Genomic DNA, 57,671 nt, shown 5'->3' with positions numbered 1-57,671 from the left:
GCGCGGCGGCGACGTGCATCAGGCCGGAGTCGTTGGACACCACCGAGTCGGCACAGGACAGCAGGTCGATGGCTTCGGCCAGCGAGGTGCCGCCGCTGAGGTTGACCGATTCTTCGCGCAGGCCGGGAATCAGCCGCGCGCGGATGTCTTCGCCCACGGCGTGGTCGTTTTTCGAACCGAACAGCCAGACTTGCCAGCCTTCACGGATCTTCGTTTCGGCGACCTTGGCGTAATGCTCGGACGGCCAGCGCTTGGACTCACCGAACTCGGCGCCGGGGCACAGGGCCAACACCGGACGGTCGAGGGTCAGGCCGAACCTGGCCAGTGCCGCCTCGCGGGTGACCGGGTCGATCTGCAGCATCGGACGCGGATAGGGTTTCGGCAACTCGACGCCCGGCTCGTAGGCCAAGGCCATGAAGCGCTCGATCATCAGCGGATAACGATCCTTATCCAGCGTGCGCACGTCATTGAGCAGGCCATAGCGGAATTCGCCACGCCAGCCGGTGCGCTTCGGGATGCCGGCAAAGAACGGCACCAGCGCCGACTTCAGGGAATTGGGCAACAGGATCGCCTGGTCGTACTGGCCGGCCAGGGATTTGCCGATGCGCCGGCGCGTCGCCAACTCCAGCACGCCATGACCGAGCGGAAAGCTCAAGGCCTGGCGAACTTCGGGCATGCGTTCAAGAATCGGCCGGCTCCACTCGGGGGCCAGCACGTCGATTTCGCACTGCGGGTGGCGTTGCTTGAGACACTGGAAAAGTGTCTGCGCCATCACCATGTCACCGACCCAACTGGGCCCAACGATCAGAATTTTCATGTGGTTTCCATAAACGAACCGGGGAGGCCTACGCCTCCCCGCCTCGAGAATCTCTGCGGGAGCATGCTGGCTTGCGATGGGTCATCACCTTCAACATTGCTGTCGACTGTCACTCCGCTATCGCGAGCAGGCTCGCTCCCACATTGGGTATTGGTGTACTTCGATCGGCATGACACTGCAGATCTACTGTGGGAGCGGGCTTGCCCGCGAAGGGGCCATCACATTCAATATCTCTATCGACTGACACTCCGCCTTCGCGAGCAAGCCCGCTCCCACCTTTGAATCTTGTCGCTCCGATTGACGCGTTTCAGCGTAGCCCCAGCTCACGCCAGATCCGCATGACCTGCTGCCGTTCGTCCGCGAACTGGTCGGCCGGTATCACCCCCGGGTTCTTCTGCAGAGCCTGTCGGTGGGCGGCGGAACGGTATGCTTTATACGCCTCACGCAACAGGCTGGCATCTTCGACGGGCATCAGCCCTTCGTGCTCCAGCTCTTCCAGAATGCGGATGTTATCGGTCCAGCGCAGCAATGGCGGGTGTGTTTCGGACCACGCCAGGGCCGCGTATTGCACCATAAATTCAATATCGACGATACCTCCGGCGTCCTGCTTGATATCGAACGGCGCCGTGGCTTCGAAGGCATTTGCCCCGGTACCGGCCGCCGTGCTCTTGCTGCCAAGATTATCGCGCATCTTGGCGCGCATCTCGCTGACCTCCTGGCGCAAGGTCGGCAAATCACGCGTCTTGCCCAATATCGCGGCACGGACTTTCTCGAAGGCCTGGCCGACATCCTGACTGCCCACCAGCACCCGCGCCCGCACCAGCGCCTGATGCTCCCAGGTCCAGGCTTCGTTCTCCTGATAACGGGCAAACGCCCCCAGGGAACTCACCAGCAATCCCGACGCACCGGACGGCCGCAGGCGCATGTCCACCTCATACAACTGCCCGGAGTTGGTCTGCGCCGTCAGCAGGTGAATGATCCGCTGCCCCAGACGGGTGAAAAATTGCGCGCCGTCGATGGGTTTGGGCCCATCGGTTTCAGCTTGCGGATCACCGTCGTGGATGAACACCAGGTCCAGGTCCGAACCATGCCCGAGTTCCAGGCCGCCGACTTTCCCATAACCGACAATGATGAAGCCGGGATCGCACAAGGTGCCATCGGTGCGCAGGGGCGTGCCGTACTTGGCCACGGTCTGGCGCCAGGCCAGTGCGAGCACCTGTTCAAGAATCGCTTCGGCGAGCCAGGTCAGGTAGTCGCTGACTTTCATCAGCGGCAGGCTGCCGGCGATTTCCGAGGCGGCCACCCGCAAGCGGTGCGCCAGCTTGAAGTGACGCAGCGCTTCCATTTGCTGTTCGAGGTCGTCCTCGGGAATCCGCGTCAGGCGCTCGCGCAACTCGGCGGCCAGTTCTGGTGCCAGTGGCGGCTTGAACAGTCGACCTTCGTTAAGCAATTCGTCGAGCAGCAGCGGGAAACGGGTGATTTGCTCGGCGATCCACGGGCTCGCGGCGCACAGCGTCAGCAAACGCCGCAAGGCGCCAGGGTTCTCGGTCAGCAGCACCAGGTACGCGGAGCGACGGGCCACGGCTTCAACCAGTGGCAACACGCGTTCCAACACCAGATCCGGATTGGCATGTTCCACGGCCTGCGCCAGCAAACGCGGAATAAACGCATCGAGACGTTCGCGTCCCAGACGCTGCATCGCCCGCAATTGCGGACTGCTGCGCAAGCCGGCCAAGGCGTTCAAGGCCTTGGGCGCATCCTTGAAACCACCCTCTTCCAGCTGGCGGCAAGCGGCCTCATCGTCCTGAGCCTCTTCCCACAGCGGCAACCACTCACCGCCGACCACCACTTCGCTTTCGGCACCCTGCTCTTCGTCGGGATCGGCGATCACCTGCCCGAAGTGCCAGGCTACGCGGCCACGCCAATACATCAGTTGTTCGTGGAACGCCGTCCAGTTGGCGAAACCCAGCATAAAGGCAATGCGCGCCTGATCCTGCTCGCCACTGGGCAACATTTGTGTCTGGCGGTCAGCGATCGCCTGAATCGCGTGTTCGGTGTAACGCAGGAATTCGTAGCCTTCGCGCAGCTCGCTGATCACCGCCGGCGGCAGATAACCCTGACCTTCCAGCGTGCTCAGCACCTTTAATAGCGGGCGCTGCTGCAAGCTCAGATCGCGGCCGCCGTGGATCAGCTGGAACGCCTGGGCAATGAACTCGACTTCGCGAATACCGCCGGATCCGAGCTTGATGTTGTCGGCCATGCCCTTGCGCCGCACTTCCTGCTGGATCAACTGCTTCATGGTGCGCAGCGCTTCGATGGCCGAGAAGTCCAGGTAACGCCGGTAAACGAATGGCCGCAGCATCTCTTGCAGTTGCGCGCCAGCCATCTGGTCGCCGGCCACCACCCGCGACTTGATCATCGCGTAGCGTTCCCAGTCGCGACCCTGGTCCTGGTAATACTGCTCCAGCGCATTGAAGCTCAGCACCAGCGCGCCCGCCGAACCGTAGGGGCGCAAGCGCATGTCGACGCGGAATACAAAGCCGTCGACGGTCATCGGGTCCAGGGCCTTGATCAACCGCTGGCCCAGACGAATGAAGAATTCCTGGTTATCCAGCGCGCGCTTCACGCCGAAGGTTTCGCCGCCCTCGGGATAGGCGAAAATCAGGTCGATGTCCGACGACAGGTTCAACTCCACGGCACCGAGCTTGCCCATGCCGAGGATGACCATCTGCTGCGGCTCGCCGCTGCGCCGTCCGGTCGGCACGCCGAACTGCTGGCAATGCCGCACGTACAACCATTGATAGGCCTGATCGATGCTGGCATCGGCCATGTCCGAGAGGTCGCGGCAGGTCTGGACCAAATCGGCCTGGCGGGTCAGGTCGCGCCAGATGATCCGCACCTGGTGGCGCGCGCGCTGGCGGCGCAGGGCACGGCCAAGCAGATCGTCGGTCTCGGCCGTGCTCACGGCGGCCGCGATCTGCGCGCACAACTCACCGGGCGCGTAGCTGCGGTCAAGCTCACCGGACTGCACCAGCTGCAGCAACATCAAAGGGTCACGTACAGACTGTTCAATCACGAAATCGCTGGCGGCGGTGACGCGGGCAAATTGTGCCCAGCGCTCTGGCGACCAGGCAGACAGCCCGTGATCATCGTCCAGAGTGGCGACGGCAGCCCGGAACGACTGCTCGGCGCGGGTGACAAACGGCAAGAGAATGGCCGGCAGTTCGGCAAGCGAAGGGAGGCTCATGGTCTATCCTTGATCGGCGTACAACGGACTGCATGTAGTGGTTTGCGAAAACCCACTACCTGAAGGAGTGTCGAACAAAAGTTAGAAATAGCTGAAATTTCTTTTATTTTGGCAGCCAGCATCAAGCTTTTACCTTTTGTAGTTGGAAAAAGACCAACCTTAACGATTATTCTCACAACGCAGCCGGGGGCCACAAGCCGCTCATCTGTAGTTTTACTACTCGTATATACATTAGACGGGCTGAAATGCCGGAAGATTTGTAGTAAAACTACACGCCGCCGGAACAACCTGTCGGCAATCCAAGAATTCATAACGTCTGCCCACAAGGCCAGTCGCTAACTCAGGCAACCGATTCTGGTAGCCTTTCCGCCCTGGAGCAAGCCATGCAAGACCTCGATCCCGTCGAAACCCAGGAATGGCTGGACGCCCTGGAATCGGTTCTCGACAAAGAAGGCGAAGACCGTGCTCACTATCTGATGACCCGTATGGGTGAACTGGCGACCCGCAGCGGTTCGCAGTTGCCTTACGCAATCACCACGCCTTACCGCAACACGATCCCCGTTACCCACGAAGCACGCATGCCTGGCGACCTGTTCATGGAACGCCGCATTCGCTCGCTGGTACGCTGGAACGCGATGGCCATGGTGATGCGTACGAACCTGAAAGATTCTGACCTCGGCGGTCACATCTCCAGCTTCGCTTCCAGTGCGACCCTTTATGACATCGGCTTCAACTACTTCTTCCAGGCCCCGACCGACGAACACGGCGGCGACCTGATCTACTTCCAGGGCCACACCTCGCCAGGCGTTTACGCCCGCGCATTCATGGAAGGCCGCATCACCGAAGACCAGATGAACAACTTCCGCCAGGAAGTCGACGGTCAGGGCCTGTCGTCCTACCCGCACCCTTGGCTGATGCCTGACTTCTGGCAGTTCCCGACCGTATCCATGGGTCTGGGCCCGATCCAGGCGATCTACCAGGCACGCTTCATGAAGTACCTGGAACACCGCGGCTTCATCCAGCCAGGCAAACAGAAGGTCTGGTGCTTCCTGGGCGACGGCGAGTGCGACGAACCGGAATCCCTGGGCGCGATCTCCCTGGCCGGCCGCGAGAAGCTGGACAACCTGATCTTCGTCATCAACTGCAACCTGCAGCGCCTCGACGGCCCGGTTCGCGGCAACGGCAAGATCATCCAGGAACTCGAAGGCGTGTTCCGCGGTGCTCAGTGGAACGTGACCAAAGTCATCTGGGGCCGTTTCTGGGACCCACTGCTGGCCAAGGACGTCGACGGCATCCTGCAACGCCGCATGGACGAAGTCATCGACGGCGAGTACCAGAACTACAAAGCCAAAGACGGCGCGTTCGTGCGTGAACACTTCTTCAACACGCCAGAACTCAAGGCGATGGTTGAAGACCTGTCCGACGACGAGATCTGGAAACTCAACCGTGGCGGCCACGACCCGTACAAGGTCTACGCGGCGTACCACGAAGCGGTCAACCACAAAGAACAACCGACCGTCATCCTGGCCAAGACCATCAAGGGTTATGGCACCGGTGCCGGCGAAGCGAAAAACACTGCGCACAACACCAAGAAAGTCGATGTCGACAGCCTGAAGTTGTTCCGCGATCGTTTCGACATCCCGGTCAAGGACGACGAGCTGGAAAACCTGCCGTTCTTCAAACCGGAAGAAGGCAGCGCCGAAGCCCGTTACCTGAGCGAGCGCCGTACCGCACTGGGCGGCTTCGTGCCTCAGCGTCGCGCCAAGAGCTTCAACATCCCGACTCCGCCACTGGACACCCTCAAGGCGATCCTTGACGGCTCGGGCGACCGTGAAATCTCCACCACCATGGCCTTCGTGCGGATCCTCGCGCAACTGGTCAAGGACAAGGAAATCGGCCCGCGCATCGTGCCGATCATCCCTGACGAAGCCCGTACCTTCGGTATGGAAGGCATGTTCCGTCAGTTGGGCATCTACTCCTCCGTCGGCCAGCTCTACGAGCCAGTCGATAAAGACCAGGTGATGTTCTACAAGGAAGACCAGAAGGGCCAGATTCTCGAAGAAGGCATCAACGAAGCGGGCGCCATGAGCTCCTTCATCGCTGCCGGTACTTCGTACTCCAGCCACAACCAGCCGATGCTGCCGTTCTACATCTTCTACTCGATGTTCGGTTTCCAGCGTATCGGCGACCTGGCCTGGGCCGCTGGCGACAGCCGCACCCGTGGCTTCCTGATCGGCGGCACCGCCGGCCGTACCACCCTGAACGGTGAAGGCCTGCAACACGAAGACGGTCACAGCCACCTGCTGGCTGCCACCATCCCGAACTGCCGCACCTACGATCCAACCTACGGCTACGAGCTGGCGGTGATCATTCAGGACGGCATGAAGAAGATGACCGAAGAGCAACAGGACGTCTTCTACTACATCACCGTGATGAACGAGTCGTACCAGCAGCCAGCCATGCCGGCCGGTGCCGAAGAAGGCATCAAGAAAGGCATGTACCTGCTCGAGGAAGACAACCGCGAAGCGGCGCACCACGTTCAGCTGATGGGCTCCGGCACCATCCTGCGTGAAGTCCGTGAAGCCGCGAAGATCCTGCGTGAAGAGTTCAACGTCGGCGCCGACGTGTGGAGCGTTACCAGCTTCAACGAACTGCGTCGCGACGGCCTGGCCGTTGAGCGCAGCAACCGTCTGCACCCTGGCCAGAAGCCTAAGCTGAGCTACGTCGAAGAGTGCCTGAACGGCCGTAAGGGTCCGGTCATCGCCTCTACCGACTACATGAAACTGTTCGCCGAGCAGATCCGTCAGTGGGTACCGTCCAAGGAATTCAAAGTCCTGGGCACCGACGGTTTCGGCCGCAGCGACAGCCGCAAGAAACTGCGTCATTTCTTCGAAGTCGACCGTCATTTCGTGGTGTTGGCAGCCCTGGAAGCACTGGCTGACCGTGGTGACATCGAACCTAAGGTTGTGGCCGAGGCCATCGCCAAGTTCGGTATCAACCCGGAAAAACGCAACCCACTGGACTGCTGAGGAGAGATTCTGTGAGCGAACTCATTCGCGTACCTGACATCGGCAGCGGTGAAGGTGAAGTAATTGAACTGTTTGTGAAGGTCGGCGACCGTATCGAAGCCGACCAGAGCATTCTGACACTTGAGTCGGACAAGGCGAGCATGGAAGTGCCTGCGCCGAAGGCCGGTATCATCAAGAGCCTGAAAGTGAAGCTGGGCGATCGCCTGAAAGAAGGCGACGAACTGCTGGAACTGGAAGTCGAAGGTGCCGCTGCGGCCCCTGCGGCTGCCGCTGCACCGGCGGCCAAGGCTGAAGCCAAGCCGGCTGCTGCTCCTGCAGCTGCCGCACCTGCTGCTGCGCCGGCTGCCGCCAGCGTTCAGCAAGTGCACGTGCCGGACATCGGTTCGTCGGGCAAGGCCCAGATCATCGAGATCCAGGTCAAGGTTGGCGACACCGTTGCGGCTGATCAATCGCTGATCACCCTGGAGTCCGACAAGGCGAGCATGGAAATCCCGTCGCCTGCCGCTGGCGTGGTCAAGGCCATCAGCGTCAAGCTCAACGACGAAGTCGGCACCGGCGACCTGATCCTGGATCTGGAAGTGGCAGGTGCTGCGGCACCGGCTGCCGCCCCGGCCCAGGCTGCCGCTCCAGTTGCTGCCGCTGCACCGGCACCTGCAGCAGCTCCGGCTGCACCGGTTGCCGACAGCGTCCAGGACATCCACGTTCCGGACATCGGTTCGGCGGGCAAGGCCAAGATCATCGAAGTCCTGGTCAAGGCCGGCGACACCGTTGTGGCCGACCAGTCGCTGATCACCCTGGAATCCGACAAGGCCAGCATGGAGATTCCATCGCCAGCCGCTGGCGTGGTGGAAAGCGTTTCCATCAAGCTCGATGACGAAGTCGGTACCGGCGACCTGATCCTCAAGCTGAAAGTCAAAGGCGCTGCTCCGGCTGCTGCGACCGCACCTGCCGCTGCTGCTCCGAGCGCTGCTGCTTCGGCTCAAGCCGCTGCTGCACCTGCCGCCGCACCTGCTGCCCCGGTTGCCGCTCCAGCCAAGCCGGGCGCGAAAGTTCACGCCGGCCCTGCCGTGCGTCAACTGGCCCGCGAGTTCGGCGTCGAGCTGAGCGCCGTCGGCGCCAGCGGTCCGCACGGCCGCATCCTGAAAGAAGACGTGCAGGTTTACGTCAAGGCCATGATGCAGAAGGCCAAGGAAGCACCGGCCGCTGCTGCCGGCGCAACCGGTGGCGCGGGCATCCCGCCGATTCCGGTCGTGGACTTCAGCCGCTTCGGTGAAATCGAAGAAGTGCCGATGACCCGCCTGATGCAGGTCGGTGCGGCCAACCTGCACCGCAGCTGGCTGAACGTGCCGCACGTGACGCAATTTGATTCGGCGGATATCACCGAACTCGAAGCGTTCCGTGTTGCCCAGAAAGCCGTTGCAGAGAAGGCCGGCGTCAAGCTGACCGTCCTGCCGTTGCTGCTCAAGTCCTGCGCGCACCTGCTCAAGGAACTGCCGGACTTCAACAGCTCGCTGGCGCCAAGCGGCAAAGCGATCATCCGCAAGAAGTACGTGAACATCGGCTTCGCCGTCGACACCCCGGATGGCCTGCTGGTACCGGTCATCAAGAACGTCGACCAGAAGAGCCTGCTGCAACTGGCTGCCGAAGCCGCTTCCCTGGCTGAAAAAGCCCGGACCAAGAAGCTTTCATCGGACGAGATGCAAGGCGCCTGCTTCACCATTTCCAGTCTCGGCCACATTGGCGGCACCGGCTTCACGCCGATCGTCAACGCGCCGGAAGTGGCGATCCTCGGTGTTTCCAAGGCCACCATCCAGCCAGTCTGGGACGGCAAAGCCTTCCAGCCGAAACTGATGCTGCCACTGTCGCTGTCCTACGATCACCGCGTGATCAACGGCGCCGCTGCTGCACGCTTCACCAAGCGTCTGAGCGACCTGCTGGGCGACATCCGCACCATGCTCCTGTAATACCGACCGGCCCTCCTTCACCGGAGGGCCGATCGCGTTCCACGTTTCCGAGCGCCACGCTCGTACCTCAACCCCGCCAATTTGGCGGGGCTTTTTTTGCCTGAAGTTCTTGTTTGAACACCTTCCTACATTTGTGGCCGATATCGCCCACAACTTGAATCCATTTCTGCCAGGTATTTATTCAGGCCAAATAATTAGTCTTGGCTTAACACCCAATAACATCCGAAACAACCAACTCCCTGATTAACTGGCAGCGAATGGACTCAAGTATGCTAAAACCAACTGTCGGCCCGATTATTGGCCACACAACAACTAATCACGCGCGTATTTTTGTACGCGGACAAGCGCAAAACAGTGCGCCCGTATTTGCCGGCATTCGTTATCGGCAGTCCGGGCATGAACAATGGCTTAACAGTATCTTTGCAAGGCTGACATACCTGCAGGACATGTCCGATGTCATTGTTCTCAATAACCTGGCCGCCGATACCGAGTACGAATACCAGGCCGGCTGGTTCAGCACCCAGAGTACCGAACACACAGCAGATTCGCTGCAGGAACTGCCGCTGCAATGGCCACCAGAGCTCTATCGCTTGCGCACCCGGTCTGGCGCCGCCGGTACGCCACAAGCCTATTTCGTCGGCTCATGTCGTTACCTGCGGATGACAGCTGGCATCCCGTCGGCACCACAACAGGGTGACCGGATATTTGCCTCGATGGCACAACTGGCAGAGCAAGCCGACCCACCGGTCAGCGCAGTACTGATGACTGGCGACCAGATCTATGCCGATGACTTGAATTTTTTTGCGCCTGACCGCGAATATCAGCAAATACTCGCAAAATACCATGCGGCTTTCTCCCAACCGCATATTTCCAGGTTAATGGCCAACGTATCGACTTACATGATCCTCGACGATCATGAAATTAAAGACAACTGGCCGGACAAGAAAAGTTCGACCGATGAGGTCTTATACAAAAACGCCATCACTGCATATGAGTTATATCAAGCTAGCCACAGCCCGGTATTTGAATTACTTGACGATGGCCGGATCAGCCGGATCCCGAATCACTACTGGTATCAGTTCGCCGATGGCGATATCGAATGGTTCGTCACCGATAGTCGCACCCGGCGCAACTTGTCCGCCGATGATCGACGCATGCTTGATCTCGAACAGGAACATGCCTTGTGCCAATGGCTGATCAACAGCCCGGCCCGGGTCAAGCTGGTGATTACCAGTGTGATGTTCTTTCCCGACGCCAAACACGATGGGAATGACGCCTGGGCCGGTTTTCCCGGGCAACGATTGCGGTTGCTGGAGTTCATTCGTTCACACCGGCTGAAGAATGTCATTTTCGTTTCCGGTGACATCCACGCCTCCTTGACCAGTCGACTGACCCACAGCGAAGACCCGGACTTCGAAGTGCACACCATCGTGTCGTCGCCATTGTGCAACACCAAACTGCTGCCCTATGCCAGTCAATCCAGCTTTATCCTCGACCGACCGCTGGCAGGGAACGCCGCTGGCGAATATCGGCAGGAATTGACCGGTAAAGTCATCAGCCAGGATAACTTCGCGCACCTGGTCATCGATGCAGAGCGCATTCAGGTGAATTACCACGATCGGGATGGCAAGTTGCTGCAATCGACAGACATCAATTTGCGCTGATGGCAAAAAATTGCAGCCTTCGAGACGCCCCCTCAAGGCTGCGACCTGATCAATAGCCGTACTTTTTTGGGAAACTGCAGAAATCTTCGCGCCTGCCGACATATTCTTATAGCACTTAGCCTTCATCTCTCTTGTCAGTCGGTGTCGCAATGATGCAACCTTGCCGCAGGCAACAGTAAAGAGGGCGTCAGCCCAGCGCGTTCAGCATATTCGAAGCGAGTTTCCCTCCATGAAAAGCCAACCCGATGCCGCCAGCCGTATGGTGGCCGAGGTAGTGACGCAGTTGCCTGTGCCCTCGCGGCTCGGCATGCTGCGTTTCGAACGGCTTAATGAACCCAGCTGGGCGCTCCTGTTTCTCGACCCCAATTGCGAACGCCAGTTCGGCCTGCCGGCCGTGGAGCTGTGTGCACTGGTGGGCTCGCCCTACGCCAGCCTGATGGAGCCGGAAGCGCGCTATCAACTTCATGATGCGGTCCAGCACCAGCTGACTCAAAGCACGCATTACCTGATCCGCTACACCCTGCACACGGCCTCCGGCTCCCTGAATCTGCTGGAACTGGGCGAAGCCTACAAACAACACAATCGCCACCTGTTGCGCGGCTACTTGCTGGTCATTGACGGCCTGTACGAGGATGACCCGCTGCAACCGGCCCTGGATCTGGAAACCCGGAACTCGCGCCTGCAAATCGCCCTGGAGCTCAATCAGCGCGCCCAGCAGGAGCAGCTGCTGCATCTGGACCGGGTGCGCGCCCAGCAGGACCTGATCCTGCTGCTTACCCGGCAGCGCTACAGCAGCAACAACTCCTTGCGCGAAGCCGCCGAGCTGATCACCCGCAGTGCCTGCGACATTTACCAAATCGACTGCGCCAGCCTGTGGAGCCTCGAAGGTTCAATGCTGGTGCCGATCTCGGCCTATCACCGCACGAATCAGGAATACCTGCTGCCGCAGCCGATCGACGTCAGCGTGTTCCCCGATTACCTCGACGCCCTGCACACCGGTCGCGCCATCGACGCCCATAACGCCATGCACGACCCGCGCACCCGGGAGATGGCCGAAAGCCTGCGCCCGCGCGACGTCAACGCAATGCTCGACGCCAGCATCCGTGTCGATGGCCAGGTGGTTGGCGTTTTGTGCCTGGAGCAAATCGGTGCCACCCGTGCCTGGCAGTCGGATGAAATCGCCTTCGCCGGCGAACTGGCGGACCAGTTCGCCCAAGTCATCAGCAACCACAACCGGCGAACCGCTACCAGCGCCCTGCACCTGTTCCAGCGTGCGGTCGAGCAAAGTGCCAACGCCTTTCTGCTGGTCAACTGCGACGGCGTGGTGGAGTACGTCAATCCGAGCTTCACCGCAATCACCCAGTACTCCACCGAAGAAGTGCACGGTCAGCGCCTGTCGGAACTTCCAGCCCTGGAAAACCTCAGCGAACTGCTGTTCGACGCGCCTTCGGCGCTGGCCAAGAGCAACAGTTGGCAGGGCGAATTCAAGAGCCGCCGGAAAAACCTCGAACCCTACTGGGGCCAGTTGTCGATCTCCAAGGTTTATGGCGACAATCGCGAGCTGACCCACTACATCGGCATCTACGAAGACATCACCCAGACCAAGCTCGCTCAGCAGCGTATCGAGCGCCTTGCCTACACCGACAACCTGACCAATCTCGGCAACCGCCCGGCGTTCATCCGCAACCTCGATGAACGCTTCGCCCGCGACAGCGACGCGCCGATCAGCCTGTTGCTGGTGGACATCGACAACTTCAAGCGGATCAACGACAGCCTCGGCCACCAGACTGGCGACAAATTGCTGATCAGCCTGGCCCGACGCCTGCGCAACAGCTTGATCCCGAGCGGCAGCCTGGCGCGATTCGCCAGTAACGAATTCGCCGTGTTGCTGGACAACAGCGACCTCACGATGGGTCAGCAGGTGGCCAATCAGTTGCTGGCGACCCTCGACAAACCGATGTTCGTCGACAACCAGTTGATCAGCGTCACCGGCTCCGTGGGCCTGGCCTGCGCGCCGCTGCACGGGCGCGACCCGCAAACCCTGATGCGCAACGCCGGGCTGGCGCTGCACAAGGCCAAGGCCAACGGCAAACATCAGGTGCAAGTGTTCACCGAAGCGCTGAACGCCGAGGCCAGCTACAAGCTGTTCGTCGAAAACAACCTGCGCCGCGCCCTGACACAGAACGAACTCGACGTGTTCTACCAGCCCAAGCTGTGCCTGCGCAGCGGCCGCTTGCTGGGCATGGAAGCATTGCTGCGCTGGGATCATCCGGAAAAGGGCATGATCCGCCCGGATCAGTTCATCAGCGTGGCCGAAGAAACCGGGCTGATCATTCCGATCGGCAAATGGATCGCCCGCCAGGCCTGCCGCATGAGCAAAGCGTTGACCGCCGCCGGCCTGGGTAACCTGCAAGTGGCGATCAACCTGTCGCCCAAGCAATTCTCCGATCCGGACCTGGTGGCCTCCATCGCCGCCATCCTCAAGGAAGAAGCCCTGCCCGCTCATTTGCTGGAGCTGGAGCTGACCGAAGGCCTGCTGCTGGAGGCCACCGAAGACACCCACTTGCAACTCGACCAGCTCAAGCGCCTGGGCCTGACCCTGGCCATGGACGACTTCGGCACCGGTTACTCGTCGCTCAGTTACTTGAAAAAATTCCCCATCGACATCATCAAGATCGATCGAAGCTTCATCCACGAAATTCCGGACAACCAGGACGACATGGAAATCACCTCCGCGGTGATCGCCATGGCCCACAACCTGAAAATCAAGGTCGTGGCTGAAGGCATCGAAACCGCCGAGCAGTTGTCGTTCCTGCGCCGTCACCGCTGCGACGTCGGCCAGGGCTACCTGTTCGACCGTCCGATCCCGGGCAATGAGCTGATCGAAAAGCTCAAACGCTACCCGCGTGGCCCAATCGCCTGACAGACACAAAACCTGTGGGAGCGAGCTTGCTCGCGATAGCGGTGGATCAGTCGACATTGATGCTGAAAGTTATGCCCTCATCGCGAGCAAGCTCGCTCCCACAAGGGTAGTGCGTATCTGGCCGGCATTGGGCACACTGACAGCCTGTTTATTTACAACTCAACCTGACTGAGAGGACTGATCATGGTTCTGCGCTCGGAAATTCTGGTGAACAAAAACGTGCTCCCTACTAAAGAACAAGCTCTGCCTGGCCGCGAAACCCCGATGAACTTGCCTGAGAAGCACTTTGTCTTCAAAGACACCCCTCTGCTGGGTCCATTCTTCGAGGACGTCGAGTTCGCGATCTTTGGCCTGGGCTGTTTCTGGGGTGCGGAACGCCGCTTCTGGCAGCGTGAAGGCGTGGTCAGCACCGTGGTGGGTTACGCCGGCGGCTTCACGCCAAACCCGACCTACGAAGAAGTCTGCTCGGGCCTGACCGGCCACGCCGAAGTGGTGCTGGTGGTGTATGACAAGGCCAAGGTCAGCTACCAGGAGCTACTGGCGATGTTCTGGGAACTGCACAACCCGACTCAGGGCATGCGTCAGGGCAACGACATCGGCACCCAGTACCGCTCGGTGATCTACGCCACCTCGCCGGAACAACTGGAGGCCGCGCTCAAGAGCAAAGAAGCGTACCAGGCTGAGCTGTCCAAGGCCGGCCTCGGTGAAATCAGCACCGAAATCGACCAGGCCCCGACCGTCTATTTTGCAGAGACGTATCACCAGCAGTACCTGGCCAAAAATCCGGAAGGCTACTGCGGCATCGGCGGTACAGGCGTGACCTGCCCTATATAAGCAGTGACAAGCTGCAAGCCTCAAGCTGCAAGCCCTGTGTTCGCAACTTCAACTTGCAGCTTGTAGCTTGAAACTTGCAGCTGCTACTCAGCAATCAACCAATCCATCCGCCACCCACCCTGGGTCTGTCCCAACTTCTCGGACAACCACGGCAGCAGCTCACGCAACTCCTCCTCCAGCCCCCACGGCGGATTGGCAATCGCCAACCCGGAGCCATTCAGACTGTTCGGCGTATCCAACGGATGCACCAGCAACTCCACCCGCAACAACTTCGGCGCACCGGTACCCGCCAGATCCTGGTAGAAACGACGCAGCGCACGCTGATCCTTCACCGGATACCAGATCGCCGCCACGGTCTGGCGCATCCGGCCAATCGCTTCCTTGAGCGACGCGGCACAACGCTGCATCTCGTCGAGCTTCTCGAACGGCGGATCGATCAACATCACCGCACGCTTCTCCGGCACCGGCAGCAAGGCCCGCGACACATGCCAGCCTTCGCCCAGGTGCACCTTGACCCGACGATCGCCGGCCATGTTGTCCTTGAGCAGCACGCCGTCTTCCGGGTGCTTCTCGTTGAGCAACACGCGGTCCTGCGGGCGAGTCAAACGTCGCGCCAGCTCTGGCGACCCCGGGTAATAGCGCAACTGGCCATCCGGGTTCATCTCGTGCAGCACCTGCATGTAATCGGCGGTCAGGATCGGCAGATCCGGCTGACCCCACAAACGCGCAATGCCTTCCAGGTACTCGCCGGTACGGCTGGCCTGGTCACCCTGAAGGTCATACAGACCGATGCCGGCATGGGTGTCGAGATAGGCAAACGGCTGCTCCTTGCGCGACATCAGGGCGATGAGGCGGGTCAAGGTCAGGTGTTTGAACACATCGGCGTGATTGCCGGCATGGAAGGCGTGACGATAATTCATGGTTGCTCCTGCGAAGGCCGGGGAGTTTACCTTTTACCGGCCGGCAAGTCAGGGGTTCGCGGCTGAGCGGACACTTCGAGCATTCATAGCGGCAACAAGCACGCACCATCACTCGATAAATTCAGAAACGCCTCACAACAGGAAGACTCCCGAACCTGCAAACCGGTGTGATAGCGTTCTTTGTCGAAAAAAGCAAAGGACGCACAAATGACCATTCGCTACGCAAAGATTGCAATGACCCTGGCGCTCGCCGCATTCGCCTTCATGACCGTGTTCAACAACATCACCGACTACGGTTCCAACTTCAACTTCGTCCGGCATGTGCTGAGCATGGATACCACCTTCCCTGACAACGCCGCCCGGTATCGCGCAATTGATCTGCCTTGGGTGTGGCATGGGGCTTACTGGCTGATCATCCTTGGCGAGGCCATTACCTGTGGACTTCTTGGCTACGGCGCACTACAACTCTGGCGCTCACGGTCAGCCGGTGGGCATGAGTTCAGACAGGCCAGGAAGTGGGCCGTAGCGGGTTTGACGACCGGGTTTTTCGTGTGGTTTTTCGGCTTCATGGTTGTTGGCGGTGAGTGGTTTCTGATGTGGCAATCCGATATTTGGAATGGTCAGGACGCAGCCTTCAGGTTCTACATGGCAATACTGGGCGTGCTGATCTTTCTGAATCAGCCCGATACCGATCTTGACTGATCCCCAATAAAAAACGGCCCGCAACCATCGGATGCGTGCCGTCTTCTTCAATCAGCAAGCTAATGCCTCGCTGAAAGCCTCATTTGTTCAACATTAAATCCTTTTCCGCCGCGGCGAATCGCTGCAGCGTGCCCGCAGACCGTGCGCCCAATTTACTGACGATACAGATCGTCAGGCTGGCGAAGATGAAGCCCAGGATCTTTTGATCTTGTGACGACGCCTATGCCGCCGCTGTAGGCCCCGCCCGCAACCGCCGCCCAACCACATCCAGCACATCACAGCCATCGCGCAATGGAATAGCGCAGAGCAAGGCGAAATCGCTGAGGATGAACGACTCGCACTCGATCGAACCGCGCATGGACAGGTTCTCAAGCACTTGGGTAACTGCGCGGATTCTGTAGTTGGCAGCGTCGGTGAGGATGTCGAGTGGCGCCTGGGTGTCGACGAACAGGGTGGGCATGTCGTTGCAGTTGCTGGTCAATGCCATGAAGCGGTTGTCGGGATGGGGAGTTGGTTTTTCGTAGGGCCGGTCGGGATGTATTGATTTCATTTTTAATGCTCTAAGGAAGAAATGGATCTGCCATTAGCCTTCCTACGGGCTAGGGTGGCAGCTATGCACGGGGTAGGAATATCGAGACCTGAGAGCAAAACTCGACCACACCGAAGCGTGCCCGCGCATAGCCGCCGCAACTGATCTTACGGCCGCATGCAAGCGGCCGCAAACCAGGCATTGACGCCAACGTAGCTCTAACGGTCTTGAGAGGTTCCTACACCCCACCACTGAACAGTCAGTGACCGCCAAAGACTATCGATGGAACTCACATCGCACCACTTCATGAAAACCGCTACGTTTTGAAGGAAACGTCCTAGGACCCTGCCCGGAAAAACCGCAACAGCTCCAATCCACCAAATAAATTTGAGACTGAATGGCACAAAGGGAGAACCTTGTCGATGGACCTTCCCCTCCAATGCCAAACAGCTCATGAGCCTCATTCAAAGCGCTGCTGAGACTTGCGAGGCGCTTGTCAGTCGCCAACTGTTAGCCTCCTAATTATTTCCGAAAAAAAATATCGAAATAAAATACAAAATCCAACCAGCGTAAAAGCTGTTCTTTATTATTTTTTTATAAATTTTCTCGCTAGAACGCCGATGGTAATTTGAAATAATTAAAGACAAAAAGCTTATTGAGAACATCGTTAATGAAAATACCGGCATTAGTACTCCAAGCCCTGAAAACTCCACCAGAAATGGTTGGCTGCGAGCACCTCCAGGCAAAAGTAGATGCTGATGATATATTGCGTAAACTGAAAGCATTATAAAAATCAAAGAAACCCCACCGAGTATGATTTTTAATCGCAGCGGCGCCTCCTTCAACATATTAAAGTTTCCTGCCTCGTATATTTTTAGTTGGCATGAAAGACAGTGCCGACCTTCTATTAGCGATAAGCCCTCTCTATCCAGCACTCCACATTTTTTGCATTTCTTTACTCCGGGCTTCATTTGTTTTCGATCCATCTGTTCAGGCCGAGCAGCGAACGGGTGTAAATAATGGGCACACCACCAGGTCGGCTGCCCACTTTTCGACTAATGGAGGAGATCCGCTTTCCCAATTATGACCAACAATACCATTGCAACGATAAGCCCGATAAAACTCCATTGCAGTATTACAAGCTGACGCTTAAGTGAGAGCGGAAAGCTATCTATGTCCTCAGCACTGGCTAGACCTCGCTTAAGGAAAAACCTAGGAAATGTAAGAATGCTAGAGATGTTTCCTATCAACTGAATCCTGCCATAAAGGCTTGAACGTCTATATATGCCGAGAGTCAGGAGGGATGAGCTGTTTTTGAAGTGCGACGACATCAAGTCACCCTTAGTGTGACTCAGATACAAAGCTGCCCCAATGCACAGGAATTGGCCAATAATAACGAGACCACACACACTAATGAATATTACATCAGCGATAGTCATTTCATAGACTCGTAAATTTTATCGCCAACCACTTCACCGAATGCACCGCCCAACTCTCCTCCAGCGTATGAACCGACTCCAACCACCAAAATACCGCATGCCAATGGCGCAAGGCCGGCTGTAGGTACACTTAGCCCGATGCAGAGAACTCCTACTAACGGAGCAGTTATCCCGCCAGCCAATGCACCGCCCCCAATCCCACCCGCAAAACTCCCCGCTTCCGTAAACCTGATTCGTTCGCAAGCTTCGGCACTTCCCGCCGTACACACTTCCTGTACCTTCATAGCCGACGCCCCTCCACCAATGGCCGTGCCGACCCAGCCACCGTACTTAAGGTACTTGGAAGCCCCGGCCACACCCTCAAGATGAGTGGCGTATCCCGGCATCTGCCCTACGCCGCCGGCTTCCGTCCAGCGATGAACCAAACTCGGAGGCGAGAGGAACATTGCACGATTCAAATTGGGGTGGTCGGGGAAACCGATTCCTTTGCGCGTCAGGCTAGTCAGGTGGATATCGAGTTGAGCGAGCAGCTTTTGGCGCTCTGCCAGAAACGTCGGTGAGCTCAGGTGGCCATCGCGCAGGAATGAATGCTGATGCAGCGCTTCGATTTTTTTCAGGGTGTCGCTGACGTTATCCAGATTGTTTTTGAGAATACTCGCGCCAATACCGATTGCGGTCGAGCCATGGCCCAGGAAGGTCTGAATGGCATCACGGTGCTGCACCATGAAATCCGCTTCTTCCGGACTGAGCGTTTCAAGCACTTGGTTGGTCCTGGCCGCCACGTCCATGAGCAGGGCTTCTTCGCGGGTGCACCGGTAGTTGTTCGGGTCGCTCAGCACGATCATCGAGCCGGCTTTGACGTCGCGCAGATTGGGATTGAGCAGTTTGAATTTGCCCATCACCGCCGGGTCGCGCAGGGTGAACAATGAGGCCTCGAGTTGTTCGCGGGTGGTGCTCTTGGGCACGATGTAGAAGCCAGGTTCTACTGCCTGCGCGCTGCTGCCACGTATTGGCGTAGGAAAGCTTGGCGCCGGCGAAAAGCCGGATGAGCGTGGCGCTGGTATGTTGTTGACAACGGACGCGGCCGGTTGCGCAGAGGTTCTGGCGGCATGCGGCGCCGCAGTGCGACTGGACTCGTAAGTGTTGGTGAAGATTGAGGGGATCAAACTGGCTTTGCAGGGGCAACTGCTGTAACTGTCCAGTGAGCCCGCCACCAACTTTCCGTGACTCACCATGTAGGAAACGCCGCCTTCAATGACATAGATTTTGTTGTCCTTGCCACAGGACACCCGATCCCCTGCACGAGCATGTGCGATACCAAACATCATGATGCCTGTATCGGCATCCAGAACCTTGCCACCGCAGGTTGTCTTGTCATCCTTGCGAATGAAATATCCCTCTGCCATTGCTGATCTCCTTTCTACTGACGCCCCAGTCATGGGAAGCGCGCCACTGATAACGATGTGTAACGTGTGTTAACGCAAAGTATGTGGGCGAAGAGGAAACTCAAGACGGCTGAGAAAATCAGGAAATTTCACACGACCAACACTGAAAAGGACCACGGATATTGGGGGACCAACGCCAGCTCCCTGCACCATGCGTGCAAAAAAAAACGGCCCGCACCATAAAGCTGCGAGCCGTTCTTTTATCAGGGACGGGAAGCGTTCCCCCCATCACTCATCACTTGTTCAGACGATAATCACGCTCTGCAGCCTCAAAACGCTGGAACATGCCGGCAGTCGGCGTGCCCATTTTGCTGACGAAGTAGATCGCCAGGCTGGCGAAGATGAAGCCCGGGATGATTTCGTACAGGCCCAGCAGTTCGAAGTGCTTCCAGACGATCACGGTGATCGCGCCGACCAGGATACCGGCCAGTGCGCCGTTGCGGGTCATGTCTTTCCAGATCACGGAGATCAGCACGACCGGACCGAATGCGGCACCGAAACCGGCCCAGGCGTAGCTCACCAGACCCAGTACACGGTTTTCCGGGTTGGCTGCCAGGGCGATCGCCACCAGGGCAACCAACAACACCATGGCACGGCCGACCCAGACCAGTTCCAGCTGCGAAGCGGATTTACGCAGGAAGGTCTTGTAGAAGTCCTCGGTCAGGGCGCTCGAGCACACCAGCAGCTGGCAGCTCAGGGTGCTCATCACCGCAGCCAGAATGGCCGACAGCAGGATACCCGCGATCCATGGGTTGAACAGGATCTTGGCCAGCTCGATGAACACACGCTCGTGGTTCTCGGTGACTGCGCCAGCCACGTCCGGATGCGCCGAGAAGTAGGCGATACCGAAGAAGCCCACAGCCACGGTGCCGCCCAGGCACAGGATCATCCAGGTCATGGAGATGCGACGGGCTTTGGCAATCGATTTCACCGAATCAGCCGCCATGAAGCGCGCGAGGATGTGCGGCTGACCGAAGTAGCCCAGACCCCAGCCCATCAGCGAGATGATGCCGATGAAAGTGGTGCCCTTGAGCATGTCGAAGTTGCTTGGATCTTGCGCTTCGATGGCCAGGAAGGTGGTGTCGACACCACCCGTGGCCAGCAGCACGATGATTGGCGTCAGGATCAACGCGAAGATCATCAGGGTGGCTTGTACGGTGTCGGTCCAGCTTACGGCCAGGAATCCGCCGATAAAGGTGTAGGCAATCGTCGCCGCAGCACCGGCCCACAGCGCCGTCTCGTAGGACATGCCGAAGGTGCTTTCGAACAGACGGGCACCGGCCACGATGCCGGAAGCGCAGTAGATGGTGAAGAACACCAGGATCACGACCGCAGAGATGATCCGCAGCAGGCCGCTCTTGTCTTCGAAGCGGCTGGCGAAGTAGTCCGGCAGGGTCAGTGCATCACCGTTGTGCTCGGTCTGTACACGTAGACGGCCGGCGACGAACAGCCAGTTCAGGTAGGCGCCGACGATCAGGCCGATGGCGATCCAGCTTTCGGAAAGACCGGACATGTAGATCGCGCCGGGCAAGCCCATCAACAACCAGCCGCTCATGTCGGAGGCACCGGCGGACAGTGCAGTCACGACGCTGCCCAGGCTGCGACCGCCCAGAATGTAGTCGGAAAGGTTGTTGGTGGAGCGATAGGCCATCAAGCCGATCAGCACCATTGCTGCGATGTAGATCACGAACGTGATCAGGGTTGGATTGCTTACGCTCATTAAGTTACGCCCTGGCTTTGTTTTTATGTAGCGGCGGCTGGTGAACCGCTCGCAAACGCATACGTTTGACAGACGATCCGGATTCCCGCGCATTTATGACTGATGTTTCCCCAGGAAAGCCATCAGCCGGAGCACCCGATTTCTGTTCGGGTTGCACCTTGGGCGCGAATGCTATTCAACAAAGTAAATATGGTGCAACCTGTTTCTTGAGAATAAGTTGCACCCTTTTCAAATTGCGACAAATCCTACGGTTTTTGCTCCCTTTTAGCGCAGTCCAGCCGTTTTGCTAGAAGAAAAAGCACCAAGCAAGCGCGGTACAGACGTACCAGAATTTATTTCCTGACGAGTCGCGTAATATTCCGACAAAAAAAGGGTTGCACCCGGTTGCACCTCAACAGTTGCACGGCTAATCTTGGCGCCAGCTGATGCCACGCAGTCGTGGCAAACATGAGGATAAAAACATGGCTACCACCACCCTTGGGGTCAAACTTGACGACCCGACCCGCGAACGCCTCAAGGCCGCCGCGACCTCGATTGATCGCACGCCGCACTGGTTGATCAAGCAGGCAATCTTCAATTACCTGGAAAAACTCGAGGGTGGTGCAACCCTGACCGAGCTGAGCGGTTTGACCAAGGATTCCGACGACAGCGTCGACGCGCCTCTGGATCACGCCCACCAGTGCTTCCTCGAATTCGCCGAAAGCATCCTGCCGCAGTCGGTACTGCGCGCCTCGATCACCGCCGCCTACCGCCGCCCTGAGCCGGAAGTCGTGCCGATGCTGATCGAGCAGGCTCGCCTGCCGGCCCCGATGGCCGAAGCCACCAACAAACTCGCCGCCTCGATTGCTGAAAAACTGCGCAATCAGAAGAGCGCTGGCGGCCGTGCCGGCATCGTCCAGGGCCTGCTGCAGGAATTCTCCCTGTCATCTCAGGAAGGCGTGGCGCTGATGTGCCTGGCCGAAGCGCTGCTGCGCATCCCGGACAAAGGCACCCGTGACGCCCTGATCCGCGACAAGATCAGCACCGGTAACTGGCACCCGCACCTGGGCAACAGCCCTTCGCTGTTCGTCAACGCCGCCACCTGGGGCTTGCTGCTGACCGGCAAGCTTGTATCCACGCACAACGAAGCCGGCCTGACTTCGTCCCTGAGCCGCATCATCGGCAAGAGCGGCGAACCGATGATCCGCAAGGGCGTCGACATGGCCATGCGCCTGATGGGCGAGCAGTTCGTGACCGGCGAAACCATCGCCGAAGCCCTGGCCAACGCCAGCAAGTTCGAAGCCAAGGGCTTCCGCTATTCCTACGACATGCTGGGTGAAGCTGCACTCACCGAGCACGACGCACAGAAGTACCTGGCCTCGTACGAACAAGCCATCCACTCGATCGGCAAAGCGTCCCACGGTCGCGGGATTTATGAAGGCCCGGGCATTTCCATCAAGCTGTCGGCCCTGCACCCTCGCTACAGCCGCGCCCAGTACGAGCGCGTGATGGATGAGCTGTACCCGCGCCTGCTGTCGCTGACCCTGCTGGCCAAGCAGTACGACATCGGCCTGAACATCGACGCCGAAGAAGCCGACCGCCTCGAGCTGTCGCTGGATCTGCTCGAGCGCCTGTGCTTCGAGCCGCAACTGACCGGCTGGAACGGCATCGGTTTCGTGATCCAGGCTTATCAGAAGCGTTGCCCGTACGTGATCGACTACGTGATCGACCTGGCTCGTCGCAGCCGTCATCGCCTGATGATCCGCCTGGTGAAAGGCGCGTACTGGGACAGCGAAATCAAGCGCGCCCAGGTCGAAGGCCTGGAAGGCTACCCGGTCTATACCCGCAAGGTGTACACCGACGTGTCCTACATCGCTTGCGCGCGCAAGCTGCTGTCGGTGCCGGAAGTCATCTACCCGCAGTTCGCCACGCACAACGCCCACACCCTGTCGGCCATTTATCACATCGCCGGTCAGAACTATTACCCGGGCCAGTACGAGTTCCAGTGCCTGCACGGCATGGGTGAACCGCTGTACGAACAGGTTGTAGGCAAAGTCTCCGAAGGCAAGCTGAACCGTCCGTGCCGCGTGTACGCGCCAGTCGGCACCCACGAAACCCTGCTGGCTTACCTGGTGCGTCGCCTGCTGGAAAACGGCGCGAACACCTCGTTCGTCAACCGTATTGCCGACCAGTCGATTTCGATCCAGGAACTGGTAGCCGATCCGGTAGCCAGCATTGAGCAGATGGCAACCGTGGAAGGTGGTTTCGGCCTGCCGCACCCGCGCATTCCGCTGCCGCGTGACCTGTATGGCGCCGAACGCGCCAACTCCAGCGGCATCGACATGGCCAACGAACATCGTTTGGCGTCGCTGTCCTGCGCACTTCTCGCTACCGCGCACAACCACTGGAAAGCCGCACCGATACTCGGCTGCGCGTCCAGCAACGAAGCCCCGGCTCCCGTGCTGAACCCGTCCGATCTGCGTGACGTGGTCGGCCATGTGCAGGAAGCCACCGTCGAAGACGTCGACAACGCGATCCAGTGCGCCCTCAACGCTGCACCGATCTGGCAGGCCACCCCGCCCGCCGAACGCGCCGCGATCCTGGAACGCGCCGCCGACCTGATGGAAGCCGAGATCCAGCCGCTGATGGGCCTGCTGGCCCGCGAAGCCGGCAAGACCTTCGCCAACGCCATCGCTGAAGTCCGCGAGGCCGTGGACTTCCTGCGTTACTACGCGGTGCAGGCACGCAACGATTTCACCAACGACGCTCACCGCCCTCTGGGTCCAGTGGTGTGCATCAGCCCGTGGAACTTCCCGCTGGCGATCTTCAGTGGTCAAGTGGCTGCTGCGCTGGCCGCCGGTAACCCGGTACTGGCCAAGCCTGCGGAACAGACTCCGCTGGTCGCCGCTCAAGCCGTGCGCCTGCTGCTCGAAGCCGGCATTCCCGAGGGCGTGCTGCAACTGCTGCCGGGTCGCGGTGAAACCGTCGGTGCCGGCCTGGTCGGCGACGATCGCGTCAAAGGCGTGATGTTCACCGGTTCGACCGAAGTCGCGCGCTTGCTGCAACGCAACATCGCCGGCCGCCTGGACAGCCAGGGCCGTCCGATCCCGCTGATCGCCGAAACCGGTGGCCAGAACGCGATGATCGTCGACTCTTCGGCTCTGACCGAACAAGTGGTGATCGACGTGGTTTCGTCGGCATTCGACAGTGCCGGCCAGCGTTGCTCGGCCCTGCGCGTCCTGTGCCTGCAGGAAGATTCCGCCGATCGCGTCATCGAAATGCTCAAGGGCGCGATGGCTGAAAGCCGTCTTGGCAACCCTGAGCGTCTGTCCGTGGACATCGGCCCGGTGATCGACGCCGAAGCCAAGGCCGGCATCGAGAAGCACATCCAGGCCATGCGCGACAAAGGTCGCAGCGTGTACCAGGTGGCCATCGCCGATGCTGAAGAAGTCAAACGCGGCACCTTCGTGATGCCGACGCTGATCGAACTGGAAAGCTTCGACGAGTTGCAGCGGGAGATTTTCGGTCCGGTGCTGCACGTGGTTCGCTACAAGCGCAAGGACATCGATCAACTGATCGGTCAGATCAACGCTTCCGGCTACGGCCTGACCCTGGGCGTCCACACCCGCATCGACGAGACCATCGCCAAGGTGATCGACAACGTCAATGCCGGTAACGTCTACGTCAACCGCAACATCGTCGGTGCCGTGGTCGGCGTGCAGCCGTTCGGCGGCGAAGGCCTGTCGGGTACCGGCCCGAAAGCCGGTGGCCCGCTGTACCTGTACCGCCTGCTCTCGACCCGCCCTGCGGATGCGATCGAACAATCCTTCGCTCGTGGCGATGCCGCCGCAGCACCGGACGTTCGACTGCGCGACGCCATGAGCAAGCCGCTGACCGCCCTGAAAGCCTGGGCTGACAGCCACAAGTTTGCCGACCTGAGCACCCTGTGCGTGCAGTTCGCCGCACAATCGCAAAGCGGCATCACCCGCGTTCTGGCCGGCCCGACCGGCGAGCGCAACAGCTACGCGATCCTGCCACGGGAACACGTGCTGTGCCTGGCGGAAGTCGAAGGCGACCTGTTGACTCAATTGGCGGCGGTATTGGCAGTCGGCGGTTCGGCGGTGTGGCCGGAAGGTGAACTGACCAAGGCGCTGTTCGCACGCCTGCCGAAGGATATTCAGGCGCGCATCAAGCTGGTTTCCGACTGGAACAAGGACGATGTGGTGATTGACGCGGTTGTGCATCACGGCCATTCCGACCAGTTGCGTGCGGTTTGCCAGCAGGTTGCCAAGCGTGCCGGTGCGATTGTCGGTGTGCAGGGTCTGTCGCAAGGCGAAACCAACATTGCGCTGGAGCGCCTGGTGATTGAACGTGCGTTGAGCGTCAACACCGCTGCGGCGGGTGGTAATGCCAGTTTGATGACCATCGGCTAAACCCGATAAGCCGGGCAGCCACGATAGCTGCCTGGCAATCAAATCCCTGTGGGAGCGGGCTTGCTCGCGAAAGCGGACTGTCAGTCAACTTAAATGTTGAATGTGACGACCTCTTCGCGAGCAAGCCCGCTCCCACAATTGTTTTGTGGTGCCTGTTAAGTTGGCGCTCTGCCCTACCATCACGCTCATCAATCATCCTGTTCAGCCTCTATTCCCCCGCCTAGACTCGGCCCATCCCAACAAAAGGTAGGCCGCCATGTCCGAGACGTTGCTCAGTTCCCGCAATCTGGCTTTCGAGCTGTATGAAGTCCTCGATGCCGAGGGCCTGACCCAGCGTGAACGTTTCGCCGAGCACAATCGCGAAACCTTCGATGCAGCCATTGGCACCGCCCGCAGCATCGCCGAGAAGTTCTTCGCCCCGCACAACCGCAAAGGCGACGAGAACGAGCCGCGCTACGAGAATGGTCAGGCAATCCTGATTCCAGAAGTGAAACCGGCGGTGGATGCTTTCCTCGAAGCCGGCTTCCTCAACGCCGCGCGCAGTTTCGAAGCCGGCGGCATGCAACTTCCTACGCTACTGTCCCAAGCCTGCTTCGCACACTTCCAGTCGGCCAACGCCGCTTCGACCTCTTATCCGTTCCTGACCATGGGCGCGGCCAACCTGATCGAAAGCTTCGGCACCGATGAGCAGAAGCGCCGCTTCCTGCAACCGATGATCGACGGCCGTTTCTTCGGCACCATGGCCCTGACCGAACCCCACGCGGGCTCATCGCTGTCGGATATTCGTACCCGCGCGGAGCCTGCGTCCGACGGCACTTATCGCCTCAAGGGCAACAAGATCTTCATTTCCGGTGGCGATCATCCGCTGTCGGAAAACATCGTGCACATGGTCCTGGCCAAGCTGCCGGATGCGCCGGCCGGGGTGAAGGGCATCTCGCTGTTCATCGTGCCCAAGTTCCTGGTCAACGATGACGGCAGCCTCGGCCAGCGTAACGACGTGCTGCTCGCCGGGCTGTTCCACAAGATGGGCTGGCGTGGCACCACGTCCACCGCGCTGAATTTCGGCGATAACGGTGAGTGTGTCGGCTATCTGGTGGGCAAGCCGCACCAGGGCTTGAGCTACATGTTCCAGATGATGAACGAGGCGCGGATTGGCGTCGGCATGGGGGCAGTGATGCTCGGCTACGCCGGCTACCTGTACTCGCTGGAATATGCCCGCGAACGTCCGCAAGGACGCGTGCCGGACAGCAAGGACCCGAACACTGCACCAGTGGCAATCATTCAGCACGCTGACGTCAAGCGCATGCTACTGACACAAAAGGCCTACGTTGAAGGCTCGTTCGACCTCGGCCTGTACGCGGCGCGACTGTTCGACGACACCACCACCCTTGAAACCGAAGCCGAACGCAAGCAGGCCCATGAATTGCTGGACCTGCTGACGCCGATCGTCAAATCCTGGCCCTCGGAGTTCTGCCTGAAGGCCAATGAACTGGCGATCCAGATCCTCGGCGGCCACGGCTACACCCGTGAATACCCGGTGGAGCAGTACTACCGTGACAATCGCCTGAACCCGATTCACGAAGGCACCCACGGCATTCAATCGCTGGACCTGCTGGGCCGCAAACTGGCGCAAAACGGTGGCGCGGGGCTCAAGCAACTGATCCGCCTGATCGCCGACACCGCCGAACGTGCCCAGGCGTTCGAGTCGCTGACGCCGCTACGCGAGCCGCTGGAGAAACTGGTGGCGCGCCTGCAGGCCGTGACCATCGGCCTGCTGACCGACCTGGCGCAAGGCAAGGTCAACAGCAGCCTGGCGAACTCGGCGCTGTACCTGAAGGTGTTCGGGCACACGGTGATCGGCTGGCGCTGGCTGGAACAGGCGATTCGTGCCGAGGAAGGGCTGGCAAAAGGCAATGCGGCGGATGTGAGCTTCTATAAAGGAAAGCTGCAGGCGGCGCGCTACTTCCTGACATGGGAAGTGCCGGGTTGCCATCATGAACTGGCGATTCTTGAGGCGCGGGATGATGTGTGCCTGGGCATGCAGGATGAGTGGTTCTAGCTCCAAATACTTGTAGTGCTGCTTAGATCCATTCGCGAGCAAGCCCGCTCCCACAGATGAATGTATTTCAAATGTGGGAGCGGGCTTGCTCGCGAAGACGTCCGCGCAGACGCCACATCACCCCAGCTTGAACCCACCCATCTGCCGCGCCAGATCATCCGCCAACCGCTGCAACGTCTGGCAATCCTCACGACAAGCCCTGACCTCCCCCGCCGTCGCCCGCGCCAGATCGAAAATGCCCTGCACGTTGCGATTGATTTCCTCGGTGACTGCCGATTGCTCTTCCGTCGCCGTCGCCACCTGATGGTTCATATCGCTGATGCGCTCCACCTGCCCGGTAATCGCGGTCAACGAGGTACCGGTACGCTGGCTCGACTCGACCCCCGTGCCCGTCGCAGCCTGCCCGGAATGCATCGACGTCACCGCGTTCTCCGCGCCTTGCTTGAGGCTGCCGATCATCTGCTGGATTTCATCGGTGGACGATTGCGTACGCCGCGCCAGGGTGCGCACTTCATCGGCCACCACGGCGAATCCACGTCCCATGTCGCCCGCGCGCGCCGCTTCGATAGCGGCGTTGAGCGCCAGCAGGTTGGTCTGCTCGGAAATCCCGCGAATCACCGCCAGCACCTGATCGATGGATGCCACTTGATGAGCCAGTTCGGCCACCGCCGTGGCCGCGACGCCGATTTCCCGGGACATGCTTTCAATATGGCGGATAGAGCCTCCCACCACCTCCCGCGCCTGTATCGCTTCATCACGAGCGGTTTGTGACGCGAACGCCGCGTTGCCGGCATTCTGCGCAATGTCCTGCACGGTCAGGCCCATTTCGTGAACAGCGGTGGCGACCATGTCGGTCATTTCCTGCTGACGACCAGAGCGTTCGGCAGTGTTGTCCACCACCCGCGCCACCTGGCCGACAGCGGTGCGCAGGCGCTCGCTGGTTGTCAGCACTTCGCCGATCATGTCGCGCTGGCTATCCAGGAACCGATTGAAACCGCGCGCCAGATCGCCCAGCTCATCGGCGCGGCTGGAATCCAGCCGCTGGGTCAAATCTCCACCACCGCTACCGATGGCCACCAGCGCCGCTGTTACCTGGCGAATCGGCCGCACCAGCCCACGGGCCAGCAACACCACCAGCAACAGGCACACCAGTGCCACCGCCAGGCCGATGCCGCTGCTCATCCACATGGCACGGCGGGCTTCGGCGTAGATCTGCGATTGCGGCACTTCGGCCACCAGGGTCCAGCCGAGATCACGCAGCGGCAAGCTCAAGGCGAGGAAGTCTTCGCCGTCGCGCTGGAAGCCGCTGCTGGTGGCGGCTTTTTGACTCATCACCGCTTGCGCCGCTGTAGCACCAATCTGCTCGGCCAAGGTGCGTTTGCCGCTGAACTGCGCCTCGGGATGCACCTGGATCAAACCGTCGGAACGCACGAGATAGACCTTGCCGCGCTCACCGAAGCTGAAATTGTGAATCAGCTCCGACAGCTCTTTCATGCTCAGGCCAAGCCCGGCAACGCCCACGACTTTGCCGGCCTGCTCGACCTTGAGGTCGATGAACAGCGCCAATTCTCCGGTGGCCGTGTCGTTATCGATGTTGAGGGTGCGCGGCTGATTGCTGTCGAGGAACGCGTAGAACCAGGCATCTTTGGGATTGGATCGGCTGAGGGTGCGGTCCAGGCCCTTTTCGGTGATGTAGTGATTGGACGCGGTGCCGACAATCAGCGCGGTAAAGGCTTTGTGTTCGGCGCGGATGCCTTCCAGATAGGTGGCAAAGGTGCTGGTCTGGGCACTGTCTTCACCCCCGGCCAACCAGTCGCGCACCATGCTGTTGCTGGCGATGTCCTTCGCGGCGGTGAGGGGCTGGACGAGGATCCGCTCGATGTCGTTGCGCATCGCCTCGATGCTCGACGGCAATGCCTGCTCGACCAGATAGCTCTGGGCGAGACGGTTGACCACGAGGGTATAAATGCCAACCACGATCAGGATACTGACCAGAAGGGCGGTGCCCATGCTCAGGATCAACTGCCATTGAATACTGCGTCGCCAGAACTGCATGGAGCACCCCCAAAGAATAAGAGGCTGAAACACTGCAACAGCCGTGCCGATTGTATACAAACCAATCGACAATCTATTCTTTGGTTGTGCGCAAAGCCGATCAGGCCTGATTGATCGTCTTGGAGATCACTTCAACCGTGGCGCTGACTTGCTCTTGGTAACGGTCGAGTTCGAGCTTGTGCTGTTTCTGCATTTCAATCTGCTGGGAGCACAGATTCATCGCCGCCAGCACCAGCAGTCGGTCACCGATCAGCGTCGGGTACTTCCTCTTGGTTTCGGCCAGGGCTGCCTTCAACATCATCGCGGCGTCCAGCAGGGTTTGTTCTTCCCCGGCCGGTGCCTTGATCGAATAGTCCTCCCCCAGGATCGAGACGACTTTTACCCCTGCGGCGTTGTAACTCATGCGCTGACAGGGCCTGCGCTGACGCGCTCAACCAGGGCCTGGATGCGAGCCGCCGTGGCGCCTTGTTTCTCTTCCTGCTCCATCAGGCTCAGTTGCAGGCTTTCGTTTTCATCCTTGGCCTGGGCCAGTTCTGCAGTCAGGGTCTGGTTGGTGCCGAGCAACGTCTGGTTCTGTTGCACCAGGTCGCTGACCAGTTGTTCCAATTGGCTTAGGGATGCTTCCAACATTTTGATATTCCGGGCTTTTTCAAAGGGCGCGTACGATAAAGAAAAGTCACCGTGGATGCCAGGGTTATACAGGCGCAAAGCCTTGATTTTGCTGACAGGCGACCTTCCTCGCGAGTTTTAAAGACTGTGATAAGCCAATCTGGTTCCTGCACTTCGTCGCCCGCCCCCAACTTGTGTAGGAGCGAGCTCGCTCGCGATGATTTCAATGGCGACGCGTTGAGTCAGGCAGTACGCGTTATCGTTGACGCCCATCGCGAGCAAGCTCGCTCCTACAGGGTTCTGCGTTTCAAAAGCTTTTTGACAGCATCACATTTCAACAGGTTAGAATCGCTGGCACGCAGACTGCATGGTCAGTTTGTGCCCGCCTTTCAGCTTTCTGGAGTACTGCCTTTGAATGCGACGACCATCAACAGCCTGTTCTTGATCGGCGCGTTGCTGGTAGGTGCGAGCATTCTGGTGAGCTCCCTTTCGTCCCGCCTCGGCATCCCGATTCTGGTGATCATCCTGGCCGTCGGCATGGCGGCCGGCGTCGATGGCGGCGGCATTATCTTCGACAACTACCCCACGGCTTATCTGGTCGGCAACCTCGCACTGGCGGTGATCCTGCTCGACGGCGGTTTGCGCACCCGGGTCTCGAGTTTCCGCGTGGCGTTATGGCCGGCGCTCTCATTGGCCACGGTCGGGGTGCTGATTACCACTGGTCTGACCGGCATGGCGGCCGCCTGGCTGTTCGACCTGAACCTGATCCAGGGCCTGCTGATCGGGGCCATTGTCGGCTCCACCGACGCCGCGGCGGTGTTCTCGCTGTTGGGTGGCAAAGGCCTGAACGAACGGGTAACCGCCAGCCTTGAAATCGAATCCGGCAGCAACGACCCGATGGCGGTGTTCCTCACCGTCACCCTGATCGACATGCTCGCCAGCGGCCAGACCGGCCTGCACTGGAGCCTGCTGACCCACCTGATCCGCGAGTTCGGCATCGGTGGCGTCATTGGCCTGGGCGGTGGCTGGCTCATGCTGCAACTGGTCAACCGCATCAACCTGGCCACCGGTCTTTATCCGATCCTGGTCATCGCCGGTGGCCTGGCGGTGTTTGCCCTGACCAACGCCCTGCACGGCAGCGGCTTCCTTGCCGTGTACCTGTGCGGCCTGGTGATCGGCAACCGTCCGGTGCGCAGCCGCCACGGTATTTTGCACATGCTCGACGGCATGGCCTGGCTGGCGCAGATCGGCATGTTCCTGGTGCTGGGGCTGTTGGTGACACCTCACGACCTGCTGCCAATCGCCTTGCCGGCACTGGCACTGGCGCTGTGGATGATTCTGTTTGCCCGGCCACTGTCGGTGGTGGTCGGCCTGCTGCCGTTCAAGGCATTCCATGGTCGTGAGAAAGTGTTCATTTCCTGGGTCGGCCTGCGCGGCGCGGTCCCGATCATTCTCGCGGTGTTCCCGCTGATGGCCGGCCTGCCCAACGCCCAGCTGTACTTCAACCTCGCCTTCTTTATCGTGCTGGTGTCGCTGCTGGTTCAGGGCACGAGCCTGCCGTGGGTCGCCAAGCTGCTCAAGGTGACGGTGCCTCCGGAGCCTGCCCCCATCTCGCGCTCGGCCCTGGAAGTGCACGTTACCAGCGAGTGGGAGCTGTTCATTTATCGCCTCGGCGCGGAAAAATGGTGCATCGGTTCACCCCTGCGTGAGCTGAAAATGCCCGAAGGCACCCGTATCGCAGCCCTGTTTCGTGGTCAACAATTGCTCCATCCGTCGGGTAGTACGGTGCTGGAAGTCGATGATTTGCTGTGTGTTATCGGCCATGAACACAACCTGCCGGCCCTCGGAAAACTCTTCAGCCAGGCCCCCCAACGGGGCCTCGATCTGCGCTTCTTCGGCGACTTCGTACTCGAAGGAGACGCCCAGCTGGCCGCGGTTGCGGCCCTGTATGGGCTGAAGGTCGAAGGCATCGATCCGGACATGTCCCTGGGCCGCTTCATTGCCCAGAAAGTCGGCGGCGCGCCGGTAGTGGGTGACCAGGTGGAATGGAACAACACCATCTGGACCGTGGCGGTCATGGACGGGAACAAGATCGGCAAAGTGGGCGTCAGATTCCCCGAAGGAAGTCGCCCGGGCCCCGGACTCTTCCTCTAAACTGCTTCCACTCTCACTTGCTTGACCGGTCTTTATGCCTAACCTGCGCTCCTTTTTCGCCATTGCCCTTCTGGGTTTGAGTCTCTCTGTCGGCCCCCTTGGTTTTTCACAAGCGGCACAAGCGGCCGAACCGCCCTCCAGCGAAGCTGTGCAAGCGAGCCTGGACAAGATTGCCGACCGCAAACTGCCGGAAGCCGATCAGAAGGCTTTGCAATCCGTCCTGCAAGGCACGCTCAACCAGCTCAACAACAAGCGTGATTACGAGCAGAAGCTGACCGATCTCAAGCAAACGTTGAGTTCTGCCCCCAAGCAGACGATCGAGAACCAGCGCGAACTGACCCGCCTCAAGGCCAGCGCCGTGGTGCCGGTGGCGCAGCGCTTCGCCAAAGAGTCGATCCAGCAGCTGGAGCAAATGCTCACTGAGCGCTCCACCCAGCAAAGCGACCTGCAAAAAGCCCTGGGCGATGCCAACAGCCTGATCATCACTGCCCAGACCCGCCCCGAGCGTGCCCAGGCGGAGATATCCGCCAGTCAGACGCGCATCCAGCAGATCAACAATACCCTCAAGAACGGCAAGGACGCCGGCAAGACCCTGAGCGCCGAGCAGCGCGACCAGCTCAATGCCGAACTGGCGGCACTGAACGCCCTGATCCCGCTACGCCGCCAGGAACTGGCCGGCAATACCCAATTGCAAGACCTCGGCAACAGCCAGCATGACCTGTTGTCGGAGCGATCCGACCGCCTGGACAAGGAAATCCAGGAACTGCAAACCCTGATCAACCAGAAGCGTCTGGCGCTGTCCCAGGAAACGGTCACCCAGCAATCCATCGAAGCGCAGAAGGCTGGCGGCAGCAGCCTGCTGGCCACCGAAAGCGCGGCCAACCTGAAGCTCTCGGACTATCTGCTCAAAAGCACCGACCGCCTCAACGAAGTCACCCAGCAAAACCTGCAGACCAAGCAACAACTGGACAGCCTGACCCAGAGCGATTCGGCGCTGGACGAGCAAATCAACGTACTCAAAGGCAGCCTGCTGCTCTCGAAGATTCTCTACAAACAGAAACAGGCGTTGCCGCGCCTGCGGCTCGACCGCAACCTGGCCGACCAGATCGCTGACATTCGCCTGTATCAGTTCGAAGTCAGCCAGCAACGGGAACTGCTGAGCAATCCGACCACCTACGTTGAAAACCTGCTGTCGACCCAGCCCCCCGAGCAAGTCACGCCGCAGTTGCGCAAAAGCCTGATGGAACTGGCCACCACCCGCGCCGACCTGCTCGAGCGGCTCAATCGCGAACTGAGCGCAGTGCTCAATGAATCCATCACCCTGCAACTGAACCAGAAACAGCTGCTCAGCACCGCACAAAGCCTGCGGGCGACGCTCGATGAGCAGATGTTCTGGATTCCCAGCAACAAGCCGCTGGACCTGGAGTGGATTCACAGCGTGCCAGATCGCCTCCAGCGTCAACTCGATTCACTCCCGGTACTGTCAAGCCTGAGCGAACTGGCCGACGGCTTGACCCAACGCCCGCTGCTGTTCCTGCCATTGGCGCTACTGATCGGTGCGCTGCTGTGGCGACGCAAGAGTCTGTACGCACGGCTGAACAAGGTTCACCAGGACATCGGTCACTTCAAACGCGATAGCCAGTGGCACACCCCGCAGGCGATTCTGATCAACATCCTGCTGGCGATGCCGGTTTCCCTGGGCCTCGCCCTGTGCGGGCTGGCCCTGCAAATCGACGCCCGCGGGCAGAACGCCAATATGGGCGCGGCGCTGCTGCAAATGGCCGGGGCCTGGCTGGTGTTCTACACCGCCTACCGGATCCTCGCGCCGGGTGGCGTGGCAGAACTGCATTTCCGCTGGGAAAAGCCCCAGGTGGAATTCCTGCGCAGATGGATCCGCCGCCTCGGCATCGTGGTGATGGCACTGGTGACCGTAGTGGCCGTTGCCGAACTGCAACCGGCGGCGCTGGCCGATGACGTGCTCGGCATGCCGGTGGTGCTCACCTGCTACGCCTTGATGACCTTGCTGCTCAGCCGCCTGCTCATCAGCAGCCCGACCCACGAGAACGCCTCGCTGTTCCGCAAACTGGTGGGGATCCTGTTCACCGCCCTGCCTGTCGCGCTGTTCGTGGCGGTGTGCTTCGGCTACTACTACACCGCGCTGAAGCTCAGCGACCGCTTGATCAATACCCTGTACCTGCTGATGTTCTGGCTGGTGATCGAAGCCACCTTCGTGCGCGGCCTCAGCGTGGCGGCCCGGCGACTGGCCTACCAGCGCGCCCTGACCAAGCGCCTGGCCGCCAAAGAGGCCGGCGATGGCGAAACGGTGATCGAAGAGCCGACCATGGACATCGAGAAGGTCAACGAACAGTCTCTGCGCCTGATCCGCCTGGCACTGCTCGGCGGTTTCATGGCGGCGCTGTATTGGGTCTGGGCCGACCTGATCACCGTGTTCTCGTACCTGGACAACATCACCCTCTACGAATACACCAGCGGTACCGGCGCCAACATGAGCATGGTGCCGATCAGCATCGGCGACATGCTCGGTGCGCTGATCATCATCGGCATCACCTTCGCCCTGGCGCGCAACTTGCCCGGCCTGCTGGAAGTCTTCGTGCTGTCCAAGCTCAACCTGGCCCAGGGCAGCGCCTACGCGACCACCACGTTGCTCTCGTACGTGATCGCCGGCGTCGGTTTCGTCTCGACCCTGTCGACCCTGGGCGTGAGCTGGGACAAGTTGCAATGGCTGGTGGCGGCGCTGTCGGTCGGCCTCGGTTTCGGCATGCAGGAAATCTTCGCCAACTTCATTTCCGGCATCATGATCCTGTTCGAACGTCCGGTGCGGATCGGTGACACCATCACCATCGGCAACCTGTCGGGTACGGTGAGCAAGATCCGCATCCGTGCCACGACCATCACCGACTTCGACCGCAAGGACATCATCGTCCCGAACAAGACGTTCATCACCGGGCAACTGATCAACTGGTCGCTGACCGACACCATCACCCGGGTGACCCTCAAGCTCGGCGTCGACTACGGCTCGGACCTGGACCTGGTGAAAGAGTTGCTGCTCAAGGCAGCACGGGATAACCCGCGCGTCCTGAAAGACCCGGAGCCGCATGTGTACTTCCTGAATTTCGGCGAAAGCACCCTCGACCACGAGTTGCGCATGCACGTGCGCGACCTCGGCGACCGCAACCCGGTGCTCGACGAGGTCAACCGCTTCATCAACCGCGAGTTCAAGAAGCAGCACATCAACATCTCGTTCCGGCAGATGGAGGTCTACCTCAAGAACCTGCACGGCCAGGAATACAAGATGGTGCCCATCGAGCCGGAAGCGAAAACCATCGTGCCGATCGTCGACGGCAGGCCGGCGCAAGAACCGCCCGCCGCCAAACTCGACTAACCGGCCTTTCCCCAGCAGAATGCTCGGACATTCTGCTGGAGCCGGCCCTTGAAAGCCCTCGACGAACTCACCTTCGATAATCGCTTCGACCGCCTGGGCGACGCGTTTTCCGCCCATGTGCTGCCAGAGCCCATCGACAATCCGCGCCTGGTCGTGGCCAGCCCCGCCGCCATGGCCCTGCTGGACCTCGACCCGGCCGAGGCCGAAACCCCGGAGTTCGCCGAACTGTTCAGCGGCCACAAGCTCTGGGCCGATGCGATTCCGAGGGCGATGGTCTATTCCGGGCATCAGTTCGGTTCCTACAACCCGCAACTGGGCGACGGTCGCGGCCTGTTGCTCGGCGAGGTGTACAACGAGGCCGGCGAACATTGGGACCTGCACCTCAAGGGCGCCGGCCAGACGCCGTTTTCACGCATGGGCGATGGCCGGGCGGTACTGCGTTCATCGATCCGCGAATTCCTCGCTTCCGAAGCCCTGAATGCCCTGAACATCCCAACCACACGTGCCCTGTGCGTGATCGGTTCCGACACCCCGGTGTGGCGCGAAAAGCAGGAGCGCGCGGCCATGGTCCTGCGCCTGGCGCCAAGCCATGTGCGCTTCGGCCACTTCGAATACTTCTACTACACCAAACGCCCCGAGCAGCAGAAAGTGCTGGGTGATCACGTGCTGGCCATGCACTTCCCAGAGTGCCTGGAACAACCGGAACCCTACCTGGCGATGTTCCGCGAAATAGTGGAGCGCAATGCCGAACTGATCGCCAAATGGCAGGCCTATGGCTTCTGCCACGGGGTGATGAACACCGACAACATGTCGATCCTGGGCATCACCTTTGATTTCGGCCCTTTCGCCTTCCTCGACGACTTCGACGCCAACTTCATCTGCAACCACTCCGACGACCAGGGCCGTTACTCCTTCAGCAACCAGGTGCCGGTGGGCCAGTGGAACCTCAGCGCCTTGGCTCAGGCCCTGACGCCATTCATCAGCGTCGAAGCCCTGCGCGAAACCCTGGGCCTCTACCTGCCGCTGTTCCAGGCCCATTACCTGGACCTGATGCGCCGCCGTCTCGGCCTGACCAGGGCGGAGGATGACGACCAGAAACTGCTGGAGAACCTGCTGCAACTGATGCAAAACAGCGGCGTCGACTACAGCCTGTTTTTCCGCCGTTTGGGTGATGAAGCACCGGAACAGGCCATCACCCGCTTGCGCGACGACTTCGTCGACCTCAAGGGCTTTGATGCCTGGGGCGAACTCTATGTCGCCCGGGTCGCCCGTGAAGGCGCACTTGATCAGGAGCTGCGCCGCCAGCGGATGCACGCGGTCAACCCGCTGTACATCCTGCGCAACTACCTGGCGCAAAAGGCCATTGATGCGGCAGAAAGCGGCGACTATTCAGAAGTTCGACGACTGCACGCAGTGCTGAGCAATCCGTTCGAGGAACAACCGGGGATGGAAAGCTACGCCGAGAGGCCACCGGAATGGGGCAAGCATCTGGAGATCAGTTGTTCGTCGTGAGGCGCACACAATTGAAAATCTGGAGACCTGTCTCCAGATAAGGATCATTCGCTTTCGACTGGACGACTTGTCATGACCGACCCACTCCTCATCCCCTGCCCCCACTGCAACGGCCTCAACCGCATCCCCGCCGAGCGTCTCAACGACCACCCGAAATGTGGACGCTGCAAGGCCGAAGTCCTGCTGAACAAGCCGTTTGAATTGAAACAAGGCGATTACGCCAGCCAGATCAAAGGCGATCTGCCGCTGCTGGTGGACGTGTGGGCGGACTGGTGCGGGCCGTGCAAGTCGTTTGCACCGGTGTTCGAGCAGGCGGCCGGGCAACTGGCGGGCAAGTGCCGGTTGGCCAAGCTGGACAGCGAGGCGAACCAGCAGTTGTCGGCGCAGTTGGGGATTCGCTCGATCCCGAGCCTGATCCTGTTCAAGAACGGCCGGGAAGTCGCCCGGCAGAGCGGGGCTTTCCCGTTACCGCAGTTGATCGCCTGGCTGCGTAGCCAGGGCATCTGAAACACCACGCAACCCTGTGGGAGCGGGCTTGCTCGCGAAGAGGCCGTTACCTTCAACTTCTATGTTGACTGACACGACGCTTTCGCGAGCAAGCCCGCTCCCACAGGGGTTTTGTGTTATCAGCCTTGGTCAGGCGTTTTCCAGCAGGCTGTGCAATTCGACAAACTGCTGGGTCAGCTTGTGCCGTGGGTCAAGATGGATCAGCGGCGTGTTGGCCTGGTGGGATTCGCGCATGCGTACCGAGCTGGCGAGGTACACCGGCAGCACCGGCAGGCCTTCGGCGATCAGTTCGTCGAGGATTTGCTGGGGCAGGCTGGCGCGGGCCTGGAACTGGTTGACGACGATGCCTTCGACTTCCAGGCCTTCGTTATGGTCGTCCTTCAACTCTTCGATTTCCGCCATCAGCCCGTAGAGTGCCTGGCGTGAAAAACTGTCGCAATCGAAGGGAATCAATACACGATCGGCGGCAATCAATGCAGAAACCGCATAGAAATTCAGCGCTGGCGGGGTATCGAGGTAAATCCGGTCGTAATCTTCGCTCAGCTCCTCAAGCAACTTACGCAGCTTGTTGATCTTGTGCTTGGCTTCAAGTTTTGGCTGCAAGTCCGCCAGTTCGGCGGTGGCGGTAATGACGTGGAGGTTATCGAAGGGAGTTTCGTAGATGTCGACCTGATTCTTTTTGGAGAACGGCCCGGAAGACAGCGTCTGCTTGAAGAAATCGGCGATGCCCATCGGGATGTCGCTACCCGTGAGCCCCGTCAGGTACTGGGTGGAGTTGGCCTGGGCATCGAGATCCACCAATAAGGTGCGAAAACCCTCGCTGGCACTGACCGCCGCCAGATTGCAGGCAATGCTGGACTTGCCAACACCACCCTTCTGATTGAACACCACGCGCCGCATGTCAAAACCCCCGTGTATCAAAGAATGACCGAGTGTAGTGGTGCACGGCGTTGCTTCGCTACCTTGTCGGCACAGGGACTGCACAGTCAGTTGCCTTCTCTTGCATGAAAAGCCGTGAACGGCCCGATGGTTTGATGCAGGAACCGACAGACGGAGCAGTGATTGTGTGAATAATTACCAATCGCTCAGTTTTTGCGAGCCAGTCGCTGCATCTTGTTGAGCAAAATGTAACCAGCATTTGCTACAGGTTCCCGGCACCGGGATAATGCGCGCCACTCGGCGGCAAACGCCGCGCAGGGTGAGTCTCGGCTCTCGGCCACTCCCCGCGTCAAGTAAGCCTGTGAGGGCGGGATGAATGTCTGTGATCAACTTCAACATCGCCCAATGGCGCGCCTGGGCCCCGGGGCTTGAAAGCGTGAACGATTGGCAGGCCTGGAGCCGGCAACCCGTCGTGCTGCCGGACAGCGATGCCGCTCCCGACGTTTCCTTTCTGCCGGCCATGCAGCGCCGCAGGCTCAGCCGCCTGGCACGGATGGCATTCAGTGTCGGCTGGCCATTGGCCGAAGGCCGGCAGGATCTGCCATTGGTCTTTGTTTCCCGTCACGGCGAAACGCCGCGCACTGTCGACATTCTGAGTGATCTGGCCGCCGACCAGCCGCTGTCGCCGACCCGGTTCAGCTTGTCTGTACATAACGCGATTATTGGTTTGTGGTCGATCATGCGCGGTGAAACCAGCGAAATGACGGCCCTGGCCGCCGCAGGCGACGGCCTGGAGCACGGCATGCTCGAAGCTGCCGCGCTGCTGGCCGAAGGCGCTGGCGCGGTACTGCTGGTGGTCACCGAAGAGCGCCCGCCCGAGGCTTACTCGACCTGGATCGACGACGTGCCGTTCCCTTATGCCGTCAGCCTGCTGATCACACCCGGTACCGACTGGCAGTTGTCCCTGAACAGCCCCTCGGATGCGTTGTCCAAATCCCGCTGGCCTCACGCGCTGAATCTGTTGCGTATGCTGCTCGGCCAGCAAACCACCTGCCAACATGCCTGGAAAAATCGTGTATGGACCTGGCAACGCAACCCGTGACCGAGAAAAACCGCGACGCCTATTACTGGCGCTTGCTGGCCACCGCCGCGAGCTTTGCCCTGTTCGGGTTGGGCGGCCTGTGCCTGCGCCTGGTGATTTTCCCTGTGCTGAACTGCCTGCCCGGCGACGCCCGGACCCATCGGCTGCGGGCCCGGCAAACGGTCAGCCGCTGTTTCTGGATTTTTGTGCGCTTCATGGCCCGTACCGGGGTGCTGACCTACGACATTGAAGGCGCGGAAAAGCTCGGTCGTCCCGGGCAAATGATCCTTGCCAATCACCCCTCGCTGATCGACGTGGTGTTTCTGATCGGCCTGGTGCGTCACGCCAACTGCGTGGTCAAGCAAAGTCTCTGGGAAAACCCGTTCACCCGCGGACCGCTGCGCTGCACCGAATACATCAGCAACGACGGCAGCATGGACATGCTCGACGCGGCGGCCGACGCGCTGAAAGACGGCCAGACCCTGATCATTTTCCCCGAAGGTACGCGCACCCAACCCGGCCAGCCACCGGCCTTTCATCGGGGCGGCGCGGCAATCGCCCTGCGGGGTGCGAAAATCCTCACCCCGGTCATTATCAAGGTCAACCCGACCACATTGACCAAGGCCGAGCCCTGGTACCGCATCCCCAAGCGCCGCGTGCACTTCAGTTTCCGGGTCGGGGCCGATATAGACCCACAGGCCTTCGCCTCGCTGGGGCCGGCTCCGCAAGCCTCGCGCAAGCTCAACGATTATCTACATTCTTACTTTATCAAGGAGCTCGCCGAAGATGAGCGATCGGAACACCCATAGCCTGGTGCTGGAAATCAAAGAGCTGATCATCGACGCCCTGGGCCTCGAGGACATCAGCGCCGAAGACATCGGCAACGAGCAGACGCTGTTCGGCGAAGGCCTGGGCCTGGACTCGGTGGACGCCCTGGAACTGGGCCTGGCCATCCAGAAAAAGTACGGCATCAAAATCGATGCCGATGCCAAAGACACCCGTAACCACTTCAGTAACGTGGCGAGCCTTGCGGCGTTCGTCACTGCAAAACAGGCAGCTTGAGACCGGACCATGCAAACTCGTGACGACATCTTCAACACCCTGCGCGATGCCCTGGTCGAGCTATTCGAACTGGACCCCGGGCGTGTGAGCCTGGAATCCAACCTGTATCAGGACCTGGAAATCGACAGCATCGACGCGGTCGACCTGATCGATCACATCAAACGCCAGACGGGCAAGAAAATCGCCGCCGAAGAATTCAAATCGGTGCGTACCGTCAGTGACGTGGTCGAGGCGGTCTACCGTCTGGTTCAACCGGCCGCATGAGTCGACTGATCGGCCTCGGCCTGCTGCTGGCAGGCCTTTTGTATCCCTTTGCGGTGTATTTCGGCATGGAGCACTTCGCCCCCTGGCAGTTCGGCCTGCTGCTGGGCGGACTGTGGCTGGCCCGGGCGCTGACCGGCAAACGTCGGCCCGGCAGCCTGTGGATGGCGACGGTGGCCATTGTGTTCTGCCTGTTGCTGGCACTGTTCGACAGCCCGGCGCTGTTGCGCTGGTATCCGGTGTTGATCAGCGCCTTCATGTTGGTGCTGTTCGGCTCGAGCCTGACATTCGGCCCACCGATCGTCGAACGCCTGGCCCGGGTGCGCGAACCGCAATTGCCGGCCGAGGGCATTCGCTATACCCGTCAGGTGACCGTCGCCTGGAGCGTCTTTTTTCTATGCAACGGTGTGTGTGCCGCCGCCCTGACCCTCTGGGCGCCGCTGAGCTGGTGGACGCTGTACACCGGCCTGATCTCCTACGGATTGATAGGCCTGATGTTTGCCATTGAATGGCTGATACGACTAAGGGTACGAGGCCACCCATGAATTGGATAAAACTTGAGCACTTGCTGCTCAAGGCTCAGCCGGACCGCGCCATCACGACCGGTCCGGCACTGGATCACGCCCGACTGTGCGAACTGGCGCTGAGCCTGGCCGCCGGCCTGCAAGCCCGGGGTGTCCGGCAGATGGCCGTGCACCTTGAGGATGCCGCCGACCTGGCGATTGCCCTGCTCGGCGCCTGGCGTGCCGGGGTCAGTGTGCTGCTGCCGTCCGACCTGCAGCCGCAGACCCGCCAACGCTGGTCGAATGACGTCGATCTATGGCTGACCGATCAGCCCGGCGACACGCACCTTGGCGACCTCCAACAGCCACCGCTCAGCGCCGCCGCGCTGGACCTGGATAACTGCCGACTCAACCTGTGCACGTCCGGTTCCAGTGGCGAGCCCAAGCGCATCGAAAAAAACCTGCGCCAACTGGCCAATGAAGTCGAAGCCCTGGAACAGCTGTGGGGTCCTGGCCTGGGCCCGGCGTGCATCATTGGCAGCGTCGCCACCCAGCACATCTACGGTTTGTTGTTTCGGGTACTGTGGCCGTTGTGCGCCGGACGTCCGTTCGTACGCAAGCAATTGGCGTTCCCGGAAGACCTGCAACGTGCAAGCCGCGAGCACCCGGCCTTCGCCTGGGTGGCCAGCCCGGCGCTGCTCAAGCGCATGGGCGACAACCTCGACTGGCCAGCCTTGAGCTGCGTTCGCCGGGTGTTTTCCTCCGGCGGCGCATTGCCGGTCGAGGCCGCACAGAGCCTGCATGAACGTCTCGGGCAATGGCCAACGGAAATTTTCGGCAGCTCGGAAACCGGCGGCATCGCCTGGCGTCAGGGCGCTGAACTCTGGCAGCCCTTTGCCGATGTCACGCTGACTCAAGACAGTGAGGGTGCGCTGCTGATCGCTTCGCCCTACTTGCCTGACGGTCATGTCGAACAGACTGCCGATTCCGCACGCATCGCCGTCGATGGTCGCTTCGAATTGCTCGGGCGCCTGGACCGGATCGTCAAACTGGAAGAAAAACGCATCTCGCTGCCGATGCTGGAACAGGCTCTCATGGCCCATGACTGGGTCAGCGAGGCGCGGCTCGGCGTGGTTCAGGAAAACCGCGCTTCCCTGGGGGCCTTGTTGGTCCCGAGCGAAGCCGGTTTGCATGCTCTGCGTAACTTGGGCCGACGCAGCCTTACCGAGCACTTGCGCCAACACCTGAGCCAACACTGTGAAACCCTGGCCCTGCCGAGACGCTGGCGCCTGCTGCGACAACTGCCGCTGAACGCTCAGGGCAAACTGCCCCAGGCCGACGTCGACGCCCTGCTGTTGGCACCGCGCCCCAAAGCCCCGCAGGTGCTGGAGCAAGTCGAAAGCGAGGGCGAGTGGAGCCTGCAACTGGCCGTGCCACCGGACCTGGCCTATTTCAGCGGTCATTTCCCCAAGGCGCCGGTATTGCCTGGCGTGGTGCAGGTGGACTGGGCGCTGAGCCTGGGCCGGCAACTGATGAACCTGCCGGAAAAATTCGCCGGCATGGAAGTCTTGAAGTTCCAGCAACTGGTGCGCCCGGGCGATGAAATCCAGCTGCACCTGCGCTTCGACCCGGCCCGCGGCAAACTCTATTTCGCCTACCGCAACGAAACTGCCACCTGCTCCAGCGGGCGGATCTTGCTGGAGGTGGCGCATGTGTAAGTTTGGAGAGTGCTGCGCACTCATTCGCGAGCAAGCCCGCTCCCACACTGGATTTGTGTCGAGTACAAATTTCGAGTTCGGATGCGCTCCAATGTGGGAGCGGGCTTGCTCGCGAAACAGACACCTCGGTCTTTCAGGTGTACACCAACATGCATAGCCCCTGCGCCATTGTCCCGGTGTACAACCACGAAGGCGCCATCACCACAGTGGTCGATGCGCTGATCGCCAGCCATCTGCCGTGCATTCTGGTGGACGATGCCAGCAGCCCGCGCTGCGCCCGGGTACTGGACCGACTGGCCCAACGTGAAATGGTTTACCTGATCCGCCTCGCCGAAAACCAGGGCAAGGGCGGCGCGGTCATGACCGGCTTGCGCGAAGCTTCACGCCTGGGTTTCAGCCATGCCTTGCAGGTGGATGCCGATGGCCAGCACGACCTGCAGGACGTCAAACGCTTCATCGAACAATCACGCCGCCACCCACGGGCGGTGATCTGCGGTTATCCGCAATATGACGCCAGCGTGCCGAAAGGCCGTTTGTATGCGCGCTACCTCACCCACGTCATGGTCTGGATCAACACCCTGTCGTTGCAGATTCGCGACTCCATGTGCGGTTTCCGGGTCTACCCGTTGCCACCGGTTCTGGCGTTGATCGAGTCAGCGAAAATCGGTAAGCGCATGGACTTCGACTCGGACATCCTGGTGCGCCTGGCCTGGCGCAATCAGCCGATGCAATGGCTGCAAACCAAAGTCCGTTACCCGCTGGACGGCGTTTCGCATTTTCGGATGTTCCACGACAACGTGCTGATTTCCAGCATGCACACGCGGCTGTTCTTCGGCATGTTGCTGCGCTCACCCATGATCCTCTGGCGACGGTGGCGGACATGAGTGCCGACAAACAACACTGGGCCGACCGCGAGGAGCGCGGCAGTTTCTGGCTGATGAAGCTCACCGCATTCGGCGCCAAAGTGCTGGGCCGTCGAGTACTGAGCCCGGTGTTGTACGGCATCGTCCTGTACTTCTTCCTGTTCGGGCGCAGTGCCCGACACAGTGCCTGGCAATACCAGCAACGCCTGGCCGACTGGAGCGGTCGCAACGAACTGCGCCCGAGCCATTGGCGGGTGTTCGGCCAGTTCATGGCGTTCGCCGACTCCATGCTCGACAAACTCGATGTCTGGAACGGCAGGCTGAGCATCGAACAAATCGAAATCATCGACCCGGCGCTGCTGCGCGACCAATTGCGCGCTAACCGCGGCCAGATGCTGGTGGGCGCACACCTGGGCAATCTGGAAGTCTGCCGCGCACTGGCGGAAATCGGTGAAAAGGTCACGATGAACGTGCTGGTGCACACCAAACACGCCGAACAGTTCAACCGTTTGCTGGGCGAAGCCGGGGCGACCAACTTGCGCCTGATTCAGGTCAGCGAGCTCGACCCGGGGATCATGCTGCAACTGAGCGAACGCCTGGAGCGTGGTGAGTGGCTGGCGATTGCCGGCGACCGCGTGCCGCTGCATGGCGGGCGCAGCGTGACCGTGGATTTTCTCGGCCATCCGGCCAGATTCCCTCAAGGCCCGTGGCTGTTGGCCGGCCTGCTGAAATGCCCGATCAATCTGCTGCTGTGCCTGAAAAAGCCCGACGGCGACTACCGACTGACCATTGAACCCTTCGCTGAGGCAATCACCTGGATACGCAGCGACCGCGAACAGGTCATTCATCAGTGGGCGTCCCGCTACGCCGAGCGCCTGAGTCACTATTGCCTCGAAGCGCCCCAACAATGGTTCAACTTTTACCCTTTCTGGAAGACCGATGACGACGCCAACGCTTGAGCCGGTAACCTTCGGCGAACGCCCTCTGCGCATTGAAGATGTGCTGGCACTGGCCAACCGCAAGGTGCCCACGCAGTTGCAAAGCGATCCCGCCTATCGCGAACGCATCGCCAAGGGCGCGCGTTTTCTGGACTCGCTGCTGGACAAGGAAGGCGTGATCTACGGCGTGACCACCGGTTATGGCGATTCCTGCGTGGTCGCGGTGCCGCTGCATCACGTCGAAGCGCTGCCGCAGCATCTGTACACCTTCCACGGCTGCGGGCTGGGCAAACTGCTCGACGCCCAGGCCACCCGCGCGGTATTGGCGGCGCGTCTGCAGTCGCTGTGCCACGGTGTTTCCGGGGTGCGCGTAGAGCTGCTGGAACGCCTGCAAGCGTTCCTTGAACACGACATCCTGCCGCTGATTCCGGAGGAAGGTTCGGTCGGCGCCAGCGGTGACCTGACGCCGCTTTCGTACGTTGCCGCCACGCTGTCCGGCGAACGCGAAGTGATGTTCCGTGGCGAACGCCGGCAGGCTGCCGATGTGCACCGCGAACTCGGCTGGCAGCCACTGGTGCTGCGGCCGAAAGAAGCCCTGGCACTGATGAACGGCACTGCCGTAATGACCGGCCTCGCCTGCCTGGCCTTCGCCCGCGCCGATTACCTGCTGCAACTGGCCACGCGCATCACCGCGCTGAACGTGGTCGCCCTGCAGGGCAATCCGGAGCACTTCGACGAGCGCCTGTTCGCCGCCAAGCCACATCCGGGGCAGATGCAGGTCGCCGCGTGGCTGCGCAAGGACCTGGCCATCGACGCGCCGACTGCCCCCTTGCATCGCCTGCAAGACCGCTATTCCCTGCGCTGCGCGCCCCATGTGCTGGGCGTACTGGCCGACAGCCTGAACTGGCTGCGTTCGTTCATCGAGATTGAGCTCAACAGCGCCAACGACAACCCGATCATCGATGCCGAAGCCGAGCGCGTGCTGCACGGCGGGCACTTCTACGGCGGGCACATCGCGTTCGCCATGGACAGCCTGAAAAACCTCGTGGCCAACGTCGCCGACCTGCTGGACCGGCAACTCGCGCTGCTCGTGGACGAGCGCTACAACCATGGTTTGCCGAGCAACCTGTCCGGCGCTACGGCTGACCGCGCCATGCTCAACCACGGCTTCAAGGCCGTGCAGATCGGCACCAGCGCCTGGACCGCCGAAGCGCTGAAAAACACCATGCCGGCCAGCGTCTTCTCGCGCTCCACCGAATGCCACAACCAGGACAAAGTCAGCATGGGCACCATCGCCGCCCGGGATGCGATTCGCGTATTGGAACTCACCGAACAAGTGGCAGCCGCCACGCTGCTGGCGGCCAATCAGGGCGTCTGGCTGCGCGGCCAGGCCGAAGATGCGCGCCCACTGCCACCCGCACTGGCCGCCATGCACGAAGCCTTGGCCGGGGACTTCCCACCGGTCATCGAAGACCGCGCACTGGAAGGCGAGTTGCGCCTGTGCCTGCAGCGCATCGCCGAACAACACTGGAGGCTGCATGCGTAGCAAGGGACATCTGCACACCGACACGGAAATCGTCGTGCCCTTCTTTGACGTCGACAGCATGCACGTGGTCTGGCACGGCCATTACGTCAAATACCTGGAAGTCGCCCGCTGCGCGCTGCTGGACCAGATCGGCCACAACTACACGGCGATGAACGAATCCGGCTACGCCTGGCCGGTGATCGACCTGCAATTGCGCTACGTGCGCGGCGCGGTGTTCGGCCAGAAACTCAACGTGCGCGCCAACCTGGTGGAGTGGGAGAACCGTTTGAAGATCAACTACCTGATCAGTGATCTGCAAACCGGTGAACGCCTGACCCGGGCCATGACGGTACAGGTCGCCGTCGACCTCGCCAGCCGCGAGATGCAACTGGCCTCCCCGAAGGTCTTCACCGACGCGGTAGAGAGGGCCCTGCCATGATGTTCCGCCACCCATGTTCCCCTGTGGGAGCGGGCTTGCCCGCGATGGTCGTTAACGATGACACCGGGCACCTGACAGTCCGCGGCGCCCTCAGGTTTTTCGCGAGCAAGCTCGCTCCTACAGTGTTCTGCGTGCTACTGGGTATTCCTGGACTGGCCCATGCCTTCGACCTGCAACAACTCAGCGAGCAACTGGCCAAACCCGAGGTGATCCACGGCAACTTCATCCAGGAGAAACACCTGCGCGCCCTGCCCCAACCGCTGACCAGCAAGGGCTCGTTCGTGCTGGCAAAAAACCACGGCTTGTTGTGGCTGCTCAAAACGCCGTTGCAACAGGACTATCGCATCACCGCCAAAGGCATTGCCCGGCGAGACGGCAGTGTCTGGCAAATGCTGCCGGGCAAAAGCGCCGGTGCCGAGCAGAACCGTTTGTTCCTCGCCGTGCTGCAAGGCGACAGCAGCGGGCTGCAAAGGGATTTCGAATTGTCCCTGAGCGGCGATGCACAGAACTGGAAGCTCACGCTGGTGCCGCGTTCGATGCTGCTCAAGCAGGTGTTCAACCAGATCAACATTACCGGCGCAGCATTGGTGCAGAGCATCGAACTGCTCGAAACCCAGGGCGACAGTACGTTGTTGCGCATGCAGGACAGCACCAGCGCCCAACCGTTGAGCGACGCGGAGCAACATGACTTTGCCGAGTGAACGGTTACTGCCGCGGCTGTTTCTGATCCTGCTGCTGGCCGTACTGGCGCTCGCCGGTTGGCAATGGCGTGACGGCGCGCCACTGTCGGCGAACCTGATGGAACTGGTGCCCGGCACGGCGCCCGATGCCCTGGAGCTGCGCGCCGAACAACGCATGCAAGAACCGCTGAACCGCGAAATGCTGGTGCTGGTGGGCCACACCGATCGCCAGCAAGCCGTCGCCATGGCGCAAACCCTCGGCGAGCAATGGCAGGCCAGCGGACTGTTCGAAAAGGTCCAGTGGACCCTGCAAGCCGACTTGCCGGCGCTGCGCACGCAATTGCTGCAAGGTCGCCTGGCGATGCTCTCGGCAGTGGACCGACAACTGCTGATCGAACACCCCGACACCTTTATCCAGCAACGGGTGCAAGCCTTGTTCGACCCGTTCAACGGTTACAGCCTGGTGCCGAGCCAGGATGACTGGTTGGGCCTGACCGGGCGCATCCAGAACAGCCAGCCGCAACGCGGTTCGGTGCAACTGGACATCGGCAGCGGCACCTTGGTCGCCGATGTCGATGGCAAGAGCTGGGTCCTGCTGCGCGCACGCACCACCGGCAACGCCTTCGACATGAACCTGCCGCTGCAAGTGGCCGACCTGCTCGAGCACAGCCGCGAACAAGCTGCGCAGCACGACGTGCAACTGCTCGCCGCCAGCGGCCTGTTGTACGCAGCCAGCGGGCAACAACAGGCCGCCCGGGAGATGACCTGGGTCGGCGGCGGTGCCACCGTCGGGATTCTGTTGCTGCTGCTGTTGGCCTTCCGGCGCTGGCGCGTGTTGCTGGCGTTCGTGCCGGTGCTGGTGGGCATGCTCTTCGGTGCGGTGGCCTGCGTGGCGTTGTTCGGCCATATGCATGTGATGACGCTGGTACTGGGTTCGAGCCTGATCGGTGTGGCGGTCGACTACCCGCTGCACTACCTGTCCAAAAGCTGGAGCCTGAAACCCTGGCACAGCTGGCCTGCCCTGCGCCTGACCCTGCCAGGGTTGACCCTGAGCCTGATCACCAGCGGTATCGGCTACCTGGCCCTGGCCTGGACACCCTTCCCGGCGCTGACCCAGATTGCCGTGTTCTCTGCCGCCGGTTTGCTCGGCGCTTATTTGTCCGCCGTGTGCCTGCTGCCGGCCTTGCTCAAGGGCGTGGAGCTGCGTCCGGCGCAGTGGCCATTGCGTGTTTGCACGCTTTTGCTGAGCTGTCGTGAAGCGCTGCTCAATCAGGTGAAAACGCCAGTCCTGCTGGCGCTGCTGATCGCCTTTTGCGTGGGCGGGCTGTTGCAGCTGAGCAGCAAAAACGACATCCGCCAGTGGATCAGCGCACCGCAACAATTGACCGACGAAGCCCGGACCATTGCACGGATCACCGGCTATCAACCCACCAGCCAGTTCTTCCTGATACGCGCCGCCAACCAGCAGCAACTGCTTGAACGCCAGACCGCCCTGAGCGAACGACTGGATCAATTGATTGGCCTGGAAAAGCTCCAGGGTTATCTGTCGCTCAATCAACTGGTCAGCCCGCCGAACCAACAGCAGCAGGTGCGCGAAGCGTTGAACAAACTGCCGGCGTTCTGGCAACCGTTGCTCGACATCGGCGTACCGGGCGAGGCGTTGCAAGCCGAGCTGACGAAGCTACAGGCACTGCCGGCCGTGGACATCGACGCAGCGCTCAGCGGCCCGCTGGCAGAGCCCTACCGCCCCCTGTGGCTGGGGCCTACCGAAGACGGCGTGGCGGCGATAGTCAGCCTGCAAGGCATCAACAACCCGGCCCTGCTGCGGCTCCAGGGCGAGGACTTACCCGGCGTGACACTGGTGGATCGACTGGGTGAACTGAACACCGTCTTCGCCGCCACCCAAATCAGTGCCGCCGAACTGAAACTCGCCTCCTGCGTGCTGATCGTGCTGGTGCTGATCCTGCCATTCGGCTTCGGCGGTGCATTACGCATCGTCTCCCTGCCGCTGCTGGCGGCGTTGTGCAGCCTGGCCAGCCTCGGCTGGCTGGGGCAGCCGTTGACCCTGTTCAGCCTGTTCGGCCTGCTGCTGGTGACGGCGATCAGCGTCGATTACGCGATCCTGATGCGCGAACAGGTCGGCGGCGCGGCCGTGAGCCTGTTGGGCACCCTGCTGGCGGCGTTGACCACCTGGTTGTCGTTCGGGCTGCTGGCGGTGTCGAGCACCCCGGCGGTGAGCAACTTCGGATTGTCGGTGAGCCTCGGCCTGGTCTTCAGCTTCCTGCTGGCACCCTGGGCCGGTCGACAGGTGCATGAGTCCACGGCCGCGGAGCGTGCAGCGTGATGATCGTTGTGTTCTGGGCGATGGCCCTGGCGCTGTTCGCACTGGCGACCCGTGTCGGCCGGCATTTTGGCCTGATTCCCATCGTCAGCCAGTTGTTGCTGGCAACCCTCGGTTTGCCGCTGCTGATGTATTTCTGGATCGAGCCGCAATGGCAGCTGAGCGGTGCGCAGCTGGTGTCGCCGGGCTGGCTGAAGCACCTCTACAGCCTGAGTTTTGCCCTGTTGCTGGGCTACATCCTCAGCGATGTGATCGACCTGCAACTGGAGCGCCAGAGCCTGAAAATCGCCTTGCCGAGCTTTTGCATTCCGTTTGCCTGTGGCCTGGCCACGGCCGTCTGGCTGTTGCCGGCGCAACCCTGGATCAGCTCGCTGGCCGTCGGCCTGTTGTTCGCCATTACCGCGATTCCGGTGCTGTACCTGTACCTGCGACACATCGATTACCCGCCTGCCGCCACCCGGCGTCTGGTGCAAACCGCGATTCTCATCGACCTCGCCTGCTGGACTTTGTTCGGCCTCGCCCAGGGCAGCCTGCACCTGAGCAGCCTGTTGCTGCCGCTGGCCGGCGCCTGCCTGCCGGTGCTGTTGCGGCTGCTTGGTTTGCGCCAGACGTGGCTCAACAGCCTGTGTTTTTTCGCCCTGCTGGTCGTCGCCGAGCACTACAAGCTCAATGCGCTGATTTTCGGCATCGGCTATGTATTGATCATGGCCGCGTTGAAAGCGCCGCTGGTGCTGCCGTTGCCGGCCATCTGGATGAGCCGTTTGCAGACGTACATCGCCATCCCCTTGATCCTCACGTTCGGCATCGTGCAGATCAACGTGCACAGCGCGATGGACAGCCTCGGCTGGGTGCAACTGGTGGCCCTGCTGCTGTTGCCGATGCTGAGCAAACTGCTGGGCAACTGGCTCGGCCTCGGCTGGGCCGGGGCGTCGTTCAAGGGCGCCAGCCGCTGGCGGGAAAGTGTGCTGCTGAACATCCGCGGCTTGAGCGAGATCGTCTTTCTCAACCTGTTGCTGCAACAGCAACTCATCAGCCCGCCGCTGTACTTTGCGCTGATGCTGATGGGCCTGATCGCTACACTGCTGCCAGCCCTGACCGGTATGCACCGAATCCCCCTGAAAGCCGCTGTCCCGGCAAGGAGCCCTCATGCCAACCGTTGAAATGGAATGCCGCCAGGTCGTGGTCATCGGTGCCGGTCCTTCGGGTGCCATCGCCGCCGCGTTGCTCAAGCGCAAGGGACACGATGTGCTGGTGATCGAGCGTCAGCATTTTCCACGTTTTTCCATTGGTGAAAGCCTGTTGGCCCATTGCCTGGATTTCGTCGAAGAAGCGGGCATGCTCGACGCCGTCAATGCGGCCGGCTTCCAGGTGAAAACCGGCGCCGCCTTTGCCTGGGGTGAGCGTTACAGCGCGTTCGATTTCGGCGAGACGTTCAGCCACGGCAAATCAACGACATTTCAGGTCCAGCGCGCCGATTTCGATAAGCTGCTGGCCGATCAGGCCACGCTGCAAGGCGTGGAGATCCGCTATGGCGAAACCATCGTCAGCGTCGACATCGACCCGGAAAAACCGCAGCTCGGCGTGCGCCGCGAAGACGGCAGCGAGTACCGCATCGAGGCTGGCTTCCTGCTCGATGCCAGTGGCTACGGTCGCGTGCTGCCGCGATTGCTCGACCTCGAGGCGCCGTCGAACTTCCCGGTGCGCCAGGCCGTGTTCACCCACGTCGAAGACCGTATCGACCACCCGGCCTTCGACCGCAGCAAGATCCTGGTGACCACTCATCCGACCCAACGAGACGTGTGGTTCTGGACCATTCCGTTCAGCAACGGGCGCTGCTCGGTCGGCGTGGTCGCCGCCGAGGAACGTTTCGCCGGCCGCAGCGACAATCTGGACGAATGCCTGCGCGGCTTTATCGGCGAGACGCCAAGCCTGGCCAGCGTGTTGACCAACGCGCGCTGGGATACCGCAGCCCGAACCATCGGCGGTTACTCGGCCAACGTCAAAACCTTGCACGGTCCGGGCTTCGCGCTGCTGGGCAATGCCGCGGAATTCCTCGACCCGGTGTTTTCCTCCGGAGTGACCATCGCCATGCGTTCGGCGAGCATGGCGGCCGGGGTGTTGCACCGCCAGTTGCAGGGCGAAGCCGTCGACTGGCAAACCGAGTTCGCCGAGCCGCTCAAGCGCGGCGTCGACACCTTCCGTTGCTACGTCGAAGGCTGGTACGCCGGAACCTTCCAGGATGTGATTTTCCATGAGAGCAGCTCGCCGGAAATTCGCGGAATGATCAGCTCCATCCTTGCAGGGTATGCCTGGGACCCACGCAACCCGTTCGTCAGCGAAGCCCGGCGCCGGTTGAAGGTGATATCGGAGTTCTGCGCAAGGGATGCGTCATGAACCACTTGAGCGACCACTACGTCGAAGAAACCCGTTTCGGTTTGTGGTTCCTGCGCAGCCGGATCTGGCAACACTATGTGCTGCGGCTGGCGGTGAACGATTTGCGCGGCCTGTTCAGCGAAGCGCCGCCTGCCGACCCGGTACTGCTGGATGCCGGCTGTGGTCAGGGCAAGTCATTCGCGCTGCTGCGCCAGGCCTTTGCGCCCGCTCGCCTGATCGGCATCGATGCCGACCCGCAGAGCCTCACCCAGAGCGCCGAAGAAGCAGCCCGCCAGGGCATGGACGTGGAGTTGATCGGCAGCGACTGCGCGAACCTCAAGCTGGCGGACGCCAGTATCGACCTGCTGTTCTGTCACCAGACGTTCCATCACCTGGTGCAGCAGGAACAGGCCCTGGCCGAGTTTTACCGCGTGCTCAAGCCGGGCGGTTATCTGCTGTTCGCCGAGTCCACCGAGGCCTACATTGATACCTGGGTGATTCGCTGGTTGTTTCGCCACCCGATGCACGTGCAGAAAAGCGCGGCGCAGTATCTGCACATGATCCGACAACAGGGTTTCGAATTTACCGCGCAAAACGTGTCTTATCCGTACCTGTGGTGGAGTCGCGCCAAGGATTTCGGCCTGCTCGAATACTTGGGTGTGTGCAAGCCAAAACCCTTTGGCCAACGGGAAGAAACCCTGGTCAATGTGGTGGCGCGCAAACCGTTTGAAGGAACTATGTGATGTTCATTGCCAACCGCTTGAAATACCCAACCTGTGGGAGCGGGCTTGCTCGCGAAAGCGGTGGGTCAGCCGACATCAGTGTTGAAAGCACTACCGCCTTCGCGAGCAAGCCCGCTCCCACAGGGGTCGCCAGTGTGTTGCGATTTCTGTTGGTCGCCGCGGCACTGCTTCTGAGCGCCTGCACCAGCCGGGCGCCATTGCCCGAAAAAAATCCGGAGCTGCCGTTGCCGCTGCAATTGCATATCCAGCTATTGAAGCCCGACGACCGCCTGGACTGGATAGTGGTGATCCAGCGCGAAGAGACGGGCATTCGCTGGTCGATGATGGACCTGCTGGGCATTCCCCAGGCCCGCCAGCTATTGAACGATAAAACCTGGCACGCCGACGGCCTGTTGCCACCCAACCCGCAAGCCCGGGAACTGTTCGCCGCGCTGCTGTTTGCACTGACGCCAAATGATGAACTGGCGGCCAACTATCCCGGCGCCTGGCAGCACGGCAGACAACGGTCCCTGCCCGAGCGCTGGGACGTCCGCTACGCACAACCGCAGAATTTTGAATTGATGACTGCGAACGGTGCGACCTATCAAGTCACGCCCCTGAGCGGTGAAACACCATGACGGCTTACCTCAATGCCCTCGGACTGGTCTGCGCGCTGGGCCGCGACAAGCAGGAGGTTGCCCGCCACCTGTTTGCCGGCGACTGCGGCGGCATGCGCGAACAAGCCGGCTGGGTGCCGCAACGCACGCTGCCGGTCGGCGCGGTCCAGGGCAACCTGGCAACCCTTCCAGCCGACATGTCGCGCCATCACAGTCGCAACAATCAGCTGTTGCTGGAAGCCACGCTGCAAATCCGCCCGGACATCGACAGCGCGATCCAGACTTACGGCCGCGATCGCATCGGTGTCGTGCTCGGCACCAGTACTTCGGGTATCGACGAGGCCAGCCAGGGCCTGGCGCACTACCTGCGCGAAAAGCAGTTCCCGCCCGAGTACGACTACCAGCAACAGGAACTGGGTGCGCCGGCAAACTTCCTCGCCGAGTGGCTGCAATTGAGCGGGCCGGCCTATGTCATTTCCACGGCTTGCACCTCCAGTGCCCGGGCCCTGATGAGTGCCCAGCGCCTGTTGGACCTGGGCGTCTGCGACGCGGTGCTGTGTGGCGGTGTCGATACCTTGTGCAAGTTGACCCTCAACGGTTTCTCGGCACTGGAAGCGGTCTCGGAACAGCGTTGCAATCCGTTTTCGCTGAACCGCAACGGCATCAACATTGGCGAAGCGGCGGTGCTGTTCCTGATGACCAGACACGCAGGCGACAGCCAGCCGATTGCCTTGCTCGGCAGCGGCGCCAGCTCCGATGCACATCACATTTCCGCCCCCGAGCCGACGGGTCGAGGCGCCCTGCAAGCCATGCGCAAAGCCTTGGGCCGCGCCAACCTGCAACCGGAGCAGATCGCTTATCTGAACCTGCACGGTACCGCCACCCAACACAACGACGCCATGGAAAGCCTGGCCGTGGCAACGCTGTTCCCGGCCGGCGTGCCCTGTTCGTCGAGCAAACCCATGACCGGCCACACCCTCGGTGCAGCCGGGGCGCTGGAAGCGGCATTCTGCTGGTTGAGCCTGAGCGCCGACAATCGCGAACATGCCCTGCCGCCACACGTCTGGGACGGCCAGCCCGATCCCGAATTGCCGCCGCTGCAATGGGTGACCCCGGCCACTCGCCTGACGTCCATTGCACCCCGTTACCTGATGAGCAATTCCTTTGCCTTCGGTGGCAATAACGTCAGCCTGATTATCGGAGACGCCCCATGATTGACTGGCCGCTCGCCGAACTGCTGCCCCACGCCGGCGACATGATCCTGATCGATCAGGTCCTGGCGTTCGATGAAGAGCAGATTCACACCCGCCTGACCGTCAAGCCCGATGGCCTGTTCAACCTCCCCGACGGCAGCCTGCCGGCCTGGGTCGGCATCGAACTGATGGCGCAAAGTGTTGCCGCCTTTGCCGGTTGCCATGCGCGTCAGCGCGGCGATGCGGTGGAGTTGGGTTTCCTGCTCGGCAGCCGCAAATTCGAATGCAACGTTGAAAGCTTCCCGGCGGGCACCGAGTTGACCCTCCACGGGATTCGCTCCCTGGAGGACGACAACGGCATGGGCGTGTTCGAGTGCCACATCAACGCCCCCGGCATTCATGCCACCGCCCGTCTGAACGTGTACCGCCCACCCCAGGCCGCTCAATATCTTCATGAACCCGAAGGAGTCCAGTCATGACTGAATCCGTACTGGTCACCGGTTCCAGCCGTGGCATCGGCCGCGCCATCGCCTTGCGCCTGGCCCGGGCCGGGCACGATATCGTGCTGCATTGCCGTAGCGGCCTGACGGACGCCGAAGCCGTCAAGACCGAAGTCGAGGCCTTGGGCCGTCGTGCGCGCATCCTGCAGTTCGACGTGGCCGACCGCGCCCGTTGCAAGGAAATTCTCGAAGCCGACGTGGAAACCCACGGCGCCTATTACGGTGTGGTGCTCAATGCCGGCCTGACCCGCGACGGTGCCTTTCCGGCCCTGAGCGAGGACGATTGGGATGTGGTGATGCGCACCAATCTCGACGGTTTCTACAACGTGCTGCACCCGGTCATGATGCCGATGATCCGGCGTCGCGCCGCCGGGCGGATTGTCTGCATCACCTCGGTGTCCGGGCTGATCGGCAACCGTGGCCAGGTCAACTACAGCGCTTCCAAGGCCGGGCTGATCGGCGCGGCCAAGGCATTGGCGATCGAGCTGGGCAAGCGCAAAATCACCGTTAACTGTGTCGCCCCCGGCCTGATCGACACGGCCATGCTCGATGAAAACGTGCCGGTGGAAGAACTGATGAAAATGATCCCCGCACAACGCATGGGCACCCCTGAAGAGGTGGCCGGCGCGGTGAATTTCCTGATGTCGGCGGAAGCCTCGTACATCACCCGGCAGGTTCTGGCCGTCAACGGAGGCCTGTGCTGATGAAGCGCGTCGTCGTCACCGGCATGGCCGGCATCACCTCACTGGGCAGCGACTGGGACACCATCGCTGGCAACTTCGCGGCCAACCGCAGCGGCATCCGCCGGATGGACGAGTGGGATCGTTTTACCGAACTCAACACACGCCTGGCAGCCCCCATCGATGACTTCAAGGTGCCAAGCCACTGGACCCGCAAGCAACTGCGCAGCATGGGCCGGGTCTCACGGCTGGCGGTGGGCGCGGCGGAGATGGCGCTGGCCGATGCCGGCCTGTTGGGCGACGAATCGATCAAGGACGGGCGCATGGGCGTCGCCTGCGGTTCCTCGACCGGCAGCACCGACGAGATCAAGGCGTTCGGCAACATGCTGCTCAACTCGGTGGCCGAAGGCCTGAACGCCAATTCCTACGTGCGCATGATGCCGCACACCACAGCGGCGAACATCAGCATCTTCTTCGGTCTCACCGGCCGCCTGATTCCCACCTCCAGCGCCTGCACCAGCGGCAGCCAGGGCATCGGCTATGCCTACGAGGCGATCAAGTTCGGCCGCCTGCCGCTGATGCTCGCCGGCGGCGCCGAGGAACTGTGCCCGACTGAAGCCATGGTCTTCGACGCGCTCTACGCCACCAGCCTGAAAAACGACACCCCACAACGCAGCCCGCGCCCTTACGACACCGCTCGCGACGGCCTGGTGATCGGCGAAGGCGGCGGCATGCTGGTGCTCGAAGAACTGGAACACGCCCTGGCCCGTGGCGCGCACATCCATGCCGAGATCGTCGGATTCGGCAGCAACGCCGACGGCCAGCACACCACCCGTCCGGAGCAAGTCACCATGCGCCGGGCCATGGAACTGGCCCTGGAAGACGCCGGGCTGACACCTTCGGACATCGGCTACGTCAACGGCCACGGCACCGCCACCGAACAGGGCGACATCGCCGAAACCCTGGCCACCAGCAGCCTGTTCGGCGAACACATGCCGATCAGCTCGCAGAAGAGCTTCCTCGGCCACACCCTCGGCGCCTGCGGTGCACTGGAATCCTGGTTCAGCATCGAAATGATGAACCGCGACCTCTACGCCCACACCTTCAACCTCGACGAAGTCGACCCGCATTGCGGCAAGCTCGACTACCTGCGCGGCGAGTTTCGGCAGATGAGTAACCGGTACGTGATGAACAACAACTTTGCGTTTGGCGGGGTGAATACTTCGCTGATATTCAAGCGCTGGTCGTAACCTGGAATATTTTCCCTGTGGGAGCGAGCTTGCTCGCGATGGACGTCAACGATAACGCGCGGTGCCTGAATGACCGCGTTGTCTGGGCGTTTTTCGCGAGCA

Annotated in this window: 43 protein-coding genes and 1 pseudogene (1 of these 44 running past the window's edge); 32 read left to right on the top strand and 12 right to left on the bottom strand. The window is 60.9% G+C overall.

Translation table 11 applies throughout. From position 1 onward, the window contains the following. Both waaF and glnE read right to left on the bottom strand, forming a co-directional pair. On the bottom strand, positions 1-817 hold the 5' portion of the coding sequence (waaF, locus tag BSF40_RS07640; protein WP_095964663.1) for a lipopolysaccharide heptosyltransferase II. 218 nt of this gene lie to the left of the window's left edge; 817 of the gene's 1,035 nt are visible here — the first part of the coding sequence; its start codon is at positions 815-817; its stop codon lies beyond the left edge, outside the window. A gap of 307 nt (positions 818-1,124) precedes the next feature. Next, positions 1,125-4,064 (bottom strand): bifunctional [glutamate--ammonia ligase]-adenylyl-L-tyrosine phosphorylase/[glutamate--ammonia-ligase] adenylyltransferase, encoded by a 2,940-nt coding sequence (gene glnE, locus BSF40_RS07635; RefSeq protein WP_095964662.1) that lies wholly within the window; start codon positions 4,062-4,064, stop codon positions 1,125-1,127. A 383-nt stretch (positions 4,065-4,447) separates the two neighbouring features. Here glnE and aceE point away from each other — a divergent pair, with 383 nt between their 5' ends. The 5 genes from aceE to msrA all read left to right on the top strand — a co-directional run bounded on the left by aceE (position 4,448) and on the right by msrA (position 14,478). Next, positions 4,448-7,093, top strand: a complete 2,646-nt coding sequence (gene aceE, locus BSF40_RS07630) for a pyruvate dehydrogenase (acetyl-transferring), homodimeric type (RefSeq protein WP_015093183.1) — start codon at positions 4,448-4,450, stop codon at positions 7,091-7,093. A gap of 11 nt (positions 7,094-7,104) precedes the next feature. After that, complete coding sequence (gene aceF / locus BSF40_RS07625) at positions 7,105-9,057, top strand: dihydrolipoyllysine-residue acetyltransferase (RefSeq protein ID WP_095964661.1); 1,953 nt, start codon at positions 7,105-7,107, stop codon at positions 9,055-9,057. Positions 9,058-9,326: 269 nt separating this feature from the next. After that, positions 9,327-10,721: an alkaline phosphatase D family protein gene (locus tag BSF40_RS07620; protein ID WP_095964660.1), complete on the top strand. Its 1,395-nt coding sequence runs from the start codon at positions 9,327-9,329 to the stop codon at positions 10,719-10,721. 229 nt (positions 10,722-10,950) lie between these two features. Further along, positions 10,951-13,644 (top strand): bifunctional diguanylate cyclase/phosphodiesterase, encoded by a 2,694-nt coding sequence (locus BSF40_RS07615; protein WP_095964659.1) that lies wholly within the window; start codon positions 10,951-10,953, stop codon positions 13,642-13,644. A gap of 183 nt (positions 13,645-13,827) precedes the next feature. Then, the gene (msrA, locus tag BSF40_RS07610; RefSeq protein WP_095964658.1) at positions 13,828-14,478 is read left to right on the top strand and encodes a peptide-methionine (S)-S-oxide reductase MsrA; all 651 of its coding nucleotides are present in this window, start codon (positions 13,828-13,830) and stop codon (positions 14,476-14,478) included. Between the two features lie 83 nt (positions 14,479-14,561). Here msrA and BSF40_RS07605 read toward each other — a convergent pair whose 3' ends face one another. Further along, the gene (locus BSF40_RS07605) at positions 14,562-15,398 is read right to left on the bottom strand and encodes a 23S rRNA (adenine(2030)-N(6))-methyltransferase RlmJ (RefSeq protein WP_095964657.1); all 837 of its coding nucleotides are present in this window, start codon (positions 15,396-15,398) and stop codon (positions 14,562-14,564) included. A gap of 207 nt (positions 15,399-15,605) precedes the next feature. Here BSF40_RS07605 and BSF40_RS07600 point away from each other — a divergent pair, with 207 nt between their 5' ends. Then, positions 15,606-16,100 (top strand): DUF2165 family protein, encoded by a 495-nt coding sequence (locus tag BSF40_RS07600; RefSeq protein WP_007971825.1) that lies wholly within the window; start codon positions 15,606-15,608, stop codon positions 16,098-16,100. 220 nt (positions 16,101-16,320) lie between these two features. On the opposite strand, the gene BSF40_RS07595 is transcribed toward BSF40_RS07600, so the two are convergent. From BSF40_RS07595 to putP, 4 genes are all read right to left on the bottom strand, one after another. Beyond that, a complete protein-coding gene (locus BSF40_RS07595; RefSeq protein WP_095964656.1) occupies positions 16,321-16,650 on the bottom strand; it encodes a hypothetical protein in 330 nt (109 codons plus the stop codon). 497 nt (positions 16,651-17,147) lie between these two features. Further along, the gene (locus tag BSF40_RS07590) at positions 17,148-17,600 is read right to left on the bottom strand and encodes a hypothetical protein (RefSeq protein WP_141249713.1); all 453 of its coding nucleotides are present in this window, start codon (positions 17,598-17,600) and stop codon (positions 17,148-17,150) included. Positions 17,601-18,064: 464 nt separating this feature from the next. Continuing rightward, positions 18,065-19,474: a PAAR domain-containing protein gene (locus BSF40_RS07580; protein WP_095964654.1), complete on the bottom strand. Its 1,410-nt coding sequence runs from the start codon at positions 19,472-19,474 to the stop codon at positions 18,065-18,067. Positions 19,475-19,748: 274 nt separating this feature from the next. Next, positions 19,749-21,233, bottom strand: a complete 1,485-nt coding sequence (putP, locus tag BSF40_RS07575; RefSeq protein ID WP_095964653.1) for a sodium/proline symporter PutP — start codon at positions 21,231-21,233, stop codon at positions 19,749-19,751. A 461-nt stretch (positions 21,234-21,694) separates the two neighbouring features. Between putP and putA the strand changes: the two genes are divergently transcribed. Continuing rightward, positions 21,695-25,645: a trifunctional transcriptional regulator/proline dehydrogenase/L-glutamate gamma-semialdehyde dehydrogenase gene (putA, locus tag BSF40_RS07570; RefSeq protein ID WP_095964652.1), complete on the top strand. Its 3,951-nt coding sequence runs from the start codon at positions 21,695-21,697 to the stop codon at positions 25,643-25,645. Positions 25,646-25,901: 256 nt separating this feature from the next. Beyond that, positions 25,902-27,704 (top strand): acyl-CoA dehydrogenase, encoded by a 1,803-nt coding sequence (locus tag BSF40_RS07565; protein WP_095964651.1) that lies wholly within the window; start codon positions 25,902-25,904, stop codon positions 27,702-27,704. Between the two features lie 117 nt (positions 27,705-27,821). Here BSF40_RS07565 and BSF40_RS33465 read toward each other — a convergent pair whose 3' ends face one another. The 4 genes and pseudogenes from BSF40_RS33465 to BSF40_RS07550 form a co-directional block, all read right to left on the bottom strand. Next, a complete protein-coding gene (locus tag BSF40_RS33465; protein WP_371918068.1) occupies positions 27,822-28,553 on the bottom strand; it encodes a methyl-accepting chemotaxis protein in 732 nt (243 codons plus the stop codon). 132 nt (positions 28,554-28,685) lie between these two features. Beyond that, a pseudogene (locus tag BSF40_RS33460) lies at positions 28,686-29,714 on the bottom strand (cache domain-containing protein); the annotation flags it as partial. A gap of 145 nt (positions 29,715-29,859) precedes the next feature. After that, positions 29,860-30,162, bottom strand: a complete 303-nt coding sequence (locus tag BSF40_RS07555; RefSeq protein ID WP_007981180.1) for a cell division protein ZapA — start codon at positions 30,160-30,162, stop codon at positions 29,860-29,862. Then, the gene (locus BSF40_RS07550; protein WP_007971835.1) at positions 30,159-30,389 is read right to left on the bottom strand and encodes a hypothetical protein; all 231 of its coding nucleotides are present in this window, start codon (positions 30,387-30,389) and stop codon (positions 30,159-30,161) included. The genes BSF40_RS07555 and BSF40_RS07550 overlap by 4 nt, the downstream gene beginning before the upstream one ends. A gap of 390 nt (positions 30,390-30,779) precedes the next feature. Here BSF40_RS07550 and BSF40_RS07545 point away from each other — a divergent pair, with 390 nt between their 5' ends. The 4 genes from BSF40_RS07545 (at position 30,780) to trxC (ending at position 37,944) form a co-directional block, all read left to right on the top strand. Further along, a complete protein-coding gene (locus BSF40_RS07545; protein ID WP_095964649.1) occupies positions 30,780-32,522 on the top strand; it encodes a potassium/proton antiporter in 1,743 nt (580 codons plus the stop codon). 34 nt (positions 32,523-32,556) lie between these two features. Continuing rightward, on the top strand, positions 32,557-35,925 hold the full coding sequence (gene mscK, locus BSF40_RS07540; RefSeq protein WP_095964648.1) for a mechanosensitive channel MscK: 3,369 nt from the start codon (positions 32,557-32,559) through the stop codon (positions 35,923-35,925). A gap of 48 nt (positions 35,926-35,973) precedes the next feature. Next, positions 35,974-37,437 (top strand): protein adenylyltransferase SelO, encoded by a 1,464-nt coding sequence (gene selO, locus BSF40_RS07535; protein WP_095964647.1) that lies wholly within the window; start codon positions 35,974-35,976, stop codon positions 37,435-37,437. 72 nt (positions 37,438-37,509) lie between these two features. Then, on the top strand, positions 37,510-37,944 hold the full coding sequence (gene trxC, locus BSF40_RS07530; RefSeq protein ID WP_095964646.1) for a thioredoxin TrxC: 435 nt from the start codon (positions 37,510-37,512) through the stop codon (positions 37,942-37,944). Positions 37,945-38,073: 129 nt separating this feature from the next. Here trxC and BSF40_RS07525 read toward each other — a convergent pair whose 3' ends face one another. Beyond that, positions 38,074-38,844 carry a ParA family protein gene (locus tag BSF40_RS07525; protein ID WP_007972195.1) on the bottom strand — a complete coding sequence of 257 codons (771 nt, stop codon included), beginning with the start codon at positions 38,842-38,844 and terminating at the stop codon, positions 38,074-38,076. 355 nt (positions 38,845-39,199) lie between these two features. Between BSF40_RS07525 and BSF40_RS07520 the strand changes: the two genes are divergently transcribed. From BSF40_RS07520 to BSF40_RS07425, 20 genes are all read left to right on the top strand, one after another. Then, positions 39,200-39,925 (top strand): beta-ketoacyl synthase chain length factor, encoded by a 726-nt coding sequence (locus BSF40_RS07520; RefSeq protein WP_095964645.1) that lies wholly within the window; start codon positions 39,200-39,202, stop codon positions 39,923-39,925. Next, entirely contained in the window at positions 39,901-40,713 is an 813-nt protein-coding gene (locus BSF40_RS07515) for a 1-acyl-sn-glycerol-3-phosphate acyltransferase (RefSeq protein WP_095964644.1), read from the top strand. The genes BSF40_RS07520 and BSF40_RS07515 overlap by 25 nt, the downstream gene beginning before the upstream one ends. Further along, on the top strand, positions 40,691-40,966 hold the full coding sequence (locus BSF40_RS07510; RefSeq protein ID WP_095964643.1) for a phosphopantetheine-binding protein: 276 nt from the start codon (positions 40,691-40,693) through the stop codon (positions 40,964-40,966). Before BSF40_RS07515 ends, BSF40_RS07510 begins: the two co-directional genes overlap by 23 nt. Before the next feature lie 9 nt (positions 40,967-40,975). Continuing rightward, on the top strand, positions 40,976-41,230 hold the full coding sequence (locus BSF40_RS07505; RefSeq protein ID WP_007972204.1) for an acyl carrier protein: 255 nt from the start codon (positions 40,976-40,978) through the stop codon (positions 41,228-41,230). Beyond that, a complete protein-coding gene (locus BSF40_RS07500) occupies positions 41,227-41,772 on the top strand; it encodes a hypothetical protein (RefSeq protein ID WP_095964642.1) in 546 nt (181 codons plus the stop codon). The genes BSF40_RS07505 and BSF40_RS07500 overlap by 4 nt, the downstream gene beginning before the upstream one ends. Further along, on the top strand, positions 41,769-43,448 hold the full coding sequence (locus tag BSF40_RS07495; RefSeq protein ID WP_095964641.1) for an acyl-CoA synthetase family protein: 1,680 nt from the start codon (positions 41,769-41,771) through the stop codon (positions 43,446-43,448). The genes BSF40_RS07500 and BSF40_RS07495 overlap by 4 nt, the downstream gene beginning before the upstream one ends. A 149-nt stretch (positions 43,449-43,597) precedes the next feature. After that, on the top strand, positions 43,598-44,332 hold the full coding sequence (locus tag BSF40_RS07490) for a glycosyltransferase family 2 protein (RefSeq protein ID WP_095964640.1): 735 nt from the start codon (positions 43,598-43,600) through the stop codon (positions 44,330-44,332). After that, on the top strand, positions 44,329-45,270 hold the full coding sequence (locus BSF40_RS07485; RefSeq protein WP_095964639.1) for a glycosyl transferase: 942 nt from the start codon (positions 44,329-44,331) through the stop codon (positions 45,268-45,270). Before BSF40_RS07490 ends, BSF40_RS07485 begins: the two co-directional genes overlap by 4 nt. Beyond that, a complete protein-coding gene (hutH, locus tag BSF40_RS07480; protein WP_095964638.1) occupies positions 45,251-46,795 on the top strand; it encodes a histidine ammonia-lyase in 1,545 nt (514 codons plus the stop codon). Before BSF40_RS07485 ends, hutH begins: the two co-directional genes overlap by 20 nt. Then, positions 46,788-47,213, top strand: a complete 426-nt coding sequence (locus tag BSF40_RS07475) for a thioesterase family protein (RefSeq protein ID WP_095964637.1) — start codon at positions 46,788-46,790, stop codon at positions 47,211-47,213. The genes hutH and BSF40_RS07475 overlap by 8 nt, the downstream gene beginning before the upstream one ends. Beyond that, on the top strand, positions 47,210-47,914 hold the full coding sequence (locus tag BSF40_RS07470) for an outer membrane lipoprotein carrier protein LolA (RefSeq protein ID WP_095964636.1): 705 nt from the start codon (positions 47,210-47,212) through the stop codon (positions 47,912-47,914). Before BSF40_RS07475 ends, BSF40_RS07470 begins: the two co-directional genes overlap by 4 nt. After that, entirely contained in the window at positions 47,898-50,237 is a 2,340-nt protein-coding gene (locus BSF40_RS07465; protein ID WP_095964635.1) for an MMPL family transporter, read from the top strand. Before BSF40_RS07470 ends, BSF40_RS07465 begins: the two co-directional genes overlap by 17 nt. After that, positions 50,237-51,394, top strand: coding sequence for a sodium:proton antiporter (locus BSF40_RS07460; protein WP_095964634.1), 1,158 nt, complete (start codon positions 50,237-50,239; stop codon positions 51,392-51,394). Before BSF40_RS07465 ends, BSF40_RS07460 begins: the two co-directional genes overlap by 1 nt. Beyond that, complete coding sequence (locus BSF40_RS07455; RefSeq protein ID WP_095964633.1) at positions 51,381-52,628, top strand: NAD(P)/FAD-dependent oxidoreductase; 1,248 nt, start codon at positions 51,381-51,383, stop codon at positions 52,626-52,628. The genes BSF40_RS07460 and BSF40_RS07455 overlap by 14 nt, the downstream gene beginning before the upstream one ends. Beyond that, the gene (locus BSF40_RS07450; protein ID WP_095964632.1) at positions 52,625-53,350 is read left to right on the top strand and encodes a class I SAM-dependent methyltransferase; all 726 of its coding nucleotides are present in this window, start codon (positions 52,625-52,627) and stop codon (positions 53,348-53,350) included. The genes BSF40_RS07455 and BSF40_RS07450 overlap by 4 nt, the downstream gene beginning before the upstream one ends. Then, the gene (locus tag BSF40_RS07445; protein WP_095964631.1) at positions 53,350-53,967 is read left to right on the top strand and encodes a hypothetical protein; all 618 of its coding nucleotides are present in this window, start codon (positions 53,350-53,352) and stop codon (positions 53,965-53,967) included. Before BSF40_RS07450 ends, BSF40_RS07445 begins: the two co-directional genes overlap by 1 nt. Beyond that, positions 53,964-55,160, top strand: a complete 1,197-nt coding sequence (locus tag BSF40_RS07440; protein WP_095964630.1) for a beta-ketoacyl-[acyl-carrier-protein] synthase family protein — start codon at positions 53,964-53,966, stop codon at positions 55,158-55,160. Before BSF40_RS07445 ends, BSF40_RS07440 begins: the two co-directional genes overlap by 4 nt. Beyond that, on the top strand, positions 55,157-55,618 hold the full coding sequence (locus tag BSF40_RS07435; protein WP_095964629.1) for a hotdog family protein: 462 nt from the start codon (positions 55,157-55,159) through the stop codon (positions 55,616-55,618). Before BSF40_RS07440 ends, BSF40_RS07435 begins: the two co-directional genes overlap by 4 nt. Next, the gene (gene fabG / locus BSF40_RS07430; protein ID WP_095964628.1) at positions 55,615-56,343 is read left to right on the top strand and encodes a 3-oxoacyl-ACP reductase FabG; all 729 of its coding nucleotides are present in this window, start codon (positions 55,615-55,617) and stop codon (positions 56,341-56,343) included. The genes BSF40_RS07435 and fabG overlap by 4 nt, the downstream gene beginning before the upstream one ends. After that, positions 56,343-57,569: a beta-ketoacyl-ACP synthase gene (locus tag BSF40_RS07425; protein ID WP_095964627.1), complete on the top strand. Its 1,227-nt coding sequence runs from the start codon at positions 56,343-56,345 to the stop codon at positions 57,567-57,569. Before fabG ends, BSF40_RS07425 begins: the two co-directional genes overlap by 1 nt. Positions 57,570-57,671 lie beyond the last annotated feature (102 nt).

This window comes from Pseudomonas sp. ACN5, from assembly GCF_002303975.1.
GTDB classification, from domain to species: domain Bacteria; phylum Pseudomonadota; class Gammaproteobacteria; order Pseudomonadales; family Pseudomonadaceae; genus Aquipseudomonas; species Aquipseudomonas laurylsulfatiphila.
Note: the sequence above shows the minus strand (reverse complement) of the source record. Positions and strands in the feature narration are given on the sequence as shown.

Bases quoted from the DNA above. Each gene is read 5' to 3' on its own strand.
- BSF40_RS07525 (WP_007972195.1), bottom strand. From the start codon at position 38,844: ATGCGGCGCGTGGTGTTCAATCAGAAGGGTGGTGTTGGCAAGTCCAGC.
- BSF40_RS07500 (WP_095964642.1), top strand. From the start codon at position 41,227: ATGAGTCGACTGATCGGCCTCGGCCTGCTGCTGGCAGGCCTTTTGTAT.
- aceE (WP_015093183.1), top strand. From the start codon at position 4,448: ATGCAAGACCTCGATCCCGTCGAAACCCAGGAATGGCTGGACGCCCTG.
- BSF40_RS33465 (WP_371918068.1), bottom strand. From the start codon at position 28,553: ATGGTCGCCACCGCTGTTCACGAAATGGGCCTGACCGTGCAGGACATT.
- putA (WP_095964652.1), top strand. From the start codon at position 21,695: ATGGCTACCACCACCCTTGGGGTCAAACTTGACGACCCGACCCGCGAA.
- BSF40_RS07470 (WP_095964636.1), top strand. From the start codon at position 47,210: ATGATGTTCCGCCACCCATGTTCCCCTGTGGGAGCGGGCTTGCCCGCG.
- BSF40_RS07440 (WP_095964630.1), top strand. From the start codon at position 53,964: ATGACGGCTTACCTCAATGCCCTCGGACTGGTCTGCGCGCTGGGCCGC.
- BSF40_RS07495 (WP_095964641.1), top strand. From the start codon at position 41,769: ATGAATTGGATAAAACTTGAGCACTTGCTGCTCAAGGCTCAGCCGGAC.
- glnE (WP_095964662.1), bottom strand. From the start codon at position 4,064: ATGAGCCTCCCTTCGCTTGCCGAACTGCCGGCCATTCTCTTGCCGTTT.
- BSF40_RS07445 (WP_095964631.1), top strand. From the start codon at position 53,350: ATGTTCATTGCCAACCGCTTGAAATACCCAACCTGTGGGAGCGGGCTT.
- BSF40_RS07505 (WP_007972204.1), top strand. From the start codon at position 40,976: ATGCAAACTCGTGACGACATCTTCAACACCCTGCGCGATGCCCTGGTC.
- BSF40_RS07425 (WP_095964627.1), top strand. From the start codon at position 56,343: ATGAAGCGCGTCGTCGTCACCGGCATGGCCGGCATCACCTCACTGGGC.
- BSF40_RS07490 (WP_095964640.1), top strand. From the start codon at position 43,598: ATGCATAGCCCCTGCGCCATTGTCCCGGTGTACAACCACGAAGGCGCC.
- BSF40_RS07435 (WP_095964629.1), top strand. From the start codon at position 55,157: ATGATTGACTGGCCGCTCGCCGAACTGCTGCCCCACGCCGGCGACATG.
- BSF40_RS07515 (WP_095964644.1), top strand. From the start codon at position 39,901: ATGGACCTGGCAACGCAACCCGTGACCGAGAAAAACCGCGACGCCTAT.
- mscK (WP_095964648.1), top strand. From the start codon at position 32,557: ATGCCTAACCTGCGCTCCTTTTTCGCCATTGCCCTTCTGGGTTTGAGT.
- BSF40_RS07580 (WP_095964654.1), bottom strand. From the start codon at position 19,474: ATGGCAGAGGGATATTTCATTCGCAAGGATGACAAGACAACCTGCGGT.
- BSF40_RS07465 (WP_095964635.1), top strand. From the start codon at position 47,898: ATGACTTTGCCGAGTGAACGGTTACTGCCGCGGCTGTTTCTGATCCTG.
- BSF40_RS07590 (WP_141249713.1), bottom strand. From the start codon at position 17,600: ATGAAGCCCGGAGTAAAGAAATGCAAAAAATGTGGAGTGCTGGATAGA.
- BSF40_RS07455 (WP_095964633.1), top strand. From the start codon at position 51,381: ATGCCAACCGTTGAAATGGAATGCCGCCAGGTCGTGGTCATCGGTGCC.
- BSF40_RS07600 (WP_007971825.1), top strand. From the start codon at position 15,606: ATGACCATTCGCTACGCAAAGATTGCAATGACCCTGGCGCTCGCCGCA.
- msrA (WP_095964658.1), top strand. From the start codon at position 13,828: ATGGTTCTGCGCTCGGAAATTCTGGTGAACAAAAACGTGCTCCCTACT.
- BSF40_RS07450 (WP_095964632.1), top strand. From the start codon at position 52,625: ATGAACCACTTGAGCGACCACTACGTCGAAGAAACCCGTTTCGGTTTG.
- BSF40_RS07550 (WP_007971835.1), bottom strand. From the start codon at position 30,389: ATGTTGGAAGCATCCCTAAGCCAATTGGAACAACTGGTCAGCGACCTG.
- hutH (WP_095964638.1), top strand. From the start codon at position 45,251: ATGACGACGCCAACGCTTGAGCCGGTAACCTTCGGCGAACGCCCTCTG.
- BSF40_RS07485 (WP_095964639.1), top strand. From the start codon at position 44,329: ATGAGTGCCGACAAACAACACTGGGCCGACCGCGAGGAGCGCGGCAGT.
- BSF40_RS07475 (WP_095964637.1), top strand. From the start codon at position 46,788: ATGCGTAGCAAGGGACATCTGCACACCGACACGGAAATCGTCGTGCCC.
- fabG (WP_095964628.1), top strand. From the start codon at position 55,615: ATGACTGAATCCGTACTGGTCACCGGTTCCAGCCGTGGCATCGGCCGC.
- BSF40_RS07460 (WP_095964634.1), top strand. From the start codon at position 50,237: ATGATCGTTGTGTTCTGGGCGATGGCCCTGGCGCTGTTCGCACTGGCG.
- putP (WP_095964653.1), bottom strand. From the start codon at position 21,233: ATGAGCGTAAGCAATCCAACCCTGATCACGTTCGTGATCTACATCGCA.
- BSF40_RS07620 (WP_095964660.1), top strand. From the start codon at position 9,327: ATGCTAAAACCAACTGTCGGCCCGATTATTGGCCACACAACAACTAAT.
- BSF40_RS07595 (WP_095964656.1), bottom strand. From the start codon at position 16,650: ATGAAATCAATACATCCCGACCGGCCCTACGAAAAACCAACTCCCCAT.
- BSF40_RS07555 (WP_007981180.1), bottom strand. From the start codon at position 30,162: ATGAGTTACAACGCCGCAGGGGTAAAAGTCGTCTCGATCCTGGGGGAG.
- BSF40_RS07510 (WP_095964643.1), top strand. From the start codon at position 40,691: ATGAGCGATCGGAACACCCATAGCCTGGTGCTGGAAATCAAAGAGCTG.
- BSF40_RS07615 (WP_095964659.1), top strand. From the start codon at position 10,951: ATGAAAAGCCAACCCGATGCCGCCAGCCGTATGGTGGCCGAGGTAGTG.
- trxC (WP_095964646.1), top strand. From the start codon at position 37,510: ATGACCGACCCACTCCTCATCCCCTGCCCCCACTGCAACGGCCTCAAC.
- BSF40_RS07605 (WP_095964657.1), bottom strand. From the start codon at position 15,398: ATGAATTATCGTCACGCCTTCCATGCCGGCAATCACGCCGATGTGTTC.
- BSF40_RS07565 (WP_095964651.1), top strand. From the start codon at position 25,902: ATGTCCGAGACGTTGCTCAGTTCCCGCAATCTGGCTTTCGAGCTGTAT.
- BSF40_RS07520 (WP_095964645.1), top strand. From the start codon at position 39,200: ATGTCTGTGATCAACTTCAACATCGCCCAATGGCGCGCCTGGGCCCCG.